This window comes from Eubacterium maltosivorans (assembly GCF_002441855.2).
GTDB lineage: Bacteria > Bacillota > Clostridia > Eubacteriales > Eubacteriaceae > Eubacterium > Eubacterium maltosivorans.
On sequence record NZ_CP029487.1, the window covers coordinates 110,369 to 167,517 of the forward strand.

Here is a 57,149-nt window from a genome sequence, read left to right on the forward strand (position 1 = left end):
GTTCCTGACGCCGGAGTGGTACAGGCTGTTGAGGTAGGCGAAGCGGAGCACTTCCTCGCTCTCATTACCCAGGATATCCATGTAATATTCCAGGAGGATACCCGCATTGGTCAGGGTGCCGGTTTTGTCCATACACAGGATATCCATGCTGCCAAAGCCCTGCATGGCGTTGATGTCCCGGATAATGGTCTGCTTTTTAGACATGGCGACGCTGCCCTTTGCCAGGCAGGAGGTGATGACCATGGGCAGCATTTCCGGCGTGAGTCCCACAGCCACTGAGAGGGCGAAGAGAAAAGCCTCCACCCAGCTGCCCTTGGTGATGCCCGCGGCCACAAAGACAATAGGCACCAGCACAGCCATAAACCGGAACAATACCCAGGCGATGGAGGCGGCGCCCTTTTCAAAGCTGACCGGGGACAGCGCGTCCGGCCCTTTAAAGCTGCCGTACAGGGTCTCCCGCCCCACAGCCAGCACTGTACCCTCGCCCTTTCCGCTGATGACGGTGGTACCCATAAAGACAAGATTTTGATATTGGGAGAAGGCCATCTCCTCCTGACAGCTGTAAACCCGGCTGTCCTTTTCCAGGATGCCGCTCTCGCCGGTGACGGCCGACTGGGAGACAAAGAGGTCCTGGGTATGGGTGAGGCGTATATCCGCCGGGACGCGGTCGCCGGCAGCCAGGAAGACATGGTCGCCCACCACCAGTTCCTCGGCGGGGAGGGCGAGGCGCACACCGTCCCGTTTTACATCCACATGGGTGTGCACCAGCCGGTCGAGCCGGTCATAGGCGCGCTTTGAACGCAGCTCCTGGGTCAGGCGCACGGTGCCGCTGATGAGGATCATCACAGCGATGATGACCACTGTGCCGGTGTTTCTGGGGGAGCTGCCGCTGTACCAGAGGTCAGTGGCCAGAGCGACCAGGCCCAGCACAAACAGGATCACCGTAAAGGGGTTGACAAAAGCCCGGCGGAGTCGGGCGCTCATGGCCTCGGCCTTTCCGGCAACCCCGGTGTTGGCTCCGTATTTTTCCTTCATGGCGCCGATCTGGTCTAGCCGCAGCCCGTTTTTGGTGGTGCCCAGGTCCCGGTACAGGGCGGCGGCATCGGAGTGGGCGTATTTTTTGATCCGTTCATTTAAGGGCGATGTTTTTTTCAAGGGAACACCTTCTTCCTGAAAATTTCATTTTGCTGGTTCCTATTGTAGCACACCTTACATGTAAAAATTCTTGCGATTTCTTGCGATTAAAAAAGCCGGACATAAGCCCGGCTACTGAACCTGCTCCCACTTGGCGGAAACCTTGTCCTCATTTTTCAGGCAGCTCGTGGTGATCTGCTCTATGACAGGGATGGGGTTCCGGTAAAAGCAGGTGTATTCTGCGATGATCTCGATGCGGCCGCCGGGCAGGTCGTTGCCGTCCAGGCTCACCAGGTACATTTTCCGGTTCCGCACCGCGTTGATGAGGTAGCTGCGCAGGCGGCCCTCATACCGCTCGTCGCACACAACGGATACAGTGTAACGGTTGTCCGTCTCAGAGAAATTGACCAGCGGGTAGATCCGCCTGGCCACCGGGCGGGAGAGGATATTGGCCGCTATGAGGATCAGTGCTGCCACCAGGGCGAAAAGGATCCTGCCGGTTGCCGAGAAGCAGCCCACCGCCGCAGTGCACCAGAGTGTGGCGGCAGTGTTGAGCCCCTTGACGTTTCCGCCCTCCTTGAAGATGACGCCGCTGCATAAAAAACCGACCCCCGAGATAATGTAGCTCTCGATACGGCCGATGTCGGAGTAAAGCTCGATCACCATGGGAAGCTGTAAAAACAGGCAGGTTCCCAGGCAGATAAGAATATTGGTCCGGATGCCGGCAGGGTGCCCGGTGAACTGGCGCTCCAGTCCAATGATAAAGCCGAGCAGCAGCGCGACGCCAAGGCGGAATACAAAATCATAGATGTTCATCGTGACACCCCCTTCGGTTGTTATTTCAGAAAGTCGCAGGCTTACCGCGGCCGGCTGTGGGCGCGGGCCTGCGCGGCAGACTGCACTGCCTGTTTTTGGGGCTTAAGGCCCCAGAGCACTGCGTTCATTACAACCACAGCCAGCAGGCAGACCAGCATGGCGGCCCAAAAGCCGAGGTTGACGCCCAGCAGCTCCGTGGTGTTAAAAAGGCTTAACCAAAGCATATTAAAGTTCATCATCATACTCCTTTCGTTTTAGAGAAGGTCCCCGAAATGCCGTACATAGGCTTTTTTCACACTGGTGGCAAGGCACATGTACAGGATAATGCATGGGGCCAGGTAGGCAAAATAGAGGGACGGCAGCGGCATGAAGCCCAGGCTCGCGCCAAAAGCGGTAAAGGGCAGGGCTGTAACCACCCCGCATCCGATAAAGGTGAGCAAAGTAAGGCCCGCGGAGGCCCGGCTCTGGATAAAGGGCAGCTTGTCGGTGCGGATCATATGGATGACCATGGTCTGGCTCCACATGGATTCCACAAACCAGCCGGCCTGGAACAGCGCCGTATAGCTTATCTGCATCTGGGCCAGCTCGGCGCCGGAGAAGTGGGATGCCAGGTCATTGTACAGGACGCCGCCGGATATGAACATGGGGCAGAACACAAAGTACATGACGGCATAGGTGGTCCAGTCGAAGATGGAGCTTGTGGGCCCGAGCCAGAGCATAAAGCTGCCCACCGATGAGGCGTCCCAGTTGCGGGGCCGCTTCAGAAAGTCCTCGTCCACGTTGTCCCAGGGGATGGCGGTGCAGGTCAGGTCATAGATCAGGTTTAAAAAGATCAGCTGCGCGCTCTGCATGGGTAAAAAGGGCAGCAGGGCAGAGGCGGCCAGCACCGAGAACATATTTCCAAAGTTTGAGGAGGCCGTCATCTTGATGTACTTGTTCATGTTGGCGTAGGTTTTGCGCCCCTCGATGATGCCCTGCTCCAGGATCATCAGGTCCTTTTCAAGGAGGATAATGTCCGCGGATTCCTTGGCAATGTCTACCGCGCTGTCCACAGAGATACCGACGTCGGCTGATTTCATGGCCGCCGCGTCGTTGATGCCGTCACCCATAAAGCCGACCGTATGGCCCTTTTCGCGCAGCACTGTGACAATGCGGGCCTTCTGGTCGGGTGAGAGCTTGGCGAACACATCGGTGCGCTCCGCCATCTTTGCCAGAGTGAAATCATCCATTTTGTCAATGTCGGAGCCCAGGAGCAGGTTGTTGATCTTAAGGCCCACCTGGCGGCAGATAAACTGAGTGACCTTTTCGTTGTCCCCGGTCAGAATCTTGGTGGTCACACCGTATTCCCGCAGCGCCTTAATGGCCGCGAAGGCAGATTCTTTCGGCGGGTCCAGAAAGGCAAGGTAGCCCATGAGCACCATGCCGCACTCGTCCTTCACGCCAAAGGTGCCCACCGGCGACGGGTTTGTCTTCTGGGCAACAGCGATGACCCGCATGCCGTCGTTGTTGTAGGCGTCGACGGTCTTCAGGATATTTTCCCGGATTTCGTCGGTCAGCGGCTCGACCCTGCCCTTGTACTCCGCGAAGGCGCAGATCGAGAGCATTTCCTCCACCGCCCCCTTGGTGACCATCTGGGTCTTGCCGTTTTTGTCGCTGACCACAGTGGAAAGGCGGCGGCGGGCGAAATCAAAAGGGATTTCATCCACCTTGGTGTAGGTTTCGGACAGGTCCGTCAGCCTTGGGTCAGAGGCTTCCTCCTCCTCGGTCTTGCGGATAATGGCGTGGTCCATCAGGTTTTTATACCCTGTCTGGAAATAGCTGTTGAGGTAGGCGTGGCGGAGCACCCGGTTGTCCTTATTGCCCATCACGTCCAGAGAATACTCCAGCACCACGCGTTCCTGGGTCAGGGTGCCGGTCTTGTCGGTGCAGAGAATATCCATGGCCCCGAAGTTCTGGATGGCGTTCAGGTTTTTGACAATGGTTTTTTTCTTGGACATGGACACAGCGCCCTTGGCCAGGCAGGTGGTGACGATCATGGGCAGCATTTCCGGGGTCAGCCCGACAGCGATGGAAATGCCGAAGAGGAAAGCCTCCAGCCAGTCGCCCTTGGTCAGCCCGTTGATGACAAAGACCACGGGTACCATGACAAACATAAAGCGGATAAGCACCCAGGAGATGGCGTTGACGCCCTTGGTAAAGCTTGTTTCCACAGCTTCCCCCGCTACAGAGGAAGCCATGGAGCCAAAGAGCGTGTCGTCACCCACAGAGATGATGACTGCGGTGGCGCTGCCGCTGATGACATTGCTGCCCATAAAGACAATGTTCGTATAGTCGGTGACGGTGCCGGCTGTGCCGTCGCAGGCAAGTGGGGTTTTTTCGGTGGGTTCGCTTTCGCCGGTCAGGGCCGCCTGGCTGACGAACAGATCCTTGGCGTGGATAATCCGCGCGTCAGCGGGGATCATGTCGCCGGCGGAAAGGTGGATGATGTCCCCGACGACGGCCTCGTCCAGAGGGATCTCCTGGGTGGCGCCGCCCTCGCGGTCAACGGTGCAGGTGGTTGTGATCATGCCCAGCAGCTTTTCGGTCGCGCTGCCGGAGCGGGATTCCTGAAAAAAGCGCAGGGTTCCTGAGATCAGAACCATGGTCAGAATAATGACGACAGTCTTTAAGCTGAAGTCATCCGGTGAATTCTGAATAAGCGGCAGAATAATGTCGGTGATCGCAGACACAAAGGCAAGGCAGAATAAAATGGCAGTAAAGGGATTAATGAAGGCTTCCGCCAGCCTTCTCGGCAGTGTTTTCTTCTTTTCATGGGTGACCTTGTTGTTACCATAGGCGCTGCGGCTGGCGGTCACATCCTTTTCCGTCAGGCCCCCCAGCGTGGTATTGAATTTTTTTAAAACCGCAGGGATTTTGCTGGCAGCCGCAAAATGGATGACTGCGCTGGCCTGTTCTCTGCGGGCAGCGCTGTCAATTCTCTTTTTTACAGCTCCGTTGTTTTTTTGAATCCTGTTCATGGGTCCATACCTCCTGATAATAATGGTGCGGTGCGTGAATGCAGGGCTTGCTTACTCCGATTTGTACCAGCCTGAGTGGTTGATAAAAGCAATATCAAGGCTGGTCAGGATAAACCAGGCAATCATGCACCACATGAACGCAGTGTGGTGGAACGCCGGGTTAAAGCCAGCGGCCAGAAATACAGCGCTGGCAGCGCCCACCACACATCCGATGTTCCGGCTGAGCCGGTCAATGCGTATTTTGCTTTTTTCACGTTCGGACATTCTCTGCCAGACGTTGAGCCAGCCAGGGGTCAGCCCGGCGAAAAAGGCGGCTCCGGCCGCCAGAAAGATCAGCCCGAAAATAATGCAGTATAGGTTCATTGGTGCCACACTCCTTCTGTGTTTCTGGGAAAGGCTGAAAAAGGGCATAAAAAAACCACCGCCTTATGCCGCTTCAGCGCATATCCCTTCAGTTCCGAAAGCTTCCTGGGGTTTGGGTATGCAACAGTAAGTGGAAAACATAAACGATGGAAAACAGATTATGGAAAAAAGGCAGAGGTATCAACACCCGGAGGGCAGTCTGCCGCCTGGGGATACGGCGGGAACGCCGCCTGCCCGCAGGCCTGCTTTTCTGATCGTTTTGTCGGGTCCGCTGTTACTGCAACTATCCACGGTGTTTCATCTCCTTCCGTTAATTTCTTAAGCTGTGCCCGTAAGCACTCTAACAGTATACGCACAGCGGATATAAAATCCTATGGTTAAAACCTTGCGATTTTCTTGCCAAACCGCAATATTTGACAAAAAGAAAACAGCGCACAGACAATAAAACGCTGTGCGCTATTTTCAGGATGGGGTATAGAAAAAGTCCAGGCTGCCCGGCTCGGCGCCGAGGCCTGCCTCAATCAGGGACGCTGTGGCCCGGAGCCTGTGATCAAGCTGCTCGGGTGTCCAGTCAAAAATACCGGGGCCGAGCAGAAAACAGAATACGGACAGAATAATCTCACCGGTTTCCTGGGGCCAGGGGCAGGTAAAGCTTCCCTCCAACACGCTCTGGTCGATGATCTCCGCCACAATGGGCGAGAGGCCAGATAGAGATTTCTGATGGATACAGGCATTTTGAGGCAGATGCAGGTAGCGGTCGAAGTCAGTTGAGGTCTGGAGGCTGCGGTAGGCCTGGTACAGGACCTTGAGCTTTTCAGGCGCTGTGCCGCCATTTCTGGACACCAGATCGCGGCACCGTGCAATACGTTTGGCAATATCGCTTACCGAGGAGGTCACCTCCAAAAAGTTTTTCATGAAGCCCTTTGTGGGCGCTTACCTGAAAAAGCAGCAGGCCCTGTATGTGGCCGACCTCACCCGGGAGGTTGAGAGAACTGTTTCGTTGAAGATGGAAAGTTCAGGTGCCAATCGCTAAACGCCGCTACTTGAAATAAGTGATGAAAACACTTATAATAAGTTTATACCAAATCACGGAGAGAGGGAAAGGAGAGCGGCTATGTGGATGGAATTACTCGCCAGTTTTCTGACTTTTTTGGGGCCGCTCTTTCTGCGGTACTATCCCTTTCGCAACAGGCTGCGCGTGCCCGCATGGGTGGTGGGGCTCTTTGTGGTGGCGGTCTGGGCCGGCGTGGTGGCCGGGCTTTTGATTTTTGGCTACACGGCCGGGCGGTCCGTCGGCCTTTACCGCAGCATTACCTTTGTCATTTTTTTCACATCCTCCTGTTTTTTTATCCGGGACCGCTTTGTCAGGCATTTCTTTGTCTACCTGATCTGTTATACCTTTATGGCAGTGGGCATCGGCATCGCCCAGTTTGCCATGGTGCGCACCGGCGGCGGCTATCCGGTCATGATTCTCGCAACGCTTCTCTTTGACCTCATCACCTATCCTTTCATCTTCTACTTTTTCCACCGGGTGCTGGAGCCTGTGATGGACGTGGACAATACCCGCGTGTGGAACATCATCTGGGCGCCGCCGCTGCTGTCCTGTATGCTTATCTCTGTGGCCACGCCGGGCATGCTGGACGCCGAGAGCGTGAGCTATGTGGTTATCCGCACCCTGCTTGGCATCAGCAGCATTGTGACCTGCGCCATACTGGTAATCTGTCTGGGGCATGTGCGGGAGCAGGCCCGCAAAGAGGCTGAGCTCGCCCGTGAGCGCGAGGTGGCCGCCATGAAGGAAGCCTTTCTGCACGACCTCTCCCACGAGCTCCAGGTGCCTGTGACCGTGGTATCCGGCTTTGCCCAGCTGACCGGTGAGATGATGGACGATCCTGCGGTTGACCGCACCGCTGTGCGGGATAACATGCGCCGGGTGGACAGCGAGGCCGGACGCATGGAGCGGCTGGTGCGTCAAATGTTAGACGCCGCGGCCCTGGAAAACGGCAGCTTCAGCCTGAGCCGGTCCGCTGTGGATATGGCCGGGGTGCTGGGGAACGCCGCCGAGGTCCATTTCCCCGTGCTGGACGACGGCCGCAACACCCTGTCGTTTCAGGTACCAAAGCCGCTGCCGCCTGTGGACGGCGACCGGGAGCGGCTGCTGCAGGTGGTGCTGAACCTGCTCTCCAACGCGGCAAAGCACACCCAGGACGGGCAGATCACCCTGTCGGCCCGGGATATGGGCAATATGGTTGAGGTGGCTGTGGCCGATACCGGCGAGGGCATCGCGCCTGAGCGGCTGCCCGGGCTTTTCAGGCGCTACACGAGCGACAGCGCGCCGGACAGCCATGGCCTGGGCCTGTTCATCGCTGCCCAGATCGTAGAGGCCCACGGCGGCGGAATCAGCATTGAGAGCGCGCCGGGCAAGGGAACCACCGTGCGCTTTACCGTGCCGGTTATCAAAGAGGAGGGATAAAATGACAGACAAACAACAACCCACCGTGCTCCTGGTCGAGGACAACGCGCATGTGCTGGCCCTCAACCAGTCTGTTTTGGAGCGCAGGGGCTACAGCGTGCTCACCGCCCGCAGCCTGGCCGCTGTCCGGCAGCTGCTGGCCAGAAAGCCCAGGGTGGACGTGGCGGTTTTGGACATCCGACTGCCTGACGGCAACGGCCTGGATTTTGTGCCTGAGCTGCGGCAGACCGCTCCGGTTCCGGTGCTCATGCTCACCAGCTGCCGGGACTACGACGATATGGTGCGGGGGCTGACTGGCGGAGCCGACGATTACATGACCAAGCCCTACCGCATCGATGAGCTGCTGGCCCGTATCGCGGCGCTGCTGTTAAAGCGGGAGCCGGTGCACCCGCCGTCTGAGGTGGTGCGGGGGCCGCTGGTGCTGGATACCGTGGCCCAGCGGGGCTTTCTCTTTGGGGAGGACATGCTGCTCCAGCCCCGGGAGTTCGCCACGCTGCTGTTTCTGATCCGCAGCGGGGGCCAGAGCGTTCCAGCCGGCGAGCTGTATGAGGCTGTGTGGAAGCTGCCCGCTGCCGGAAGCGCCGGCGCGGTCAAGACAGCCATATCCCGCCTGCGCGGCAAGCTGAGGGGCAGCGGCTACACCATCACCTCAGGACGCGGCACAGGCTACCGGTTCCAAAAAGACGAATAAAGCGGCGCGAAGGTTACAAATTGGTAACCTTTGCACTTTTGAAGGTTAAATGATTGTATAATATGGGTAGGGGTAAGCGGCCCCGAAAAACAGAGAGCTCATGGCGGGTTTTCTGTTTTTTATTTTACGAAGGAGAAGTATCATGGAAAAGTCAATCATTTGGCAGGGCCTCTGGGTACCAGAAAAGGAGTGGCGTTATGAAATTTAAAAAGCTATTGTCCGCGGCCGCGGCAGCCTTGCTGCTCATGGCCGCCATTCCGGGCGCCTATGCAGCCCAGGATGCGGGCGGCGACACCCCGGTGTCCATCACCCTTCTGCCCCCGCTGGATTATGTGGTGGTGGTGCCGGATAAGGCCAGCCTGCGCTATGACGGCAGCGCCGAGTACGCTCTTGGCGAGGTCTGTGCCGCCCAGGTGTCCCTACCCGAGGGCAAGGCCCTGCAGGTGAGCGTTCCGAGCCAGGCGTATTACCTGTACGCCGATCCGTCCGATCCCGGTGCGGGCCGAATGCGGTACACTGCCGGCCTGAGGCAAGGCGTCAGTAAAGATGGAAACAAAATCAACAGCGCCCTGCTGGCCCAGGGTGACCGCTGCGGCCTGTTCGCCAGCTTTGATCCCGCCGCCAGAGGCCTGCGGGCCGGCACGTATGCGAGCCCGGGCGGGGCCGGCGACCTGAGCCTGATATTTGAAGTCGTGGAGGTATCCCAATGAAAAAAGTTCTTATCCTGCTCGTCCTGCTCCTGGCCCTTGGCGCACCGGTTTACGCCGAGAGCAGCCAGACCTACGGCAGCGACCTGACCGTTGAGGTGAGCCAGGAGCTCATCGACGCCGATAAAATAAAAGCGCCCGTGCCCAACCCGCCCACCGGAGGCGGCCAGAGCGTCCAGTACGGCTTTCTTCTGGCTGGCGCGGCAGCGCTTGCCGCAGCCTTAACCGCCGCGGCCCTGCGCCCTGAAAAAACAGGGGAGAGACAAACAAAGCGCGGAGGAGAAAAATCATGAAACAGAAACTTATCGTCCTGACGCTGGTCCTGGGCCTGCTCCTCGCAGCCGCGCCAGCCCCGGCCGCCGGCCAGGAGATCCGGCCAGACTCCTCCACCCTGGAGGCCGAGGGGCAGGTGCCCATCGATATAACCCTCGACGAGGGCTATGTGGTGCTCATCCCCGGCGATATCACCATCGCGCCCGGCGTCGGCGGCCGGGACTACGCTGTGGGAAATGTGGGCCTGACCGAGGCGCACCTGCTGCCGGGCCGCCAGGTGCGGCTGGGCCTGCCGCAGCGCATTCAGCTGGACAGCGCCGTGAAGGCCGGCAACACCGTCGAGGCCGGCCCTTTCATCGGCGCGGTGGGCGGCGCAAAGCAGAGTGAAGCGCCCCTGGCGCTGGAGAACCCCACGCCCGTGGGCGTCACCTTCGCGCCCCACGCCTTCGCGGACGCGGTGGCCGGCAGCTACCGCGGCGCCATGATCTACAATGTGTGGATCGCCCAGGAAGCAGAGCAGGACGGACAAATTAAATAAAACAACAAGGAGAAGCATCATGGAAAGCTCAAAAATAAAAAACACGGTGATCATTACACTGGCCCTGCTGCTGTTAGCAGCCATCGGGGTGATTGTCTGGTATCTGACCAGCCCGCCGACGTCCGGGGCCGATCAGGGCATTGTGAAGCTCACCCCCACGCCCGCAGGGGAGACAGCCCCGGACGGCATCCAGATTCCCGGCTATGCCAGCCTGGAGGCGGACAGCACTACCGGCGAGCTGCAGGTGCTGTTCCAGAATCCAGAGGGCAACCCCTGCACCTTCCAGATCGAGCTCATCCTCAAGGATACGGGCGAGAGCGTCTATAAATCTCCGGACATCGAGCCCGGCTTTGGCGTTGAGCGTCCACGACTCAGCAAAACCCCGGCGCCCGGGGCCTACGCCGCTGTTATCACCTACACGACCCAGAGCCTGGAGGACAAAACCCCCATGAACGGCGCCTCGGTCGAGACAACGCTCGTGGTTCAATAAGCGATTGATAGAAAAGGCAGAAAGATAAAAAATACGTCCTAAAGGAGAGATAACAATGAAAACAGTAAAAAAGCAAGCCGCTGCTTTGGGTCTGATTCTGGCCATCTTATTTGCAGCCCGTCCCGTTCTGGCCGCGGACCCGACGCCGACGCCGCAGACCGAGGTGACAGCCTCCTTCAAGACCCTCACGCAGTACACCCTTGTCATTCCCAAATCGGTTGAGTTCGGCGAGCAGTACATGAAAAATGGGGCCTCCTGGCAGGAGAATGTGAATGGCGGCAGCCTCTACCTGAAGGACGTCGACCAAGACGCCATGGCCCAGGATTATAAGGTGCGCGTGACGATAAAGGACGACCAGCCCAGCGGCGCGGCAGGCTTCAGCCTCAAGCGCGCCGACGGCGCGTACATTCCCTATACGGTTTTAAAGGCCGACGGGAGTACCCCAGTGGCCTGGGGCGGCGAGGCCATCCTCTTTGACAAGACCAACTACCAGCCCGACGCTGCCCAGACCCGCCTGACCCTGAAGGTGGACAGCCCCGCCGGCACCGGCAGCGCCGGAACCTACAAAGATACCGTGACCTACGCCGCCAGCGTGGTGATTCCATAGGGCTTTCCAGGGGACCAAAGACACCCCGGGGGCTGAGCCCATGCCAAAGGAGGCACAATTATGAAAAAGAAAATGACCGCTCTGGCGCTGGCCCTGGGCCTGCTCCTCGCCGCCCGGCCTGTCCTGGCGGAGCCCCTGCCAGGCCCGACGCTGCGCCCGACACCGGGGACAGCCATCGAGTGCGAAAATGGCGTGGGGAACGGGCAGAGCGGGATAAACGCCACGTTCCAGGGCCCCGACTATACCCTGGTCGTTCCTGCGAAGCTGGAGTTCGGCGCGCTGTACTGGAATAAAAACAGTACCTATGAAAAGAATCTGACCAAGAAGGACCTGTATATCGGTCAGATGACAGCCGGATACTTTGAGAGCGGCTGGAAAATTCAGGTGAACGCAGACAGCGGCCAGGTTAAGGAAGGCAGTTTTGCCCTGTCAAACGCCAAGGGCGACACCATTCCTTTTAAGGTGACCGACGCCGCGGGCCGCGAGGTTGGGCTGAACGGCGCGCTCGCCACCCTTGCCCAAACAGGGCCGGAGGACGCGGCCCTCGCCACCCTCAGGCTCACGCCGCCCCAGAGCGAAACCCAGCTGAACCTCGAATATTCGGGGTCGCTGATCTTTACGACCAGACTGGTACCACCGGAGCCAGTTGCTAAACAGGAGGTAAATCCATGAAAAAGAAAATCATTTCCGCACTGCTGGCCCTGTGCCTGCTGACCACCGCATACCCGGCTCACGCCGAGTCCGGCGCAGACGACGCCTCCACAGATCCGCTGCCCAGCGTCACAATTCAACCGTCGACTGAGCAGAGCGCCGTGACAGCCACCTATCAAAACGCCCCCACCTATACCCTCATCGTTCCCGAAAACATTCGCATGGGAAACTACGGCGCCCTCTATATCCACGACGATAATGCCCGGAAAGCGGGTTTTAACGTCACGCTGAAGCTGCCGGAATCGACAGGCTCCAATGAGGTGCTGCAGCCCGGTTACAAGGTGGACGTCAGCGTGTACGGCGACAACGGAGGTGATTCGGATACTAAGGCTTTCACCCTGAAGGGGAGGGAAGAGGGTGCTCCTGAGGAAGAGAAACTCCCTGGGCTGCTCCCGTACAGCGTGTCCAAATGGAACAGTACAGATTACCCGCTGGCGCCCGGCAAGGCGCCCAACGACGCCGATGTGAACAATGATGAAAAGTGGACCGAAATCCAGCCGGACGAGGTGCTCGCGAGCTTCAGAATCAACGTGTACCCTCACCCGTTATCGTCCACGGAGGATTCAAAATCAGATTACAGCGACGGCGACAACTACTACTATTACGCCTGGGGCAGGATAACCCTGGGTGATCTCCCCGAAGAAGCAAAGCAGATCGTGGCAGGCGGCGGGAAGGTGGAGTACGGCACAAGGCGGGACTGCGGATTTCTGCACTACAAGGTCAGCCTTACAGTGGATACGCGTAACCCGAAGTTGGGCGTGGAGCGCAACCCGGACGTGAACGGTGATATCAACATCCCGATTCCCTGATTTCTGAGCTGCCCACTGTCCACTATCCACTTTCAACTTAAAAAGCTTGCTTTTTAACGCTCTGTTTCTTGCTGTTAAAGTTTGTCGACCCTCTGAGATCGGCGCAGATCTGTGCCGATCTTTTTGTGCGCAAAAATCCCCAATTCCCTGTTTTGATGTGGTAAAAGTAGATAAAATGTTATATAATAAGATAACAGACAATATCACCATACGACGATCTGATTTGTAAACCATTAATCCCTCAGAAAAGCGGGAATTAAAGGGCCGTGTGAGAAATGAGGATAATAATTGATAAAGAAATTAGATAAAGAGAGAAGCCGATCCTATTTGAAATGGCTTTATTTTTTGATCGTGGTCGTTTTTGGGGTGATCATTGTCATCAGTATTCAGATGGTTGTCCGGAAAATGGAGGACAGCGCAGTATCGACGAGCCAGTATCTGCTGGAACAGCTCCGGGATAATTTGTCCTATACCATGAAGGACGACAGCGAAGCCATCGCGTATTTTGCCGACACTCTGGATGTAAACGCGCCTCCCGCCGAGCTTCAGAGGGACATGGCCGCCTTTAAAGAAAATTATGGTTTCCTGGAGGTGGCGGTGCTGGACCAGAATCAGGAAGGCTACAGCAGCACCGGCGAGGTCTTTCGCCTGCCAGACCAGGAGGTTCTGGAGGGCGGCGCTTTTACGGGCTTCAGCAACGCCTTTCACGGCGGCGCGGGCGTCTGGGAGACCGACTACCGCGCGCCCATTGTGAGGGATGGCGCCGAGGCGGGTGCGGTGTACGTGCGCGTGCCCCTGAACAAATACGGGGCCGATAATGCCATGACCTACTACGGCGGCCAGGGCATGGCCTACCTTTTTGACGTCAACACTAAAAAAATGGTGCTCATGCCCACCACGCCCAACCTGATCATGAACTATATGAGCGAGATCGACATGGTGTTTACCGAGCTGGGCTTTGACAAAACCCTCATGGACACGTCGGTTTATCCCGCCATCGCCGGGAGGGAAAGGCTTGTGCTGCAGGGCCAGCTGGACGGCGAGCGGGTCTACATTACCCTGCTGCCCATGTCCAACCAGGAGAGCTGGTATATCTGCGGCATTGTGCCGGAATCTGCGGTTTTACAGGAGGCCAGCCTGATTTTGAAGATACTGTTCGGCGTTATGGCCGGCATGGGCGTGGTCATGCTCCTGGTTTTGGCCTATGTGGTTTACGAGAGCCGGTGCGGCGCCCGCAGAAAGCAGGAGCAGCTGCAGGAAGCTGAGCTGCAGAACGCAGTCTACGACACTGTGGGCGACGCAAGCGACACCATTCTGTGCGTGTTTAACAGAGAGCGTCAGACCTGCGACATCGTGTTTCACAACATCGTGCGGATTCTGGGCGTTGACGGAGACAGCCTGATGGCGGACAGCAGCGCGCTGGGGATGCTCTTAAACAGCCTCGTCCCCGGGCTTTACGGCCGCATGCTGCGGGGCGAGATCGACGCCGAGGAGGTCATTCCCCTTGTCTACGACCACCCCGTCCGGCACGAGCGGCGCAATATCCGCCTGACGGTCAAGCCGTTGAACATCGAGGGCAGGGCCTGCTACATGCTCATGATGGAGGACATCACCGAGGACATGAAAATACAGATGTCGCTGCGGACTGCTCTGGAAAACGCCAACCAGGCCAATCAGGCCAAATCCGATTTCCTGTCCCGCATGAGCCACGATATCCGCACCCCCATCAACGCCATCATCGGTATGCGTGAGATCGCCGTACGCCATCTGGACGAGCCGGAGAAAATCAGTGACTGCCTGGGCAAGATCGAGGTCAGCTCCCGGCATCTGCTGGAGCTGGTGAATGATATTCTGGATTTGTCCAAGATCGAGAGCGGCAAGCTGTCCCTGCGCAACGACCCCTTTAATCTGACCGACTGTATGGCAGACGTCATGAGTATTATAAAGCCCCAGGCCCAAGCCAAGGGCCAGCGCCTTACCCTTGACGCCGAGAGAGTGGCCCACAAGCAGCTCATCGGCGACGACATGCGCCTGCAGCAGATCCTCATCAACCTGCTCAGCAATTCAGTCAAATACACCCAGGAGGGCGGGGAGATTGCCCTGACACTGGAGGAAAGGCCCAGCACCCGGCGCGCCTACAGCACCTATGTGTTTACCGTGCGGGATAACGGCGTGGGCATGAGCGCGGAATTTATTGAAAAAATCGGGAAACCCTTTGAGCAGGAGACGAACATCTTCCACAAGAGCGAGCTGGGCAGCGGCCTCGGCCTGTCCATTGTCAAAAATCTGGTATCCCTCAAGGGCGGCACCCTGGATATTGAGAGCGAAAAAGGGCAGGGCACCACCACCCGGGTCGAGCTCACCTTTGAGATCGATGAGCAGTCCCGCCAGTCCGGAGCCAAACAGCCCGGCGCGGACGAGCAGTTCTCCACCGAGAGCCTGAAGGGCAGACGTGTGCTGGTGGTTGAGGATAACGCCCTCAACCGTGAGATTGCTGTAGAGCTGCTGCAAATGCAGGACATGGCAGTGGAAACCGCCGTGGACGGAAGGGATGCGGTCGCAAAGTTTAAGGAGAGCTCCCCGGGCCATTATGACCTGATTCTCATGGATTTGCAGATGCCTGGCATGGATGGCTGCGAGGCCACCCGTATCATCCGCGGCCTGAGCCGGGACGACGCCAGAGCTGTGCCCATTGTGGCCATGACCGCCAACGCCTTCTCCGAGGACGTGAGCCGCTGCCGCCGCGCGGGCATGAACGCCCATCTCAGCAAGCCCATCGAGCTGGACGCCATGTACGCCTGCCTGGTGCGGCAGCTGGAAAAAAGGCCGGAAAAAAATTAGGAAGAGGAAAAGATGAAAAAGAAAAGATTAACCCTGCTGTCACTGGCGCTGGCCCTGTGCCTGAGCCTGAGCGCCTGCGCCGGAAAAGACGCCCGTGTGGTAAGCAACGCCGGCGCAGAGGAAAAAAAGACCGAAATATCTCTGTTAACCACCGCCAACAACACTACCGCCTACAACGCCCTCAACAGCGCCATCGCGGTTTTTGAGGACAGACGGCCCGATGTGCGTGTGGTGTTTGAGGGCTACAACACCGGGGAGGGCAGCAAAAACCTGTCCCAGGTCATTGACGAGCGCATCGCCTCCGGCCAGATTAACGACATGACCACCATGGACGTGGTCAATATTTTCAGGTACGGCGGCGCGGGAAAGATCGCCGATTTAACCGACAGCGAAGCGGCCAGAGACCTCACCCCCCTGGCCCGGCAGGATTCCACCGTGGACGGGAAGGTGCTGTCCGTGCCTTTGTCCATGGTCAGCTTTGGCACCTGGGTAAACATGGACGTCATGAAGGAATGCGGCCTGGAACTCCCGGGAAACTGGGAGGAATTTGTCCACTGCTGCGCTGTGCTCAAGGAAAAAGGCTACCAGCCCATTGCGGGCACAGCAGACCTCACCAAGCTTTTTGTGGTGGCAGTCATGGGCGATATTTATATGGACGGCGACACCGACGCCATCATCGCCAGGCTCAATACCGGTGAGGAAAAGATTTCAAAATACGCCAGAACCGGCTTCGAGCGGGTTGAGTATCTCATTAATCAGGGCTATATCGACGGCCCCGCCTCGGCCCTTCGCAAGCCCAAGGATATCAAAGAGCACATGGAAAAGGGGGAGGGCGTCTTTGAGATGCACGCGAGCAATTTGCTTAATCCGGAGGAGCTGTCCTTTGAGGTGGCCTTTATCGGCGTGCCCGGCACCCACGGCATGGTGTCCCCCATGGCCTGCGACCGCCGTTTTGTAGTCATGGCAGACGGCGGGAACGTGGAGGCCTGCAAGGATTTCCTGAGCTGCCTGGGCAGCGGGGAAACTTTAGAGACCCTGTCAGGAACGTTTGGCCTTTTGCCAGCCTACCGGTCCAGCGAGAAATCAATGAAAAAGGACGACCGCATGGCCCAGGTTTACGATAACATCGAAGCAGACCGGATCATGCTCATTCAGGATTATAACCTGGTCTTTGAGCAGTGGTCCAGCCTGGCCGGCATCGTGGACCCCATGCTCACAGGCGCCAGTGCCGAGAGCCAGTGCGCCGCCTTCGACGCGCTGCAGATGGAGGCTGTGAATGGAAGCAAATAGAGGGATGGCATAACACAGGCCACCGCAAAAACCAATATTTTAAATGGCTTACAGGAGAAACCATTGCTGAATTTTCATTTTTTTGATATACTTACAGTATGTTCGCGTATGGACAATGAGGCTTTGGCAGAGAAACCCACGTCCATCAGACAAGAGCGAAAATAAGAGACAATTAAAACAGAACCATGGTTTCCGGGACACATACCAATCAACCGGCACACTGACGCTTAATCGGCGCAGTGTGCCGGTTTTTTTTTATGGCCCGGCGGCCAGGCACAGGAGGAGAAAAATGCTGATAACCAAAGCGCAGATTATTGTGATCGAGGATATAACAGGCGAAGACGGCCGGAAAGCGGGCGAACGCCTGAGGGTACTCTACCAGGCCATCCCCACCTGCGGAGAGTGCGGGCACCCCATGAAAATAAGGGATTTCGTGTGGCGCACCATCATCACCATGAGCGGCTGCCGCGGCCGCATCCGGGTGCGCCGCCTGGTGTGCACCGCGGCGGACTGCTACCTGCACACCCATCCCCGCCGCAACCTGCCCAGGGGCGTGCTGCCCCACCGCCTTTACAGCGCCGAGGTTCATCAGGCCGTCGCTGAGGGCCGGGACGATGTGCCCTGCCCCCCAAACACCCTTCACCGCATCTTAAAATGGGTGCGGCAGATGGCCGCCTGCCTGATCGCCAGCGGGCTTTTTCCGCTCCTTTGTGAAAACGTTAACGATTTGCCGGACGAGACGGCAGGCCCTCTGGAACGTCTTAAAAATATAACCGGCGGCGGTGAGGACTGGTTCGCCCAGGCGGTGGAGAGGGCCGCGGGCCGGGGCGGAGGTCTGCACTGGGCATAGGATGTGTTTGACATAGGAATAGGGTAAACTCACGGTATCATCTCAAAAAGATGAAATTTCTAAACATTGAGGAGGTACAATGATGAAAACCAAAAATAAAGGTCCGGAGCCATCCCGCGGCCTTGTTCATTGTGCAGAAAATTCTGAAACAGACAGAAAGATTGAGGTCACCCTGTGCCAAAACCAGCCGGTGGTATCCAGCCGGCAGGTGGCCCACGACTTTGAGCGCGCGCACAAAAGCGTGCTGAGAAGTATTACCCTGCTGAGGCGGGAGACATCGGCACAAAATTGCGCCGATCTTTTTATGAGTTCCACTTATGTTGACCAGTACGGAAGAACACAGAAGGAATACCTCATCACCCGGGACGGCTTCGCCCTGCTGGTCATGGGCTTTACCGGCGCCCAGGCCCTTTCCTGGAAACTCCGGTACATCCAGGCCTTTAACGCGATGGAGGAACAGCTCCGCAGGCAGGCGCTTTCCATGCCCCAGGATAAGGCCCTGCTGGCCGCCGCGGTGCTGGAGGCCGAGCGGGTGATCGCCGGGCTGCAGACAGAGGCCGGCTACGCCAGGTGCGTGCTCGACAGCCAGGCCCTCATCCCCATCACCGGCATCGCCAAGGATTACGGCATGACCGCCGAGTTCATGAACCGCCTGCTCCACAGCCTGGGCGTCCAGTATAAAAAGGGCAGGCGCTGGTATTTGTACGAGGCCTGGCAGGACGCGGGCTACGCCGCCACCAACACCGACACCATCCCCAAAAAAGACGGCAGCGTCAAGGTCGTGGAGAGCCTGCAGTGGACCCAGAAGGGCAAGCGTTTTATCCACGACCTGCTGGCCCAAAACAGCATTTACCCCATCCTGGAGCGTGACCGCCATGAACTTTGTGACTGAGTTTTTAAACTTTATGACCTGGCTCAGGGCCCGGCCCCGCAAAACCTTAGCGCTTTTGGGCCTCTGGGTGTACCTTTTTATAAAAAACAACGCCGCCGCCGTCCAGGACGAGGATGGCAGCTGGTGCTGGCCGGTGTGGTTTGAGGTGGACAACAGCAGCCTCCGCGCTTTTATGGATGGAATGTCCTCGAAACGCCTCTGGGAACTGAGACAGGAGCTCATCCGCCATTCCCGGCTGGAATACCAGAAGGCTTCCGGCGGCCACCCTGCCAGATACGCCCTGGTGCCCTTCGACACAGGGCTCAGGCAGGCCCGCCTGTGCGCCGCCGCCCCTTCCGGGGGCGTCCTCGTCTGGAAAGCCAGCGCGGAAAGCCGAGAAAACCCGGCCAGAACACGCCCGGAGCATTCCCCGGAACAAAACCGCTTTTCTTCTGATTTAGAGATAAATCATAAAAATATAAATATAAAAGCATTACCAGGGTATGGGGGCAGCAACCCCAACGGCTTTAACATTCCGCCCCAGCTCACCGCCGAAGAAAAACAGCGCCTCGAGGTCGAATATCCCGACCCGGTTGAGCGCTTCTGGGCAGGCATGGCCTTAAGGGATCAAAAGGCAGAGGAGGAACAGACATGGGAATATTAAAAGACCGCTACACCGACCTTTACGGCGAGCGTTTTTACGAGGATGGGAGCTACACCGTCTACGAATGCCTGGCCGAGGGCGCCCTGCGCCTGAACCTGAGAGCCCGCACCCTGGAGGAGGCCGAGGCCCGCTTCGCCGAAGTCCTGGACGACGCCGAGGATAACCAGCCCGGCCTGGTGCTGCGGCAGCAGTGGGTGGCCGAGACATGATGGACGACGCCTTTGGCCGCTGGCTGCGGGAGCGACGCCGGGAAAGAGGGCTCACCCAGCAGGCCCTGGCCGACGCGGCCGGCCTCAGCCACAAGACCGTGTTCCGGGCCGAGCGGGGCCAGGCTGTGAGTGCCTACACAAGGGAGCAGCTGACCGCCCTTCTGGGAGAGCCCCCCGCTGACCAATTGGGCCAGAGAGGACACTTTATTCTGGCCATATACCGGGACGCGCTGTGATGGTAAACTTAAACCAAGAAAACGAAAGGAGGTACACCCCATGACCTATGAACGCATCAAAATCAAACACGAGCTCAAGATGAACCTGAACTACGGCGAAATCGACGGGAAGATCAAGAAAAAGCTGAAGACCATCGGCGGCCTCGACCTTGACGAGACTGTGGCCACCAGCGAAGCAGTCATCAAGACCGCCAAGGCCCTCGGCACCCTCATGGAGCCCATTGTCCAGGACATCACGAATGTCATGTATTACGATAATGTGGAAACTGCCTGAGGCAGTGCATTGCGATCAACCCCATAAAAGAAAGGAGGAACCCCCATGGAAACTGTGAGCACCAAAACACTGGATCTGGAGTTTATGATGGCCAACGGCGACACCGACACCATCAGCCTGCCCGACTATCTGCCCGACGTCACAAAAGAGCAGATCGTGGCCGCGGCCGATATCGTCATCGCCCAGAACATCTTTAAGCCCGACGGATTCGCCTATCAGAAGCTCAAGGGCTACGAATTCATCGACAAAACCGTGCGGAAGGAAGAACTGGAAGTTTAAGGTGAAAGGGAGCGAGAGCTCCCTTTTAGAGTGTAGATAAATTTTAACACGAAGAGATAGAGGGTTAAAAAGAGGATTGTTTAGTTGAAAGTGGAAAGTGGATAGTTGAAAGTTCAGGTGCAAATCTGCCTGTGGCAGCTTTGATTGGATGCGGCCTGGGGCCGCTGCTTCAGTCGTTTTTGCGACAGCAAAAACGTTCCATAACCTTCCACCTTCCACTTTCCACCTTCATTATCAATTCTCAATTGTAATCAAAAAGGAGGTTTCTATGAAAATCAAAAAATACCTTGTCCTGTTCATGCTGGTTCTGATCATCGCTGTCTCGGCTGGGTTCTTCACCTCGCAGCTGGGTCATTTTAAGAAAGTGGCGGACTGGGGGGCAGACAGGGGCCAGGCGGGACCGTCGGAGCCAGAGGAGCCGCCGCCCGGCGGCGGAGAGCTGCCTGACAGGGGAGAGGAGGCCGCTCCGGCAGAGGAACCGGAGACGCCGCCCCCGGCGGAGGACCCGGTCATGGCCACTGCCCATTTCGCCCGGGACGAGTACCGCTGCGACTGCGCGGGTAGCTGCGACGGCTGGCCCTGCGAGATGAACCCCGTGCTCCTCGATAAAATTGAGGCGCTGCGCTGTGCCTGCGGGGCGCCAGTCATCATCACCTCCGGTGTGCGGTGCGAGGCCCGCAACGCCGAGGTGGGCGGCGTGTCCTGGTCCTTCCACAAGCGGGGCGACGCGGCGGACCTGTACTGCCCCGGCGTGGCAGTGGGCGACCTGGCACAGATGGCAAAGGCCCTGGGCATGAACGTGCTGCCCTACTATGGCAGCGGCTATATCCATGTGGAAATCTGATCCGGCTGAAATAAAAACCGGATGGGCCTTGACGTCAGAGTGTAGGCAAACTTTAACACGAAGCGGTAACGCGTTAAAAAGAGGACTGCTCAGTTGAAAGTTGAAAGTGGATAGTGGAAAGTTCAGGTGCAAATCCGCCACAGGCAGATTTGATTGGCCGCGGCCTATGGCCGCGTTTTTAATCGCTTGAGCCATCGGTGAAAGTGTTTTATCTATTTTCAGGCATATCAGCCGATGGACGGCAGGTCAGGGGTGTGTTAGAATGTGAGGAGAAGGAGGAGCGCATGAATAAAAATAAGATAAGCATACGCCCCGCTACCGTACAGGACGCGGCGGCGCTTTTGGATATTTACAGGCCCTATGTGGAGGAGACGGCCGTCAGCTTCGAGTACGAGACGCCCTCGGTGCAGGACTTCGCGGGACGTGTGGCAGCTATCCGCGGGAAGTACCCCTATCTGGCCGCCGTGCAGGACGGCAGGCTCCTGGGATACGCCTACGCCGCGGCGTTTAAGGAGCGGGCCGCCTACGACTGGGCGGTGGAGACCACCGTGTACGTCGGGCAGGAGGCCCGTGGAGCCGGCGTTGGCCGGGGGCTCTACGAAGCCCTTGAAGCCTGCCTGGCCGCCCAGAATATCCTCAACCTTAACGCCTGCATTGCTGTGCCCCAGGGGGATGACCCCTACCTGAGCCGGGACAGCGTGGCCTTCCACACCCGTCTGGGCTACCGGCCTGTGGGCGAATTTCGCCAGTGCGGCTACAAATTTGGCCGTTGGTACAATATGCTGTGGATGGAAAAGCACATCGGCGCCCACCAGAGCAACCAGCCCCGGGTAAAGGCCTTTGAGGAAGTCTGGGAAGAGCTGGAGGCGCAGTATGAGTGAGCGTCCAAATCTGGATAAAAGCCTGGACAGCGCGGCGTTCCGAAGCTATTACTACCTGAAGGAGGAGCTCGTGGCCTTTTGCAGGCAGAACGGCCTGCCCGTTTCCGGCGGAAAGCTTGAGCTGACCGAGCGCATCGCCCATTTTCTGGACACCGGCAGGGCGCTGGCCCCATCTGCCAAAAGCCGGCCGGGCAAGGCCCGGGTGGGCGTGATCACAGAGGACATGGCCATCGAGCCGGATTTTGTCTGCTCCGAGAAGCACCGGGCATTTTTTAAGGAGAAGCTCGGCAAAAGCTTTACCTTTAACGTGGCTTTCCAGAAGTGGCTGAAAGCCAATACCGGCAAAACCTACCGGGAGGCCGTCGCCGCCTACGAGAAGCTTCAGGCCGAGAAGAAAAAGGGAAAAACCACCATTGACCGGCAGTTTGAGTACAATACCTATATCCGGGATTTCTTCGCAGACAACGCGGGCAAAACCCTAAAGGAGGCCATTGCGTGCTGGAAGTATAAGAAAGGCCTGCCCGGTCACAACCGCTATGAGCGGGCAGACCTAAGGGCCCTGCCAGACAGGCAGGAGACCGAAAACAGAGAGGAGCGTTAACCATACGTTTAGAATACATGGAAATTGAAAACATCCCTGCCCTGCTCTGGGGCTGGCCGGCGGACAAGGTCATCATCGCTGTCCACGGCAGCCAGTCCAGCAAGGGTGACGACCCCATCCGCATCATGGCCGAACACGCCAATATGATAAACGTCGGCTATCAGACGATCAGCTTTGACCTTCCCGGACACGGGGACCGGAAAGGCGAGGACACTCCCTGTACCGTACAGGCGTGCCTGGCGGATCTGGCCACGATCATGGACTGGGCAAGAAAGCACTGGCAGTCCGTCAGCCTGTTTGCCGTCAGCCTGGGCGCGTATCTCAGCCTTACGGCCTATTCCGGCGAGGCCCTGGACAGGGCGTGGTTCCTGTCGCCGCTTGTGGACATGCGGGGCACCATCGAGAACATGATGGACAGCTTCGGCGTTACCGGGGAACAGCTCCAGCGGGAGCAGGCTGTCGCCACCCCCATCGGCCAGACCCTGTACTGGGACGACTATGCCTATGTGCTGGAGCACCCTGTCAGCCAATGGACAGTGCCGACCGAGATCCTGTACGGCGAAAAGGACGACACCTGTGAGCGCAGCACCGTCGAAGCCTTTGCCCGCCGTTTTTCCTGCGGCCTGGAGATCGTGCCAGAGGGTGAGCATTACTTTCATACACCGGAGCAGCTGCAGGCCTTTGTGGCCTGGATTAAGCAGACCGGGCTGTGGAAAGAATAAAAATTTTTTTTAAACCCGTTGACCCTCACGCTGCGTGATCGTCATATTAAAAGCCCCCGGTGCGCGAATCCGGGGGCTTTTACGTTTAAAGCGGGCCATCAAAGCAGAGCTACTTTAAAAGCCTCAGGTGTGAAAAATCATGTTCTTCTACAAAGGCCAGGCTCTCCTCAATGTACTGGTCAGCCAGTGCGGCGTCAATTTTAAAAAGCCGGCAGAGCAGCGTTAATATTTTAGTCACAAGGTATAAAATATCGTAGTCTGGCTTCTCGTCAATGTAATCAATGGCGAATTCACGCCGGATGCCCAGGTCGGCCCGCGCGATGAAGACAAGCTCCTCCCCGGAGATATCCAGACTGAATTCCTTGATAAATTGCTGGTAAATCCTCCGGACGCTCAGGTTCATATATTTATAGATGGACTCATTGTTGATGGTTTCGTAATAATAAAGGATATTTTTGGGGTCTGAAAAAATAACGCGGTAATAGACCATCGTTGCCCGGAAATTCGCTTCCAGGCTGTTTAGAGACCGATCTTTAGTATATTGGGCCGTGTACACATAGGCCTCCATCAGCAGCTCGCTGAAAATTTCATTCGCAATATCATATTTCTGGTTAAAATAGTATTTAAAGTTTCCGGTCCGGATATCTGCAAGCCTGCAGATATCCTTAATTTTTGTGTTTTCCAAGCCCTGCTCATAAAAGAGCTCCTTTGCGGCAACGATAATGCGGTGCTTGGTTTCATAGCCTTTGTTATTTCTGGACATTTTTTCACCATCATCATTTTTAGATTATACTTTTAGTCACGATTTTAGTTTACGGTTTTTATTATACACTCTATTCGCGGATAAGTCAGTATTTATTTTAAAAAAACACTAATTATAATAAAATATAAAAAATAATAATTAGTGAAAAATTAAAAAAATAATAAAAATTGTTGACATCGCGCGTGAAAGGAAATATAATGTTTGTAAAATATGATTCATTTATGAATTAATTTAAATGATATGGTTTAAATGCGCATGAAAACTGTAAAAATGAGGAGGAATTATGAACAATACAGAATCACTGTTATCAGAAAGAGAGACATTAATCGAGCAGACACTGCATAATGAGAAGGGAAGCCGCATACCGGTCGTCAGTCTTGCAACCACATGGACTTATTACCAGATGGGGAAAAAGCCAAAGGACAGCTTTGATCATCCGGAAATCAATAAGGAAGTGATGCGGAATTTCTATGAAAAGGTCTATCTCGACGGTGTGGTTTTATCGCGAAACGGTAAAACCTTTTCGGCCAGAACCCTTGATATTCTGGACGGGGGAACCTATACCTACGATAAGGATGGAATGCAGCAGACGAAACCAGGCTCTGTCGAGATTATGTCTGAGGATGAATATGAACTGCTGATCGAGGATCCTTACAAATTTGTCTTAAATCAGGTGTTCCCGCGGCGCTATGGCCTGATGCGTAGAACTGACGGCGAAAAATACAAAGATATGGCGGTGGTTATCGAGGATCTCAAACAGTCAAACGCGCGCAGTTTGGAGGAGGATCAAATTGCGGGCAGTGAGTTTGGCATTAAAAATATGCGCCTGACCTCTTTTTTTAACCCGATCGACATTATTTTGGATTATCTCAGGGACTTTGTGCCAATTTCGAAGGATATCCGCAGGAGGCCGGAGCAGCTCAGAGATGCCGGGCTGGCGCTGCTTGACTTTACGCTGGACAATGTGCGCGGATTAAAGCCTCAGAGAGGGCAGGTCACTTTTATCCCCATGCATCTTCCCCAGTTTTTGAGACCAAAGGATTTTGAGAAAGTTTACTGGCCATCGTATAAAAAGCAGGTTGACTATCTGATTGAAAACGGATTTACGCCCATGTTTTACTTTGAGCGCAAATATGAGCATTTGTTTGATTTCTTTAAAGAATTTCCGAAAAATAAGACGGTCGGTTTGTTTGAGGACGACGAGCTGAGGGTGGTAAAGGAAAAGCTTGGCGGGCATATGGCCTTTGCCGGAGGAATGCCCACCGCCCTTTTGCAGAGCGGGACAAAACAGCAGTGTATCGACTGCGCCAAAAGCCTGATCGATGATGTGGGGGCAGACGGCGGTTATCTGTTTACAACGGATAAAATCATGCTGAGCCCAACCGACGGAAAAATAGAGAATTACGCGGCGGTCAATGCGTTTGTGCATGAATATGGAAAATATGAATAGGGAGAAAAAATGGATAATTTAGAGATGCTGAGAAAAATTGCCGTTGAGAAATACGGCGCTGAGACAGACGAAGCGGTCGACAGGATTGTAAAGATGCTCATCCGGCTTTTTATCGGTTGAGCGCAGGGGGGAGAGGAAGATGAAAATTTTAAAGACAGTCCAGAAAGTGCCGGGAGGGCTGATGGTTGTGCCTTTGGTTTTGGCAGCGCTGCTGAATACATTTTTTCCGCAGGTTCTGGCGATTGGTGGTATATCTACTGCTACTTTTTCAAAGGGAACCGCCACATTAATCGGTGTCGCCTGTATTTGCGTAGGGTCGCAGATCGATATTAAGGGGACGGTTGAAACGCTGAAGCGCGGGGGATTCCTGTTTTTTGGCAAATTTTTGGCGGGGCTGGTTCCAGCTATTCTCGTGACAAAGTTTTTTGGGATTGACGGGATTCTGGGTATCACCCCTCTGATGCTCCTGGCAGGCGTTACCAGCGTAAACGCAGGGCTGTATCTCGGACTGATGACGGATATGGGCGACAAATACGATGTGGGTGCCCAGGCGATTCTGAGCATCAGCGTGGGTCCGTTCCTTACGCTGCTTGGAATCGGAGCCGCAGGGATTTCCAGCTTTGACTGGGTTGCTTTGCTGGCTTCCATCGCGCCGATACTTATCGGTTTTATTCTTGGCAATCTGGACGAGGATATCCGTTCCTTTTTAAAAAGCGGCGCTCTGATCGTCCTGCCGTTGATCGGGTTTAACTTGGGGGCGTCAATTAACCTGATGAGCCTGGTGCAGGGCGGCGTTCTGGGGGTGGCGCTGGCAGTCATTATCATCGTGCTGACGCTGTTGTTTTTGCTCCCGATTGACCGGTTTATCCTGCGCCGTCCCGGCTATGCGGCAGTGGCATGCTGTACCTGCGCAGGCGCGAATGCGGCCGTCCCGGCGTTGGTGGCAGAGGTATCGCCGAATTTGGCCGGGCAGGTGGCGTCCGCTACCTCCGCGCTGGCGGCTGCCACCATTATCACCACCATTGTAGCGCCCATACTCACCTCCTTCGCGGTAAAGAAATGGGGAAAGAAGCCTGAAAACAAGGCGGCTGGGGACCATGAAATCAATGAGGAGATCGCGGCTGGCGGCGATTGAGCGTGAAGCCAGATTACGGGCGGAGGGATTAGAATTTAGCAAAGGAGAATTTTATGAATATTGCGCTGATTGTAGTGGGTGCGTATATGGCACTGATTATTGGCATTGCTGTTTTTTCAAACAGGCGAATGGCCAATAAGGACTCTGCCGGTTACCTGCTGGCCGGCCAGAGGCTGCCGTGGTATCTGGTTGCCGTCATGGTGACTGGGCTGGCCGTTGGCGGGGCCAGCACTGTTGGCGTAGCGGAGCAGGCGTACACTGCGGGCTTATCGGCTGGCTGGTATACGCTTGCGTGGTCGTGCGCAGCGGTTGTTTTCGGGTTGCTGATTTCGAACAAAGTGCGCAGGTATAACATGATAACAGTATCCGGGCTGATCAAAAAAGTTTTTGGAAAAACAGATGGTATGATCGCGATTTTAATGCAGGTGTTGCTGATGTTTGGGATCAATGCCACTCAAATCGTGGCTGGCGGCGCGATTTTGTCGGCCCTGATGCCAGAGGTGTTCAATATGGCTGGCGGCATGGTGGTTTCGACGCTTGTGTATATTTTGACATCCTGTTTTGGCGGGTATCTGGGCGCGAGTATTACCAATTGCATTAATGTGGTGGTCATTTATGCCGGGTTAATTACCAGCGCTTTGTTCTCAATAAATCATTTTGGCGGATGGACGGCCATCCGCCTGGCCCTGCCCTCTGGAGCGCACTGGTTTGATTGCTTTTCGGGTGTGGGACCGGCAGTGATTGCCGGATGGATAATCACAATGGTCATGACCGCGCCGCCAAACCAGATGCTTTTTCAGGCGTCGGCCGCGGCAAAAGATGAGCGGCAGGCCAGAAAAGGGTTTCTGGCAGCGGCCCTGTTGATGGGGCCCACAGGCGTTCTGGCCGCTCTTATCGGCGTGATGACCGCCAGCCAGTTTCCGGGATTAGAAAACGCGGCTCTGGCGCTGCCAACCCTGGCGATGGCCTTTCCGCCTGTCTTAGGCGGCGTTATCCTGTCTGGTCTCTGGGCGGCGGATGTCTCAACTGCCATTGGGCTGCTTCTGGGCATCTCGACCATCGTCACGAAGGATGTAGCGGCTGCGTATCTGGTGCGGGATATGTCTGAGAAACGGCAGGTTATTTTTTCAAAAATTATATTGGTCCTTACTGCGGGCCTGGGTCTGCTGGTGGCACTGAAGGTGGAGAGCATTCTGGGATTTTTAATGCAGCTGATGACACTCTACAGTCCCTATGCGCTGCTGATCCTTGCCATACTGTACTGTCCGGGACTTATCCGGAAAAGCTCCTGCAGCGTTACTGTTTTTGCCGGAGTGGTCCTGATGGTGGCGTGGGCTGTTTTTCCAAAGATCCGTGTGGTGGAATCCGTCATTTACCTGGCGGTTCCCATGTGTTTGGCGGCAATGCTTCTGTGCCGCGTTTTTGACAGGCGGAAAATAAATATCAGAGAGATTCTGCAAGAGAAATAAAAAAACGTTGACCCTCACGCTGCGTGATAGTGTAAGATAAGGTTAAACCATTAATGAGACAGGAGTTGATTTTAGTGAGAACCGTAAAGCAAGTAGCAGCGCTGACTGGCGTGAGCGTGAGGACGCTGCAGTATTATGATGAGATTGGCGTGTTTAAGCCCACCGAGGTCACAGAGGCGGGGTACCGGCTCTATGACGATGAGGCCCTGAGAACCCTTCAGCAGATTCTGTTTTTTAAGGAGCTGGATTTTCCGTTAAAGGATATCCGGGAAATCATGGCTGACCCTGGCTTTGATAAGACAAGGGCCTTTAAAAAGCAGCGGGAGCTGCTGCGGGCCCGGCGAGACCGGCTCAACAAGCTCCTCGACCTTCTGGATAAGCTGGAAAAGGGCGAATCCTGCGTGAGCTTTGAAGCCTTTGACCTGAGCGAATACCTGCGGATCCTGGAGGAATTTAAAAAAGAGAACACCGCGGACATCGTCCGCCACTGGGGCAGTGTGGAGGCCTTTGAGCAGTTTATGAAAAAGGTGAAGGAGGACGAGACCCACATCGCGGAGCTCGCAATAAAGCAGTACGGCAGCGTCGCAAAATACACTGCGGCCATGAAGGACAGCATCGCTCATTTTTCCGAGAATATGGAAAAAATAGAGGCCATGAAGCAAAACGGCGCCATCGAAAAAAACGCGGCCCTCATGGAGGCGCTGTACAGCAGCAGGGAAAAGGACCCGGCGTCGCCAGAGGTGCAGGCCATTGTAGGCGAGCTCATCGCCCTGGGGGAGGAAATGAACCTGAACATTGACAAGGGCGAGCACTACTGGGATATGATGATCGACTGGTACCTCCACAACGACGCGGTCATCAAAGCCATCGACGCACAGAAAGGCCCCGGGACTTCGGCCTTTGTGGGGCGGGCGCTTGCGTGTTATTTTGGAAAAGAGCGTGTCCGCGTTCAGATGCATGAAAAATATGGCGTATGACGGATTATGAGATTATTTATACAGAGAAAGCTATTTCAAGCGGGCTTTTCCGTCACGAAAACCGAGTAAATCAAACAGGGGCCTGATCTGCGGTCAATCCGCCAAAGCGGACTTTTGGCCAATAAAGGGGCATCGTACTGAGAGCACGGCACAATTTTGTGCCGTGCTCTTTTGGCTTTAGGCCAGAATCCGCCCGGGAAAATAGACGGGGTGGGCGGATTGTGGTAAAATGTTGAGTAAGGAGCGGCCACACAATGAATATAATGATACGGGAAATCCGGGAGACGGAAATCCCAATGCTAAAGGATTTTTTATACGAGGCGGTCTTTATACCGCAGGGGGCCGAAGCCCCGCCGAGAGCGGTAGTGGACACGCCAGAGCTGCAGGTCTACGTGCGTGATTTTGGCAGACAGGCGGCAGATCTTGGCCTGGTGGCCGAGGTAGATGGAAAAGTCATCGGGGCGGTCTGGGCGCGGATTATGGAGGACTACGGGCATATCGATGCCCGGACGCCGTCCCTTGCCATCGCCCTTTTTAAAGCATACAGGGGCCTTGGAATCGGCACAGAGCTGATGCGGGCAATGTTTACCAGGCTCGCGGAAAAGGGCTGGGGGCAGGTCTCTCTGTCGGTCCAGAAGCTTAACGGCGCGGTCAGGCTGTACCGGCGCCTTGGCTTTGAGGTAGCAGACGAAAACAGCGAGGAGTACATCATGGTAAAGGAGCTGGGCAGACAATGAATGATTTAGTGGCCAATATTGACAGGCTGCACACCACCGAAATGGGCGCGGCGCGCATAAAAAGGAACCTGTCCATCGGGGATGTGGACGCTGTGCAGTGGTGCAGGGCGAGGATACTGGACCGGGACGCCGTAATGGAAAGAAGGGGCAAAAACTGGTATGTCCGCGTGGGGGGCTGTGAGATCACCGTCAACGCCCACAGCTATACGGTCATCACCGCCCATAAAATAAAAGAGCAGCGGCCAGGACAAAGCAGGGTCAAAGGGAGTAAAAAAGATGGCGGTTATCTGCCAGAAGATTAGCGGGCTGGATTTACGCGGAGGGGAGCAGACAATGTCGAAAAACCTAAAGGCAATGCTTTTTTCAGAAAATGGCATGAAAATTGTGAACACCCTGTTTTTGATCCCTGCTTTTTGCGGCGGCGGTGTGCTGACCATTTTAACCTACAGCCTCTGGCTGTTTTTTCTGGCCGGCTCGGTCAAACGCACAGAATCGAAGGCTATGAGGGCCTTTTATGTTTTGCTGGCCTTTTTTGCGGTGGCGGTGGTGGTGTGGCAGCTGGCCTGGCTGGTGATGGGGCTGTTTCTAATTTAAGAAAATCTTAAGAGGTCTCTAAGAAAAAGACAAGGACATTCAGGCAAAGTTCAGGTACAATAAAAAGAGAAACCATCACACTTAAAAAGGAAAAGAGAAATGCAGACCGAAATATTAGTAGTAGACGATGAACCGGAAATCGCGGATCTGGTGGCCCTTTATCTGGGCAATGAGGGTTTTGCGGTGCGCCGGTTTTACAGCCCAAAAGAAGCCCTGGACTCCGCCCTCGAGGCTCCGCCGGAGTTAGCGGTGCTGGATGTGATGATGCCCGGGCTCGACGGCTTTACCCTGTGCCGCAGGCTCCGGGAGAAGTACACCTTTCCCATTATCATGCTCACCGCCAAGGAGGAGGAGATCGACAAGATCACTGGCCTTGCCATCGGCGCGGACGACTATGTGACCAAGCCCTTCCGGCCGCTGGAGCTGGTGGCTCGGGTCAAGGCCCAGCTGCGGCGCTCCCTGCGCTACAACGGCGGCCAGCAGGAGGCCGAGGCCACCGCCGCCTACCGGGGGCTGTTTCTCAACCGGGAGACCCATGTGTGCACCCTGGACGAAAAGCCCGTGGAGCTCACGCCCATCGAGTTTTCCATCCTGTGGACCCTGTGCAAAAACAGGGGGCGGGTCATCAGCTCCGAGGAGCTGTTTAAAGAGGTCTGGGGCGAGAAATATTTTACGGGCAACAATACCGTCATGGTTCACATCCGCCATCTCCGGGAGAAAATGCAGGATTCGGCGGAAAACCCGCGGTATATAAAGACCGTGTGGGGCGTGGGGTATAAAATTGGATAATCCGTTTAAAAGGCTGAAGCGCAAAATCCTGATCCAGGTGCTGCTGGCCGCTTTGGCCGCCCTGGCTGCGGGCTGGGTGCTCATGACCCTGTTTGTGGACGGGGTTCTCCAGGACAGCTTTGCTGACTACGTGGTTTATGTTTTCGCCCATTTCACCAGTGGGGAGCGGGCCGAGGCACTCTACCGGGAGATTTTCCAGAGCAATAAAACGCTGTGGATGGCCGCGGGCTATGTGCTTTTGCTCTGCGCCATTTTTTACTGGGGCATGACGCGCTTCACCCGGTATTTTGAGGAAATCAGCCAGGGGGTCGACGCGCTGGCCGACGAGAAGGCAGGGGACATCGAGCTGCCCCCGGAGCTGGATTTTATGGAGAAGAAGATGAACCAGGTGCGCCAGTCCCTGGAAAAGCGCGCCCGGGACGCGCGCGAGGCCGAGCAGCGAAAAAATGACCTGGTGGTGTACCTGGCCCACGACATTAAAACGCCGCTGACTTCGGTCATCGGCTACCTGAACATTCTGGAGGAGGCGCCCGACATGCCCCTTGAGCAGCGGGCAAAATACACGAAGATCACCCTGGACAAGGCCTGCCGCCTGGAGCAGCTCATCAATGAGTTCTTTGATATCACCCGCTTTAACCTGCAGACGGTGGTGCTGGAAAAGGAGCAGGTCCACCTCTCCTACATGCTCATGCAGCTGGTGGACGAGTTTTACCCCATTTTCGCGGCTCAGAACAAACAGGCCGAGCTTAAGACAGACGGCGGCATCGACCTGGAGGGCGACGCGGACAAGCTGGCCCGGGTGTTTAACAATATCTTAAAAAACGCTGTGGCCTACAGCGATCCGGACACAGTCATCGAGATCGAGGCGAAAAGGGCTGGGGAGGCTGCAGTTGTCACCTTTAAAAACAGGGGACGAACCATTCCGCCCCACAAGCTCGAGAGCATTTTTGAGAAGTTCTACCGGCTCGACGCGGCCCGTTCCACCGCCTCGGGCGGCGCTGGCCTCGGGCTTGCCATCGCAAAGGAGATTGTCCTGGCCCACGGCGGCGGCATCAAGGCAGAGAGTGCCTCCGGCCTCACCACCTTCACCGTGACCCTGCCCCTGCGGGGTTAAGAAAATCTTAATGGGAACCTAAACAAAGGTTAAAAAACGCGGTTTCTTTCTGTGGTTTAATAAAGCCATGAGAAAGGAGCTGTTTTTTATGTATGACAACCGAAGAAAAAGCAACCGGTACAAAAGAAAGCGAAAGTCCGGCGGGCGGGTGGCTCTGCTTGCGGCCATGGCGGGGTTCGGCCTTTATGCCTTTATTTTTGCCTTTAAGCTCATAAGCCCCGCGGGGTCTGCGCACCTGGTGAGCGCCATGGGCGGCGTGAGCCTTTACAGCGAGAGCGCTGTACTCATACGCCTGGACGACGGCGAGACCCTTTATGAGAAGAACAGCGGCGAAAAAATCTACCCCGCCTCGCTGACCAAGCTCATGACCACGCTGGTGATCCTGGATCAGTTCGAGGATCTGGATCACACGGTCACCCTGTCCGAAGCTGTTTTTGACCGCCTGAGCGGCTCCGGAGCCTCCATGGCCGGGTTTTTACCCGGTGAGCGGATTACCCTGAGAGACCTGCTCTACGGCTGCATGCTGCCTTCCGGGGCGGACGCGGCCCTGGGGCTGGCCTGCGCCACCGCGGGGTCAGAGGCGGATTTCGCGGCGCTCATGAACCGCAGGGCAGCAGAGCTGGGCATGGCCCACACGCATTTCAAAAACGCCACCGGCCTGCACGATCCCGGGCATTACACCACCGTCTCCGACATGGCGCGCCTGCTGAGGGCAGGGCTTGAGGACCCGGATTTCCGGGTGCTGTTCACCACCCTTTATTACCAGACAGCGCCCACCAACAGGCACCCCGGCGGCCTGGGCCTCAGCAGTACCCTGAACGCCCTCATGGATACGCCTTGCCCGAACGGTGTGACCCTCCTTGGCGGCAAAACCGGCTATACCGAGGAGGCTGGCCTGTGCCTGGCCTCCCTGGCTCAAAGGGGCGGGCGGGAGTATATTGCCGTCACTGCCGGGGCGCCGGGCAGCCATGAAACCTCACCCCGCCACCTTGAGGATGCCTTCCGGCTTTATGGGCTGGTGGATTGCGTTTAAGCGCCTTCTGTGGTAGAATTAAACCATTACAGCAGACTCGTGAAGGGAGTCCCCGGCGCCTTATCAAAGCCCGGGCAGGAGGGAATTATGATGATGGAAGAATATTTGTCCGTGCTGGGGGCGGATCAGACCGCGTCGGTGCTGGATAATGCACCGGTCGCGATTTATGTCAGCGCACTGGACAACTGGGAGCTGCTTTACGCGAACCGTCTGGCAAAGGCGCGTTTTTCAAAGCAGCTGTTAAAGCCGGGGCTGACCTGCTATCAGGCCGCGGGCCAGGACCGCCCGTGTCCCTTCTGCAGCGCGGAGAAAATGAGCCGGGAGACGCTTTTAGTCAGAAAGTTCAGCCACCCGCAGACCGGACGGGTCTATGAGCTCAGCGGGAAGATCATTGACTGGGCGGACCGCCCCGCGCAGATTGAGTACATCGTGGATATCACCGACAGAGAGCGGGAGGAGGCGCGGTCAAGATCGCTCAGGGCTGAGCTGGAGGAAACCTTTACCAGTATTCCCTGCGGCCTGTGCGTTTACCAGTTTGACGGCGTCCAGATTTTGCCCGTGTTCCATAATCCGGCCTTTTATGAAATCATGGGTTATTCCGAGGCGCATATAAAGGATGTGGAGCAGTCCACCGAATTCCTGGGGGTGCATCCTGAAGATGCGGAAGAACTGCGGCAGAAAATCCAGAAAGCCATTTTGTATAACGGCACCACGCACCACACCTACCGTGTTTTTAACGACCGCAAGGGGGAGTACCGATGGATCCGGCTGGACGGCTCAGTCAAGGAAAAGGAGGACGGCGCCAAGCTTTTATACGGGGTTTACAGCGACATCAGCGAGTCGGTGCGCCTGGAAAAGGAGCTGACCGCTGCCAACGAGAAGCTTGAGCACATTGTTAACGCCATTCCCGGCGGCGTGGCCAGCTACCGGGTGGAGGGAGACCGCTTTATCCCGACCTTTTTTTCCGACGGCATCATGGCCCTCTCCGGCCATACCCGGGAGGAATACCAGGCGATGGTGCGGACCGATGTCTTTGATATTATCTACGAGGCCGACCGGGAGCGGGTGCACGCGGCTGCCTGCGCCGCGGTTAAAAGCGGCGGCGTCCTGGATGTCTCCTACCGCATGCGCCATAAGGACGGCAGCCTGGTCTGGATTCATCTCAACGGCCAGTGCATGGGGCCTTTGTCTCAGGATGCCCAGTTTTACGCAGTGTTCACCGGCATATCGGACGAAACCCGCCTTTTCCAGGGCATTGCCAACGAGATTGCCGACGGAGTCTATGTCATCGACAAGTCAAACTATGACCTGCTCTATGTGAACGAGTCCGGCGCCCTTTTTAGGGAGGAACGGAGCTGCGCGGACCAGAAATGCTATAAGGCGCTGTTCGGAAAGGATGCGCCCTGCGCCTTCTGCACCCTGAAGACCCACGCGCCCGACGGCAAAAGCCACAGCATGGACACGGGAGAGGCGGGGCGCTTCTACAGCACACGGTTTAAGGAGACAAACTGGAATGGCATCCCCTCCTATATTAAATATGTGCAGGATGTGACCGAGGAGGTCCGCGCCCAGAAGGAAAAGGAGCGGATGGAGGAATATTTCCAGACAGTGGTCAAAAACCTGCCCGGCGGCGTGGCGGTTATCCGCTGCCTGGAGGATGGCCGCATGAAGCCCGAGTACATTTCCGACGGTTTTGCCGAGCTGTCCGGCATGCAGCTGGACAGAGTCTGGCAGATCTGCAAAGAAGACGTCATGGCCGGCGTTCACCCCGAAGACCGCAAAAAAGTGGGTGAGCGCATGGCCGAGTACATCCGAAACGATGAGAACTACTGTGAAATGGTCTACCGCCTGAGAAGGGGCGACGACTCCTATGTATGGATCAAAAACACCCTGTCGCTCATAAGGGGCAGCAGCGGTGAAAAGCGCATCTACGCGGGCTATCACGATATTACAAAAGAGCGTGAGGAGCAGGAGCAGCTGCGCAGAAAGTACAACGATCTCATCATGCAGCACTACCGCAGGCCCGATCCAGACGCCCTGATCATCGGCCACTGCAATGTGACCAAAAATCAGATCATCGAAATCATGGACCACACCGGCTCCGATCTCCTGGAGACCTTTGGAAATGTCCGGGAATCCTTTTTTACCGGGGTCTCCAGGCTGGTGGTGGACCCGGACGAGCAGCAGGCCTTTTTGGATAACTACCTCAACGCGCCCTCGCTGGCCGCCTTTGAGGCCGGTAAAACCGAAGTGGTCATGAAAAGCTATATCAAGCTGCCCACAGAAGCCCATGGGCGCTATGTCAAATTTAAGGTAAACCTGGTGGAGACACCGGATACTGGCGACGTGACCGGCATCCTGACAGTGACCGACATCACAAAACAGACCATCTCGGAGCGCATGATGGGCAAGCTGGCAGTGGCCAGCTACGACCTGGTGGCCGAGGTGGATGTTCTTCAGGACCGCTACCGGGTTATCTCAAAGGACGACGCCTACAGCGACATACCCGAGCAGGAGGGCATTTATTCGGAATGGATCAGCGAGCTGGCGGATTCCAGGGTGGTGCCCAAGGACAGAGCCCAGGTCGAGCAGCTGTTAGATGTCCGCACCCTGCCGGAGCAGCTCATGAAAAAGGGAGACTACTCTTTTTCCTATTCCGTCATGGGTGAGAAGGGCGAGCTGCTCTTTAAGAACATGACTGTCTCCGCGCTCGATATGCGGCTGGGGCGTGTCTGCCTGGCCAGAACCGACATTACCGATTCCATCAGAGAGCAGCAGGGACTGCTGAACGTGATCGCCTATACCTTTGAGATGATCGGCTTTATCGACATTGACACCGGGCGCACCACCATGTACACCCGCCAGATTGTGCTTGAGAGCCTGCCGCCCTATGTGATCGAGGATTACACGAAATCCGCGGGCCGGCTCGCAGAGTTTTATGCCTCGGACGAGGGGCAGGACAATGCCCGGAAGCAGTTTAGCCTGGACACCCTGCGCGGCCGTCTGGAGAAAAAGCCAGAGGGCTATGATTTCGTGCTGCCATACCGCCTGGGCGAGGGGGAAATGCGGTACAAGCAGATTAACGTGCTGTGGGGCGACCAGAACCAGAAAACCGTGTGCCTGGTGCGGGCAGACGTCACCGACATGCTGGCCTCCGAGCGCGCCACAAAGGCAGCGCTGGAAAAGGCGCTGTCACTGGCGGAAAAGGCCAACCAGGCCAAGAGCGATTTTCTCTCATCCATGAGCCATGATATCCGCACGCCCATGAACGCCGTTATGGGAATGACCACTCTGGCCTCGGCCCATCTGGACGACCGCGACCGGGTCAGGGACTGCCTGGATAAAATCGCCGTGGCCTCAAGGCATCTGCTCAGCCTTATCAACGATATTCTGGACATGAGCAAGATCGAGCGGTCGCAGATTACCCTGAACCACTCCGCCATCGCGGTTTCCGACCTGCTCCGCCAGGTGGACGCCATGATCGCGCCCCAGGCCGCGAACAGTGGCCTCGCCTACAGCGCCCGTTCGAAGAATCTCCGCCACCCCTATTTTTACGGCGACCCGCTGCGCATCAACCAGATTTTGATCAACCTCCTGAGCAACGCCATCAAGTTCACGCCCGAGGGCGGCAGGATCGAGCTGTTGGTGGAGGAAATACCCCCGGTTAAGGCGTCTTCCGCTGTCCGCTACCGGTTCAGCGTCAGCGACACTGGCGTGGGCATGTCCGAGGAATTCCTCATTCATGTATTTGAGCCCTTTACCAGAGGCCGAAACGTGACGCGTATCGAGGGAACCGGCCTTGGCCTCAGCATAACCAAGGGTCTGGTAGATTTGATGGAGGGCGAGATCACCGCTGAAAGCCAGGAGCGCGCAGGCACCATTTTCCGGGTGGAGCTGGAATTTACAGCCGCCCAGAGCGCGTCTGAGATTTCCCCGCAGCCTGAGGAGGAATGCCTGGGTTTTTCCGATGAAAAGCTGCTCGCAGGGCGCTGCTTCCTCATCGCAGAGGATAATCCCATCAACTCCGAAATCCTCAGTGAGCTGCTGAAAATGCTGGGCGCCGTCTCCGAGATCCGGGTTAACGGCGCCGAGACTGTGGAGGCTTTTAAGCGCGCTGTGCCAGGCACCTACGACGCGGTGCTCATGGATATCCAGATGCCTGTGATGAACGGCTTCGAGGCCACAAGGGCGATCCGAAGCCTGCCTAGGCCCGACGCGCGCGCCATCCCCATTGTCGCCATGACCGCCAACGCCTTCGCCGAGGATATCCAGGCTGCCCTGGACGCGGGCATGAACGCCCACGTGGCCAAGCCTGTGGATATGAAAATCCTGCGCGCCACACTGTGCAGGGTGCTTAAAAATAAAGCATGAGGATGAAACTAAAAAAGATCGGCACAATTTTGCGCCGATCTTTTTTAGGCTGCTGCTGTAGTGTTGTATTCGATAATCAAGAGTTCGCTTGCCAGATTTTCCGCGGTTTGCATTAAATCCTCAAGTCGGTCAATGGTGTCGCCATCAAAGTATTCCTCGCCGCACTGGCGGCATTTTGAGCAGGGCACGTTTTTAACAATGAGAATGCAGTTTTTTAACTGTGAAAAAAAAGTTGTCTGTGCGGGTTCCATGGTTCCGCCGCAGGTAAAACACTTCATGCTTATTTCTCCTTTCGCGTTTTAAGATCTTCTTCCCATTCTTCTGAAGGTTCCTAAGCTTTTCCAAGGAATCCACAAATTTTCGTCCGTTTTTCGATTTTTTGGGTAATATTTATTAATGAAGTCTTTTAATTCTTAAAGTGGATTAAGAAATACAATAAAATGTTATATGATTTACATAAATCATTTGACAAAATATTGGTTAGGGTGTATGATTAATGCATAGACGAGGTGAAAACTATGAAAAAAAGTGTATATAGCCTGATGCTTTTTGATGAGATCGTTGAAAAGATCGATCAACTGGCATATGAAAATAATACCAACCGCTCTCAGCTCATCAACGATATATTAGCTGAGAAGATCGGTCTCGAGACGCCTGAACAGCAGGTGCAGAAAATACTGGAGCAGCTGGACCAAAACCTCAGCGATACCCTGTCGGTGAGCCAGATCAACAAAAACTCCAGCATCCAGTTTGGCAAAAGTCTGAAATACAAGTACCGGCCAAAGGTGCGGTACAGCTATGAGTTTGTTAATGATAACGGGCAGAAATACGCGGTGCTTAAGGTAAGCTCCCGTACCAAGTCCGAGGATTTGAACGAGCATTTTGACCAGTTTTTCCAGAAAATCTGTAACATTGAGCGCAAAAACAGCGAGGTGGATGAAAAGGACAGCGAATACCTGACCAACCACAAATTCATCCGTGAGTTTAAGGAAAACGGTGCGGTGCAGAACGGTGTCGGCAGCGTCACCAATTTTCTGACCGAGTACCTGCGCATGATCGATTCCGCCATGAACCTCTATTTTGAGAGCAGCGGCGATGAAAATCTGGATCAGGAGCTCGAAGCGCTGTATGAACGGTTTTTTAAAGAACCGGAGAAATAAAAAACGCCGCCAGACGGCTTGACATACAAAATTTAAGAGAAGTAGGTGATATTTAATGGACATGAACATGTTAACACAGAAATCAATCGAAGCGGTTAAAAACGCCGAACAGATTGCCATAGACCATGACCACATGGAGATTCAGCCGGAGCATCTGCTCCTGGCGCTGCTGACTCAGGAAAACGGCGTGGTCGGAAGATTATTTGAACGGCTGGGTAAAAACACCTATCCGATTGTTGAAGAATTAAAGGGCGATATTGACAATATGCCCAGCGTGACCGGCCCGGGACGCGAACCCGGAAAGGTTTATATCAGCCGCGACACCGACAAGGTCATGAATGAGGCTTATAAGGAAGCCAAGAAGATGGAGGATCAGTACATCTCCGTCGAGCATTTGCTGCTGGGCTTTTACAGCCTGAGCCGGCAGAACGCGGCGCTGGAACTGCTCACTCGCCACGGCGTCACAAAGGACGAGGTCTTAAAGGTCTTAAAAGATGTGCGCGGCGGCCAGCGGGTCACCAGCGACAACCCCGAGGGTACCTATGAGGCCCTGACCCAGTATGGGCACGACCTGGTGCAGGACTGCATCGACAACAAGCTGGACCCGGTCATTGGCCGTGATTCTGAAATCCGGCATACCATCCGTATTTTGTCCAGAAAGACCAAGAACAATCCAGTGCTCATCGGGGAACCGGGCGTTGGTAAAACCGCCATTGTCGAAGGTCTGGCTGCCCGGATTGTGCAGGGCGACGTGCCCGAGGGCTTAAAGGACAAGCGCATCATCTCTTTAGATATGGGCGCGCTGGTAGCCGGCGCCAAATACCGCGGCGAGTTTGAAGAGCGGCTCAAAGCCGTCTTAAAGGAAGTGAAGGACAGCGACGGACGCATCATCCTGTTTATCGATGAGCTCCACACCATTGTAGGGGCCGGGAAAACCGAGGGTTCCATGGATGCCGGCAACATGCTCAAGCCCATGCTGGCCCGCGGCGAGCTCCACTGTATCGGTGCCACCACACTGGACGAATACCGCCAGTATATTGAAAAGGACCCGGCACTGGAACGGCGTTTCCAGTCGGTACTGGTCGATGAACCGACGGTTGAGGACACCATTACCATCCTCAGAGGTTTAAAGGAACGCTATGAAATCTTCCACGGTGTCAAGATTCAGGATAACGCCCTGGTCTCCGCGGCAGTGCTTTCCAACCGGTACATTACCGACCGTTTCCTCCCCGATAAGGCCATCGACCTTGTGGACGAGGCCTGCGCCATGATCCGTACCGAAATTGACTCCATGCCCGAAGAGATGGATGAGGTCAACCGTAAGATGATCCAGCTGGAAATCGAGGAAACCGCCCTCAAAAAGGAAGAAGACAAGCTCAGCCGTGAGCGTCTGGAACGGATTCAGAAAGAGCTGGCCGAATACCGCGACCGCTTCAATGAAATGAAGATCCAGTGGGATAACGAAAAGAACGCGGTGGAATCGGTTCAGAAGATCAAGGAAGAAATCGACCGGGTCAACCACCAGATCGAGCTGGCCCAGCGCGAGTCTGACTATGACAAGGCCGCAGAGCTGACCTACGGCAAGCTGCCGGAATTACAGAAGAAGATGAAGGAAATGGAGGAAGCTGCCGAAGCCAGAGGCGAAGGCGAATCCCTGATTCGTGAGAGCGTGACCGAGGACGAAATCGCCGAGGTGATTTCCAACTGGACCGGTATTCCTCTGAGTCGCCTGATGGCAGGCGAACGGGAAAAACTCCTGAACCTGGAAGATACCCTCAGAAAACGCGTGGTCGGCCAGGAAGAACCCATCGAAAAGGTGGTCGACGCCATTATCCGCTCCCGCGCGGGCATCAAAAACCCCAACAGCCCCATTGGCTCTTTCCTGTTCTTAGGACCGACCGGGGTCGGTAAAACCGAGCTGGCCAAAGCCGTCGCTGCCAACCTGTTCGATTCCGAGGACAACATGATCCGGATCGACATGAGCGAGTACATGGAAAAATTCTCCGTGAGCCGCCTCATCGGTGCACCTCCGGGATATGTTGGCTATGAAGAAGGCGGCCAGCTGACAGAAGCCGTACGGCGTAAACCCTATTCGGTCATTCTCCTGGACGAAATCGAAAAAGCCCATAAGGACGTGTTCAACGTGCTGCTCCAGATTCTGGACGACGGCCGTGTGACCGACTCCCAGGGGCGGACCATCGACTTTAAAAACACCATCATCATTATGACCAGCAACATCGGCTCCGAATATCTGCTCGAGGGCATCGACGCCGAGGGCAACATTCTCATCGAAACCGAGGAAGCGGTCATGAATTCCCTGAAGAATTACTTCCGGCCCGAATTCCTCAACCGTATTGATGAGATCGTGCTGTACAAGCCACTCACCAAGCGCTCCATCGGCAGAATCGTTGATCTGATGATGGCCGAGCTCCAGAAACGCCTGGACGACAAGCGCATTGTGGTCAAGCTCAGCGAGGACGCCAAGGAAGCCGTCATCGATCAGGGTTACGACCCCAGCTACGGCGCCCGCCCGCTCAAGCGTTTCCTGCAGAAAAACATTGAAACCATGATCGGCAAGGAAATTATCCGGGGCAACCTGGATGAAGACCAGGTGGTCACCGTCGACTTTAAGGACGGCCACTTTATCATTGAAAAATAAAGAACGACACACGCAGAGATCGGCGCAGATTTGCGCCGATCTTTTTTTGCAAATAAAACGGCAGACAAAAGCTTTATCCAGCATAAAAAGAAATGACCAGAGGCAGAAAGCATGCTATAATCATCATATACCGCCGGGGACAGTGCGCCGGGCGGCCATATTTGCTTTCAGACACTGTGAAAAAAGAGCGTTCAATATTGTGGAGGAACAACGATGCGTGAGCCGTTATATTTTAAGACCCGCGACGCGTTCAGAGGCTGGCTGGCGGATAACTGCCAGTCCAGTGACGGCGTCTGGCTGGTATTTGGAAAAACAAAAGCGTTCGTGACTGTAAAAGCCAGTGAGGCACTGGAGGAAGCCCTGTGCTTTGGATGGATTGACGGCCAGATGAAGCGGGTTGACGACCAGTCCTACATCAAATACTTTTCCGCGCGCAGAAAAAACAGCAAATGGTCCGCAAAAAACAAGGCCCTGGCAGAAAGCCTTGAAAAACGTGGGCTGATGACAGACATCGGCAGGGAAAAGATCGAGGAGGCCAAGAAGAACGGCCAGTGGGACAGCGCAGTGAGCCCCTCTGCCATCACAGAGGAGCAGATTGAGGCAGTCGCCGGACTGCTGCGGGAAAACGAATTGGCCCACACCAATTTTCAGAACATGCCGCCTTCTGTGAAAAAGACCTATACAAGAGCCTATCTCGACGCCAAAACAGAGGCCGGACGCGCCAAACGCCTGGCGTGGATGACTGGCCGGCTGGAGAAAAATTTAAAGCCCATGTGATCAGGGAAAAAAGGAGAAGCGTTTGTGAAATCAAAAGCCGTTTTTCGCACCGCCTGCGGCATTGCCGCCCTCTGTCTGATAGCCAGTGTGATTTTTGGCCTGCGGGGACACGCCAGCGAAACAAAGGTGGTGGTCGACAAGCCTTCACCCTATACACAGGAGCAGATAGAAGCTGCGGCGCGCGCTGTCAAATGGGATGTTAAGCGGCGGTTTGGCTGGGAGCTTCTCGAGCTGACCTACGAGGACTGCGGCGTTTTAGAAGATGGGAAAAGCGCCGTGTTTTTTAAAGCTATGATCCGTACGGGCTTTCTGACAGATGGCAGCGCCCCGCCGCGCAGTATGCTGTACTGGGGCTTTTGGGTCGCCCAACGGCCGAACGGCGGCTGGTCTGTGGTGCGCTGTGGGTATGGGTAAAAGACGAGGATAGGATTGGCCCTGCGCTTATAAAAAACAGCAGGCCTTCTCTTAGTGGAAAGGGCCTGCTGTTGGCGGTTCGGGCCTGGCGGCCTCAGTGTGTTTTAGTCATGCAGCCTGCTGTCTGCCCAGCCTTTGTCAATCGCCGCGTTACAGTCTGCGTCGATGGCTTCGGCTGTTTCTTTCGGGGTCTTTGTTCCGGTAAGCAGACTGTGGATATGGGTGTAGAATACATCGCGCACACCACGCCAGTTCGGGTTGTTGGCAGTGAAATCCACCGTGTTAGCAGTATTGGCAGTATAAGCCTCCTGCATAAAAATGTGGTCGGCTGTCCGTTCTGTTGTGGCCCTGCTCGCGGGCAGGCCGATCTGGGCGTAGTCCATCAGCTCCTCATTGGCATAAAAATAGCTTACGAAGTCCTTGGCGGCTTTCAGCTTTGCTTCATCGCCATTGTCAAAAACCTGAAAGCCGGTGACAAACGATGTGTTATAACCCTTTCCGTCCATACTGGGGAAATTGACAAGGCCAGTTGCGCTCATATCGAGGCTGTCTGTTGTGGCGCTGTTCATCATGTGAATGGCCAGCTGATTGTTCAGGAAAAGATTCACACAGTCGTTGATCTCCAGGTTTTCACAGCTTGCGGGAAAGTATCCTTTGCTATAGGAATCCGCGATCCACTGGAGCGCAGCGATACCCTCCTCAGTGTTGAGATGGAAGCGGCCTTTTTCATCAAAAAATGAGCTGCCCTTGCTGCGCAGCAGGGTCATGATATGTGTGTCGCCCTGGTCGTTTTTGGCGTACATCATCATGGGATAAGACATCTCTGGCAGCTTAGCCGCCAGTGTGGACAGGATGGTCTCCCATTCCTCAGGGGTCCAGCTCTGGATTTGGTGGTCCTCGCCAATGTATTGGTCCAAGCCACACTGGCGGAACAGGTTTTTGTTAAAGCACATGGTGTTTTGCAGGCTGTAATAGGGCAGCATGTAGGTTTTTCCGTTTATCTGGCTCATTTCCCAGCTTGCCCTGTCAATGTCGCTTTTCATGTCATCTGTGATCAGGTCGTCCAAAGGGACTACCCGGCCCGTATGAATATAGCCCGCCATGTTAAAATAGCCTTCAAATAAAATGTCTGCGGCGTTTTCGGTGTCGAAGCAGTCTGTAATGTATTTATCCTCATCGAGGTAGTCGAATTTTACGACATTTACGGTAACATCAGCGCCTTTGTATTGGGCCGCGAATTCTTTGCCGGCCTGTATGAGCACGTCGTACATGTCCGTAAGGTCGGTGTTGGCGTTCGCCACGGTAAGCGGTGGAACCTTAATCGTCAGGACCGTCTGCTTTTTTTCGGGCTCTTTAGCAGTACAGCCAGACAGAACCCCCAGCAGGAGGCTCAGGATTAAGCCGCCTGCTAAAATTTGTTTCCATTTTTTCATTTTTGATTTTTCTCCTTATTTTGTAACGCCCAGCATCTGTATGAGCTTTTTGACGTCGATGGGCTTTGCGATAAAGTCGTTCATTCCGCTTTCAAATGCTTTGTCCTGGTCTTCCTTAAAGGAATTGGCGGTACAGGCGTAGATGATTATGGATTTTGCGTCGGGACGGTTGAGCCCGCGGATTATTTTTGTCGCCTCGTAGCCGTTTCGCACGGGCATCTGCACGTCCATCAGAATAACGTCGAATTCGTAGGGGGCAGAGGCTTCAAACCGCTCGACCACCTGGCCGCCATCGGCCGCGTGGGTGACAGTAAAGCCGGAAGCCTTCAGCATTTCCAACAGAATTTCGGCGTTCAGATCATTGTCCTCAGCCACCAGAATGTTGAGCGGCCCGCGCTCCGGCACTTCTGTCGGGACAGCTTCTGCGGCGGGCGCCGTATCGGAAACGCTGTCTGCGGTGTCGGCTTTTATGATAAAGGTGAAACAACTGCCCTTACCGACCTCGCTTTTGACAGACAATGTGCCGCCCATCTGCTTTGCCAGCAGGGAACTGATGGACATGCCAAGCCCCGTGCCCTCAGTCCCCTGGGAGACGGTATTGCGCTCCTGGCTGAACGCGTTGAATATTTTTTTCTGGAAAGCTTCGCTTATGCCGCATCCGGTATCCTCGACGGAAAAAATTGTTGTGACCTGGCCGGACTCAACGTTTGTCTGAAGCGCCCGCAGGGTTATCTGGCCACCTTCCGGTGTAAACTTGACTGCGTTGCCAAGAATGTTCATCAGGATTTGCTCAATCCGCGTCTCGTCCCCGATGATTTCAGGATATCTGATATCTGTTTCGATCTGAAAGCAGATCTTTTTGTCCTCCATACGGCTGCGCATAATGGTTGCGACTGTGGAGACCAGCTGTTGAAGGGAAAAAGGCTTTGCGTCAAGTGCCATCTTTCCGGCCTGCAGTTTTGACATATCCAGAACATCGTTGACAAGGGAGAGCAGGTATTTTGCGGTTGCGTCGGATTTATGGAGATACTCTGAAAGCGCCTTCGGGTTTTGGGTGTTCTGCTGCATTAACTGGTTCAGGCCGATGATGCCGTTGAGCGGCGTCCGTATCTCGTGGCTCATATTTGACAGGAAGTCCCCGCGGGATTTGGCTTCGGCCTTGGCAGTGGCGGAGATTAATAAGACCCGGATGATGATAAACATCATTGCGCACAAAACGGCCACGACAACCGCGAGCATAACACTGGTCATCGAAACAAACTGATGCGTCTGCTCGTTGAATGCTTCCTCGTCGACTGTCAGCACGATGCTCCAGTCTGTTCCGGGCATGGGGATAAACGAGGCCACCTGTTTGGTGTGATCCTTATATTTAAAATGCTTTAAAAAGGATCCACTTTGGTTAAGCTGGGTGACAATTTCCGCGATCTCTGTTTCGGACATACCGGTGTTTTTCTGGAGCTCCTCGAAATAGTTGTCAATTTTTCCAATGCCGGCGCTGGCGTCATAGTTTACAACATAGTTGCCCGTCTTATCGATAATACTGGTAACCCCACGGCCGTCGAAGCTGTCGATTTTCAGGCGGTCGGCAATCGTGTCGATTTTTGAGAAACCGACAATCCCGATAAATTTTATATCGTTTACTTGAAATGGGTTACACCGGACGCCGTAAACAAGGCTTTCTCTGAGGGTTTCCAAAAAGTTAGTGTCATCGTAGCGTATCACAAATTTTTCATCGCCGGAGAGCAGGGGTCGCACATAGCTTTTATCGCTGCTGTTCTGAACAATATTCGCGCTGGAATAGGTTCGCCCCTCGGAGTCCACCAGATAGATGTCATCAAAATTATTGGTCAGATGTTCGAGATTCAGGCGGCGGCACACATCCTGTATCGTCGTGTATTTATTGTTCTCTGTTCTGTAATAAACAGCGGATAATTCATCCCATGAGTTTTCCAGCTCATTTTGGATATTCTGCCGGTCATGTTCAGATAATTCGTCCATAAAAGCAATGACAGAGGATTCTGTTGCGCGGGAAAGCTGATTGATATATACTAAGACTGCGGACAGCATAACAATAAATGTTGCTGAGACAAGAAGTGTAATCCGAATTCTATTCCTTTTCATTATAGGTCTCACCCCCGATGATAAAATATTATGGTCACTGAAAATTCAGGGTATTCTTAAGCAGCGAATCAGATATGATACCGTTTGATTAAAATATCATCTGATTCACATCGGCATTTACAAAGTAAGTATAGCAAAATAAAAGAAAAATAGCAACTTTACAGAAAAATTCAGCATAATAAGTGACAACGGACAGGCCAGGAAAGGGGCGTCTCCCCGGGAACAAACCATGAGAGAAAATAGAACGGCCTGATATAAAAAGTCGGTATGGCGAAATAGATGTGTTCGCATTTTATAGATTAAGCCGATATATGCAAGGAGGAAAAAATGAAATCAAAGGCATGGAACTGGGAGAAAAACCAGTCGGATTACTGGCTCATCCCCTGTGTGGAGAGCCCCTATCTCGCGGAGCGGTGGCAGGCGAAGGGCTTCCTGCGCTTTCTGGACCTGGGCTGTGGCCTGGGGCGGCACGCGGTTTATATGGCGAAAAAGGGCTTTGAGGTCACCGCCGCCGACCTGTCTGCGTACGGCGTCGAGCACACCAGAAAATGGGCCGGGGAGGAGGGGATTCCCCTCACGGCCTGCGTGGCCGATATGCTGGACCTGCCTTTTGAGGACAACACCTTTGACTGCGCCATGGCCTACAATGTCATCTACCATACGGATATTCCGGGCTTTCAGGCCGCCCTGGCGGAAATCCGCCGGGTGTTAAAGCCTGGGGGCGAGCTGTTCCTCACGCTCATCTCCAAAAGCACCTACGGCTACCGGCAGGCAGACAGCCGCCGGCGCGTTGACGCCAACACCCTGCTCTCGGAAAAGAGCGATACGGAGACGGGCGTGCCCCACCTCTATGTGGACCTGGAAGACATCAAACATTTCTTTAAAGCCTGGCGCCTTGAGGACAGCCTGAAAGAATCCTGTGTCTATAACCCAGAGGAGCCGCAGTATTACAGCGCGCACTGGAGCCTTATCGTCCGAAAATAAATCGGTTCGATTGCATATTGACAAGTATAATAGAAGCAGGTATAATGATAAAAACTGAATAACCTTTGAGGTGCTTAGCAATAAGAGAATAGGGAAACCGGTGCGAATCCGGTGCGAACCCATCACTGTAAACAGGGACAAAGCCTGAAAGCCACTGGAGCGATCCGGGAAGGCAGGCCGCGGACGAGCTGTAAGCCAGGAGACCTGCCTTAAAGAAGAAATGCGTGCAGGGGGATTATGCAGCGGCGTGTTTGAACAAACGAAATCTCGGAAAATGGGACCGATGAGCAGAGTGCTTATCGGTTTTTTTATTTGTCTTAAAGTCAGGGAGCCTGTTTTATGGGAAGATGTTGATATCCGCGAGGATTTAACATAAATTTTATTTTTAATGGAGGGAAAAATGAGAAAGAAAATCATTGCGCTTGTGTGCGCGCTGCTTCTGCTGGTTCCGGTATTTGCCGGCTGCAGCCAGAGCGGGGATTCAGCAAAGGCGGAGAGCATTACCGTCGTGGACGATACGGGCCGTGAGGTAACCATTCCCCAGCCCCTTGAAAAGGTGGTGGTGGCTAACCGCTACAATTCGGAGCTGATCCGTGGGATCGGCGCCATCGACAAGGTGGTGGCTGTGGATAAGAACACCGCTCAGGACCGTGTGTACTGGAGCCAGTTCGACCCGGATAATGTCATCGGCAAGGGCCAGAGCGAGCTGAACTATGAAAAGATCGCCGAGCTGGGCGCTCAGGTGCTCATCACCCCGGACAACGGAACCTGGGAGGAAGACATCAAAAAACTGGAGCCCTTCGGCATTCAGGTGGTGGTGGTATCTGGCTATAACAACGCTGAGCTGCCCAAGGAAATCGAGATTTTAGGCAAGCTGTTCGGCAAGGAAAAGGAAGCCGAAAAGCTCACCAAATTTTACCAGGATAACATGGACATGGTGGCCGAAAAAATCAAGGATGTCAAAGGCACTAAAAAGGTGTACTGGGAATACGGCGACCCGAATACCACCTGTATACCAGGGACCAGCAATGACGGCTGGAACAGCATGCTTTTAAATGCCGGGGCTGTGAATATTTTTGGCGACCCCACCATTACCGGCAAGACCATTGACCCGGAAAAGATTCTGATGGAAGACCCGGACCTCATCATCAAAACCTCCTCTGGCCCGGCGCTCAAGAATACCGGCGTCTACACGCCGCCGACAGCGGAGGACTACAGCACCATCTCCAGCGAAATGCTGAGCCGTGCGGGCTGGTCCGATTTAAAGGCGGTCCAGAATGACAACTTCTATGTGACCACTGGCTTCTGCGCCGGCGGACTGGGCAAAATGATCGGGACGGTTTATACCGCGAAATGGTTATACCCTGAACAGATGAAGGATGTTGACCCTGACGCCATTTTTGACGAATGGATGGAAATTCAGGGGGTCGATCCGGTAGAAGGGCATGTTTTCCAGGTTAAGCACCAATAGCGATGGAAAAGCAGCAGTCATTAAAGGCCTATCATAAAAAAAGAGCGGCGCTGATGCTGGCAGCAGTGATCCTTTTGATCATTGCTGCTTTTTCCAGCTGCTTTGTCGGCGTCGCCAACGTGACTGTAGGGCGGGTATTCGCGACCCTGCTGCCCGGCGGCCATTTTATGGGTGCGGCGGCTCTGAACCAGACCGAGCTCACAGTGCTCATGCAGCTGCGCCTGCCGCGCATTACCATGGCGCTGGTTTCCGGTATCGGCCTGGGCATCAGCGGGCTGGTCATGCAGGCCATCACGGGCAATAAGATGGCGAGCCCCTTTACCACCGGGCTCTCGAATGCCGCGGCCTTTGGGGCTTCACTGGCCATTATTTTCGGGTTTATGCCCTTTGGCAGCAATCAGGTGGGCACTGTTGTGATGGCCTTTGTGTTCGCCTTTATCTGTGCCGCCATGGTGTACGGCATCGCCTCGGCCAAGGGCATGGGCAAGACCACGATCATCCTGATCGGCATTGCCCTCAACTATTTCTTTTCAGCCCTGAACGCCAGCATGCAGTATGTGGCCAACGAGCAGCAGCTGTCCGCCATTGTCCACTGGACCTTTGGCAGCCTTTCGGAGATCACCTGGGAGCAGATTATCGTGGTCTCGGTGATTCTGCTTTTGATTTTTCCGTTTATCGTCCGTTTTGCCTGGCATTACAACCTCTTGTCCACCGGGGACGAAAGCGCGGTGGCGCTGGGCGTGAATGTCATGCGGCTGCGGCTGTTTTCGGGCATTGCGGTCACGCTCATCTCATCGGCCATCGTCAGCTTTACAGGGGTGATCGGCTTTGTGGGGCTGGTGGCCCCGCATATCGCCAGGCTTCTGATCGGCGGCGACTACCGCGCGCTCATCCCGCTCACCGCCCTCTCCGGCGCTATTCTGCTCATCGCGGCGGATACCGTGGGCCGGGTGGTGGTTTCGCCGGTGATCATCCCAGTGGGCATTGTGGTCTCCTTTATCGGGGTACCGGTGTTTATCTACTTAATTGTAAAAGAACAGAAAGAGCGGTTGGTCTGATGAAAATCACAATCAAAAATTTAAGCTTTGGCTATCGAAAGACCCCTATTTTAAAAGGTGTTAACATCGAGGTGGCGCCGGGAAAGCTGTGCGTGCTGCTGGGGGCGAACGGAGCGGGCAAAAGCACACTGATCAAGTGCGTCAACGGGATATTAACGCCTGAAAAGGGCGAGATTTACCTGGATACTACCGATCTTCTCGGTCTGCCGCAAAAGGAAAAATCCAGGCGCATCGGCTATGTACCCCAGAGCACTGAGGTGGAGGACAGCGGCCTAAATGTTTTTGAGATGGTGCTGTCCGGGCGTGTGCCCCATATGAAGGGCAGGATGAAAGACGCCGATTATGAGATTGTCCGCTCGGTTCTTGAGAAGATGTCGCTCAGCGGCTACAGCACCAAGCTTTTAAACCAGCTGAGCGGCGGCGAACGGCAGCGGGTTTTTATCGCCCGCGCCCTGGCCCAGGAGCCGGTGGTCATGCTTCTGGACGAGCCCACCAGCAACCTGGACCTGCGCTACCAGCTGGAAACCATGGAGATTGTAAGAGGGCTCTGCCAGGATAAGGGCATGACGATTATGGCGGTGATCCACGACGTCAACACCGCGGTCACCTTTGCCGACCAGGTGGTGCTCATGAAGGATGGGAACATTCACGCCGCCGGGCGCCCCGACGAAATACTGAACACAGAAAGCCTGGAGCATATTTTCGACGTCCGCGTCGAATTCGCAGCCTATCAGGACAAACAGTATGTGATTCCCAGGCGGTGCACAGGTTAAAAAATTAAGGTAATACCAATATACCCGCCGGGCGGTCAATAAAAAACAGCCCGGCGGGTATATTTTTTAAAGAAAGGCTTTTAAATCCGGTGAAATTTATGCTATAATAGGCATGTAAAACGATTACTATCTTGTGCTAAAATAAATAATTGTAAATTCGGTGATTTTGCTTGATCTTTTCGCCGCTTATATTACAATTATAAGGTAACGGCACAAATAGTGAAAACCAATGTTAAATTAATTATTTATCAGGAGGATAAAATATGAGTATTCGATTCGATTATTCCTATGCAGGACTGTCTCAGGAAGAATTTGACAACAAGGCGGCACAGATCAGCCTGGCGGACAAAATGCTGAAGGAAAAAACAGGCGCCGGCAGCGATTTCCTGGGCTGGTATGATTACCCGGTGGCTTATGATAAGGAAGAGTACGCCCGGATCAAGGCGGCTGCGGAAAAAATCAAGGGCTCCTGCGACGCGTTTATCGTCATCGGTATCGGCGGCTCTTACCTTGGCTCTAAGGCGGTAATCACCGCGCTTACCAGCACCTTCTTCAATGAAGAAACCGACCGAAAAGCGCCTAAAATTTATTTTGCCGGCGAAAATATCAGCGGCAAATATATGAAAGACCTCATCGACCTGGTCAAGGATCAGGACATCTGCGTCAATGTGATCTCCAAATCCGGCACGACCACCGAGCCGGCCATCGCCTTCCGCTTTTTCAAGGAAATGCTGGAAAAGAAATACGGAAAGGACGGTGCCAAGGACCGTATTTTTGCCACTACCGACAAGGAGCGGGGCGCCCTGAAGTTCTTAGCTGATCAGGAAGGCTATGAAACCTTTGTGATCCCGGACGATGTGGGCGGCCGTTACTCGGTTTACAGCGCTGTGGGCCTTTTGCCCATCGCCGTCGCAGGGATTGATATCGACGCTTTCATGGACGGGGCCAAATCCGGCTATGAGGAATACGGCGTAGACTCTGTTGCCGACAACGTCTGCTACCAGTATACCCTTTACAGAAGCTGCCTTTACAACCGCGGCAAGGCCATCGAGATTCTGGTGGATTACGAGCCCTCTCTGCGCTACTTCTCCGAGTGGTGGAAACAGCTTTACGGCGAGAGCGACGGCAAGGACGGCAAGGGCCTGTTCCCGGCGTCGGTCCATTTCTCAACCGACCTGCACTCTGTGGGACAGATTATCCAGGACGGCCACAAGAATATTTTTGAAACCATTCTGGCAGTGGACGAGCTGGACGGCGATATGACGGTTAAGCATGAGGAGGCAGACCTGGACGGCCTGAACTACCTCGAAAACCGCACCATGCAGGATGTCAACGAAAAGGCGTTTTTAGGAACGCTGCTGGCGCATGTGGACGGCGATGTGCCAAACGGCGTCATCTACCTGTCCAGGCTGGACGCTTTCCACATTGGCAAGCTGGTTTACTTCTTTGAAAAGGCCTGCGGCCTCGGCGGCTACCTCCTGGGCGTTAATCCCTTTAACCAGCCAGGGGTCGAAGCCTATAAGAAAAACATGTTTGCCCTGCTCCACAAGCCAGGCTATGAAGAGCTGACCGAAGCACTGGAAAAACGCCTTCCCAACAAATAAAAGTACGAACAGAGATCGGCGCAAAATTGTGCCGATCTCTTTTTCATGTTCGTAAAACTGACCATTGGCAGAACGGAAGGATTATGGTAAGATAAATAAATTGGAAGTTAAAGGAGGAATTATGGAAAAAAACGAAAATCAGAGTCCTGAGAGCAGGCATACCCATCAGAACGGCGGTTTTACCAACAGCCTGGGGTTTGTGCTGGCCTGCGTCGGCTCCGCAGTGGGGCTCGGCAATATCTGGATGTTTCCCTACCGGGTAGGGCAATACGGGGGCGGCGCATTTTTAGTGCCTTATATTTTGTTTATTATTATTTTCGGCCTGGTGGGCCTCTCCGCAGAGTTCGCCATCGGCCGGCGCGCCAAAACCGGAACCCTGGGAGCCTATGAGTACTGCTTTAATAAAATCGGGAAAGGAAAGCTGGGGTATATTCTGGGCTGGATTCCGCTGCTGGGCTCTCTTGGGATTGCCATTGGTTACGCCATTATCGTGGGTTGGATCATCCGCGCTCTGGCCGGATCCGTCACTGGCGCGATCCTGAATACGGACGCGGCGGCTTATTTTGGTCAGGCAACAGGCAATTTCGGCAGTGTGCCCTGGCATGTGCTGGTCATTGTCATTGCGGCGGGCATTCTTATGTTCGGCGCTACAAAGGGGATCGAGAAGATCAACAAGGTTTTGATGCCGTCCTTTTTCATTCTCTTTGCCATTCTGGCCATCCGCGTGGCCTTTCTGCCCGGTGCGGTCGAGGGCTACAAATTTCTGTTTATGCCGGAGTGGAGCGACCTGCTGAAGGTGGACACCTGGGTCATGGCCATGGGCCAGGCGTTTTTCTCGCTGTCCATTACAGGCTCGGGCATGATCGTCTACGGTACCTACCTGAACAAATCCGAGGATATCCCCAAAGCCTCCATGCGCACGGCTATGTTCGATACTCTGGCGGCCATGCTGGCAGCCCTGGCCATTATGCCGGCTGTTTTTGCCTTTGGCATTGAGCCCAACGCGGGCCCGCCGCTGATCTTTATCACGCTGCCCAACATCTTTAAGCAGATGCCTTTCGGCCAGCTCTTTGCAGCGGTGTTCTTCCTGTCGGTGGCTTTTGCAGGCATTACCAGCCTCATCAATATGTTTGAAGCTGTGAGCGAATCGCTCCAGACCCGTTTTAAGCTGCCGCGCAAGGCCGCAGTTACCCTGTGCGCGGGGGTGGCGCTGCTCGTGGGTATTTTCCTTGAGGCAGAGCCGAATGTCGGCTCCTGGATGGATTTCATCACCATCATTGTCGTGCCTTTCGGCGCAGTGCTGGGCGCGGTGTCCATCTACTATATCTTGGGCTACAAGGACATTCAGAAAGAACTGGAGCTGGGGAGAGAAAAGCCCCTGGGCGCTTATTTCGGCCCCCTTGCCAAATATGTTTACGTGCCGCTGGCTGTGGTGGTATTTATCCTCGGTCTGGTCTACGGCGGTATTGGCTGATCCTTTTAAAAGCCGGAGAAAAGTGAGCTTCTCCGGCTTTTATTTTTGAGAAATTATGCATAAACGTGAAAGAATATGCAAAACTGCTTTACTTTAATCAAGTTTTCTAATAAAATAAGTACATTAATATTTTTTTAAGAAAGCGAGGAGTTATGAGTACGATATTAAATCCTGAATTTATTATTTTTGTGATCTATCTCATCATGCTGGTTGGCATAGGACTCTATTTCTACAAAAAGACCTCGAGTATTGAGGGGTTCCTTTTGGGAGACCGCGGTCTGGGCAGCTGGGTTACAGCCTTTTCTGCGCAGGCCAGCGACATGAGCGGCTGGCTGCTGATGGGATTGCCAGGCGCCATTTACCTGGGCGGTATGCCAGAGGTGTGGATCGGCATCGGCCTGTGTGTGGGAACCATTTTAAACTGGAAATTTGTGGCCGCGCGCCTGCGCACCTACACAGAAAAAACCGATTCCCTGACCCTGTCCACCTTTTTTGAAAGACGGTTTAAAGACCCAACCGGAGCGATTCGTGTGATTTCTGCACTGATCATTTTAATCTTTTTTACCATTTATTCATCCTCCGGTATGGTGGCCTCCGGCAAGCTGTTTCAGATGATGTTCGGCATTGACTACACCACCGCGGTGCTCATCGGCGCCCTGGTCATTGTGGCTTACACCTTCCTCGGCGGGTTTTTGGCCGTATGCTGGACCGACCTGATCCAGGGGATTCTGATGATTATCGCCATTGTAGTGGTGCCCATTCTGGCCATGAGCCACCTGGGCGGCATGCAGCCTACCCTGGACGCCATGGCGGCCCAGGGACTGAGCATGAACCTGCTGGGCGGGGGCATCTCGGTCATGGCCATTATCTCAGCGGCCTCCTGGGGCCTTGGCTATTTTGGGCAGCCCCATATCCTGGTCCGCTTTATGGGGATCAAGAGCATCAAGGAGCTGCCAAAATCCATGACCATTGCCATTATCTGGGTCATCATTGCCCTGACCGGCGCGATTTTTGTGGCGCTGTTGTCCATTCCGCTGTTTCCGGGCCTCACAGACGGCGCCCAGGAAACGGTGTTTATGCTCATGATCCGCAAGTTCTTCCCGCCGTGGATCGGGGGGATTTTCCTGGCGGCGATCATGGCGGCGATTATGTCCACCATCGATTCGCAGCTGCTGGTTTCCTCCTCAGCCCTCACCGAGGATCTGGCCCGCATTTTCTTTAAAAAGGAGCTGACGGAAAAACAGAGCGTGAATCTTGGCCGCTTGTCGGTTATCATCATCGCAGTCATTGCCCTGTTTATGGCGCTGGTGCCAAACTCCACGGTTATGGGGCTGGTCTCCTACGCCTGGGGCGGTTTTGGCGCGGCCTTTGGCCCGCTGGTGCTCTTTGGCCTGTACTCCAGAAAAACAAGCTGGAAAGCGGCCCTGTCGGGTATGATTGTCGGAACCCTCACCGTTATTATCTGGAAGCAGACCGGCCTCAGCAATACCCTGTACGAGATCGTGCCAGGATTTTTCTTAAATGTGATGACCATCCTCATCGTCAATGCTTTCTCTAAGCATGATGAAACAGCAGAAGCAGAATTCGACGAGGTGCTGGAGGAAATGAAAGCCATCAGGGCAGAATAAGATACGCATAGGACGGCTGTCAAGAGCAGCCGTCTTTTTTATGCCTTTAATTTATTTAAGGTACCTGTACAAAATCCTTGACACGTGTAACAGGTACCTGTATAATATAAAGCATAAGGTACCTGTTATAAATTAAAGGAGGTAACAAAATGGACGAAAAAGATATGAAATTATATGAGAAGCTGTCAAGACTCCAGTGGCTTATGCAGCGCAGCCACCTGAGAAATCATGTCAAAAACGGCCCGGTAGGCGATCCGACACGGGGACAGGGCAGAGTGCTGGCCATGCTTAAGATACAGCCTGAGATCAGCAGTAAGGATCTGGCCTATCTGCTGGGCATACGGCAGCAGTCCCTCAACGAGCTTTTAAACAAGCTGGAAAAGAAGGGCTACGTGACCCGCGTGCCCTCAGAGACAGACCGCAGGGTCATGCTTGTCCGCCTGACCGAGCAGGGAAAGCAGGCCCAGGATGAAAACAGCGGAGCAGACGACGCAGGACTTTTTGACTGCCTGTCGCCTGAGGAGCGGGACCAGTTTAACGCATACCTGGACCGGATGATCGCAGCCTTTGAGCAAAAGTGCGGAGACGGCATGGACGACGGCGCCAGAGAATGGATGCGCGGGGCCTGTGAACGCATGGGAAAGGACCAGTTTGAGCGGCTCATGAGCATGCGGATGGGCGGCCGCTCCTTTGGAAATCATTTTGGGCAGGGCGGTCCGGGCTTTGGGCCCTTTGGCGGCTTTGGCAGACCCGGTGATCCGGAGGACGAGTGATCCGGCAGCTCCGCGGGCGCAGCGGTGTTTTAAAGCCGAAAAGGAGGGATGTGTATGTTTTCAGCAATAGCCCTGTGTTTTTATGGCGTTTACCTGATCTGCGAAGCTTATAAAGCGGACAGCAGCCAGGTTCAGCAATAAGAATCCTGATGAAAAAGACGATATGCCAAAAGGACATGCTCCCAATAAAGCGGTATTGTCACAGCATACGGCGTAGCCAGTTTGGGCTATGCCGTTTTTCTGTTCAGCGCCTTGATTCCGGGACGATAGCGGGCGGTAACAGAATAGACGAAATCAGCGGCTTATGATAGAATGTGGGCAGGACAGTAACCTGTTCCGGGCCAGCTTGTTTTTGGTGATTGTATGAAAAATAACGATTAGGAGGTGAGAACATGATAACAGGATACTACTGCACAAATATTTTTTCTGAGCAGGCAAAAGAACTGATTGCGTTTTATACACAAATGCTGGAAATACCCTTTATTAAAACCGATGATGACAATTCAAACGGGGTTTATCTCGGTTTTATGGAAAATGCGCCCACTCTTTGTATATGGGACTGCAAAAAATGCGGCGTAGAGCCGACCGGGCGTCAATCCTTTGTATTTCAAACAGAAACCCTTGATTTAACAATAAAAAGCTTGAAGAAAAAAGGGCTTTCACTGTCTGATGCCGTCCGATATGATTGGGGAACCTATGAGGTTCGCTTAAGTGATATTGACGGAAACGAGATCGTGATCGCTGAGTTTGTGTGATAGACGGACGATCAGTGAAAAGCTGGTTGCCCGCCTTTTATTTTACGCTTAAATGTGTTCGTAAATGCTTAAATATGATTGATTATGTTCTTTTTTGTTGACAAAACCCTGTAAACACGATATTATAAACAAAAGAAAGCATAAATGTTCGTATTTAAACAGAATGACCGGTTCCAATGCGACCGGATAAAGAGGAAAATCATGTTTCCAATAGAGAGAAGAGAAAAAATAATCGAAAACCTTGAACAAAACGGCAGCATCACCGTTGAGGCGCTGGCCCAGAAGCTCGAAGTCACACCCACAACCATCCGAAGGGATCTGAAATACCTGGAGGATAACGACCGCATTACCCGCACCTTTGGCGGGGCGGTGGTAAAAGAGGGGCTGGTGGAGGAAATCGCTGTCGCCAAAAAGGCCAGCGCCTACCAGGCTGAGAAAAAGCGTA

At 54.6% G+C, this 57,149-nt stretch carries 57 protein-coding genes and 1 riboswitch (2 of these 58 running past the window's edge); of the genes, 47 read left to right on the forward strand and 10 right to left on the reverse strand.

Features of this window, described 5'->3' with window-relative positions:
* The 6 genes from mgtA (CPZ25_RS00645) to CPZ25_RS00670 all read right to left on the reverse strand — a co-directional run.
* A protein-coding gene (mgtA, locus tag CPZ25_RS00645; protein ID WP_096919346.1) for a magnesium-translocating P-type ATPase crosses the window boundary here: on the reverse strand, positions 1–1,155 show its start. It extends 1,506 nt beyond the left edge of the window; the window shows 1,155 of its 2,661 coding nt (coding positions 1–1,155); it begins with the start codon at positions 1,153–1,155; its stop codon lies beyond the left edge, outside the window.
* Between the two features lie 111 nt (positions 1,156–1,266).
* Positions 1,267–1,950, reverse strand: a complete 684-nt coding sequence (locus CPZ25_RS00650) for an MgtC/SapB family protein (protein ID WP_096919347.1) — start codon at positions 1,948–1,950, stop codon at positions 1,267–1,269.
* A 41-nt stretch (positions 1,951–1,991) separates the two neighbouring features.
* A complete protein-coding gene (locus CPZ25_RS00655) occupies positions 1,992–2,186 on the reverse strand; it encodes a conjugal transfer protein (protein ID WP_013379772.1) in 195 nt (64 codons plus the stop codon).
* An 18-nt stretch (positions 2,187–2,204) separates the two neighbouring features.
* The gene (mgtA, locus tag CPZ25_RS00660) at positions 2,205–4,967 is read right to left on the reverse strand and encodes a magnesium-translocating P-type ATPase (protein WP_096919348.1); all 2,763 of its coding nucleotides are present in this window, start codon (positions 4,965–4,967) and stop codon (positions 2,205–2,207) included.
* Between the two features lie 51 nt (positions 4,968–5,018).
* Positions 5,019–5,330 carry a DUF3784 domain-containing protein gene (locus tag CPZ25_RS00665; RefSeq protein WP_058695093.1) on the reverse strand — a complete coding sequence of 104 codons (312 nt, stop codon included), beginning with the start codon at positions 5,328–5,330 and terminating at the stop codon, positions 5,019–5,021.
* 462 nt (positions 5,331–5,792) lie between these two features.
* Positions 5,793–6,245 carry a hypothetical protein gene (locus CPZ25_RS00670; RefSeq protein ID WP_207670838.1) on the reverse strand — a complete coding sequence of 151 codons (453 nt, stop codon included), beginning with the start codon at positions 6,243–6,245 and terminating at the stop codon, positions 5,793–5,795.
* A 199-nt stretch (positions 6,246–6,444) separates the two neighbouring features.
* Between CPZ25_RS00670 and CPZ25_RS00675 the strand changes: the two genes are divergently transcribed.
* From CPZ25_RS00675 to CPZ25_RS00780, 22 genes are all read left to right on the forward strand, one after another.
* Positions 6,445–7,800, forward strand: a complete 1,356-nt coding sequence (locus tag CPZ25_RS00675; protein WP_096919350.1) for a sensor histidine kinase — start codon at positions 6,445–6,447, stop codon at positions 7,798–7,800.
* A gap of 1 nt (position 7,801) precedes the next feature.
* The gene (locus CPZ25_RS00680; protein ID WP_096919351.1) at positions 7,802–8,491 is read left to right on the forward strand and encodes a response regulator transcription factor; all 690 of its coding nucleotides are present in this window, start codon (positions 7,802–7,804) and stop codon (positions 8,489–8,491) included.
* A 53-nt stretch (positions 8,492–8,544) separates the two neighbouring features.
* A complete protein-coding gene (locus CPZ25_RS00685) occupies positions 8,545–9,201 on the forward strand; it encodes a hypothetical protein (RefSeq protein WP_138721000.1) in 657 nt (218 codons plus the stop codon).
* Entirely contained in the window at positions 9,198–9,491 is a 294-nt protein-coding gene (locus CPZ25_RS00690; protein WP_074616201.1) for a hypothetical protein, read from the forward strand. The genes CPZ25_RS00685 and CPZ25_RS00690 overlap by 4 nt, the downstream gene beginning before the upstream one ends.
* Positions 9,488–10,009: a hypothetical protein gene (locus tag CPZ25_RS00695; protein WP_096919353.1), complete on the forward strand. Its 522-nt coding sequence runs from the start codon at positions 9,488–9,490 to the stop codon at positions 10,007–10,009. The genes CPZ25_RS00690 and CPZ25_RS00695 overlap by 4 nt, the downstream gene beginning before the upstream one ends.
* A gap of 19 nt (positions 10,010–10,028) precedes the next feature.
* Positions 10,029–10,499 carry a hypothetical protein gene (locus CPZ25_RS00700; protein ID WP_058695087.1) on the forward strand — a complete coding sequence of 157 codons (471 nt, stop codon included), beginning with the start codon at positions 10,029–10,031 and terminating at the stop codon, positions 10,497–10,499.
* Positions 10,500–10,554: 55 nt separating this feature from the next.
* On the forward strand, positions 10,555–11,106 hold the full coding sequence (locus CPZ25_RS00705) for a hypothetical protein (protein ID WP_096919354.1): 552 nt from the start codon (positions 10,555–10,557) through the stop codon (positions 11,104–11,106).
* Positions 11,107–11,166: 60 nt separating this feature from the next.
* Positions 11,167–11,778 (forward strand): hypothetical protein, encoded by a 612-nt coding sequence (locus CPZ25_RS00710; RefSeq protein ID WP_096919355.1) that lies wholly within the window; start codon positions 11,167–11,169, stop codon positions 11,776–11,778.
* Positions 11,779–11,918: 140 nt separating this feature from the next.
* Positions 11,919–12,626, forward strand: coding sequence for a hypothetical protein (locus CPZ25_RS00715; protein WP_133067069.1), 708 nt, complete (start codon positions 11,919–11,921; stop codon positions 12,624–12,626).
* 288 nt (positions 12,627–12,914) lie between these two features.
* Positions 12,915–15,467, forward strand: a complete 2,553-nt coding sequence (locus CPZ25_RS00720) for a hybrid sensor histidine kinase/response regulator (protein WP_096919357.1) — start codon at positions 12,915–12,917, stop codon at positions 15,465–15,467.
* A 12-nt stretch (positions 15,468–15,479) separates the two neighbouring features.
* Positions 15,480–16,757 (forward strand): ABC transporter substrate-binding protein, encoded by a 1,278-nt coding sequence (locus CPZ25_RS00725; protein ID WP_096919358.1) that lies wholly within the window; start codon positions 15,480–15,482, stop codon positions 16,755–16,757.
* Positions 16,758–17,046: 289 nt separating this feature from the next.
* Complete coding sequence (locus CPZ25_RS00730) at positions 17,047–17,607, forward strand: DUF6431 domain-containing protein (protein WP_096919359.1); 561 nt, start codon at positions 17,047–17,049, stop codon at positions 17,605–17,607.
* A 79-nt stretch (positions 17,608–17,686) separates the two neighbouring features.
* The gene (locus tag CPZ25_RS00735; RefSeq protein WP_096919360.1) at positions 17,687–18,499 is read left to right on the forward strand and encodes a Rha family transcriptional regulator; all 813 of its coding nucleotides are present in this window, start codon (positions 17,687–17,689) and stop codon (positions 18,497–18,499) included.
* Positions 18,483–19,142 (forward strand): hypothetical protein, encoded by a 660-nt coding sequence (locus tag CPZ25_RS00740; RefSeq protein ID WP_096919361.1) that lies wholly within the window; start codon positions 18,483–18,485, stop codon positions 19,140–19,142. Before CPZ25_RS00735 ends, CPZ25_RS00740 begins: the two co-directional genes overlap by 17 nt.
* The gene (locus CPZ25_RS00745; protein WP_096919362.1) at positions 19,130–19,351 is read left to right on the forward strand and encodes a hypothetical protein; all 222 of its coding nucleotides are present in this window, start codon (positions 19,130–19,132) and stop codon (positions 19,349–19,351) included. Before CPZ25_RS00740 ends, CPZ25_RS00745 begins: the two co-directional genes overlap by 13 nt.
* The gene (locus tag CPZ25_RS00750; protein ID WP_133067070.1) at positions 19,333–19,587 is read left to right on the forward strand and encodes a helix-turn-helix domain-containing protein; all 255 of its coding nucleotides are present in this window, start codon (positions 19,333–19,335) and stop codon (positions 19,585–19,587) included. Before CPZ25_RS00745 ends, CPZ25_RS00750 begins: the two co-directional genes overlap by 19 nt.
* 40 nt (positions 19,588–19,627) lie before the next feature.
* A complete protein-coding gene (locus tag CPZ25_RS00755) occupies positions 19,628–19,861 on the forward strand; it encodes a DUF1659 domain-containing protein (protein WP_074616189.1) in 234 nt (77 codons plus the stop codon).
* 45 nt (positions 19,862–19,906) lie between these two features.
* Positions 19,907–20,140: a DUF2922 domain-containing protein gene (locus CPZ25_RS00760; RefSeq protein ID WP_096919363.1), complete on the forward strand. Its 234-nt coding sequence runs from the start codon at positions 19,907–19,909 to the stop codon at positions 20,138–20,140.
* A 268-nt stretch (positions 20,141–20,408) separates the two neighbouring features.
* Positions 20,409–20,984 carry a YcbK family protein gene (locus CPZ25_RS00765; RefSeq protein WP_096919364.1) on the forward strand — a complete coding sequence of 192 codons (576 nt, stop codon included), beginning with the start codon at positions 20,409–20,411 and terminating at the stop codon, positions 20,982–20,984.
* A gap of 284 nt (positions 20,985–21,268) precedes the next feature.
* Positions 21,269–21,865 (forward strand): GNAT family N-acetyltransferase, encoded by a 597-nt coding sequence (locus CPZ25_RS00770; protein WP_096919365.1) that lies wholly within the window; start codon positions 21,269–21,271, stop codon positions 21,863–21,865.
* Positions 21,858–22,466, forward strand: coding sequence for a DUF6434 domain-containing protein (locus CPZ25_RS00775; RefSeq protein WP_096919366.1), 609 nt, complete (start codon positions 21,858–21,860; stop codon positions 22,464–22,466). The genes CPZ25_RS00770 and CPZ25_RS00775 overlap by 8 nt, the downstream gene beginning before the upstream one ends.
* A 17-nt stretch (positions 22,467–22,483) precedes the next feature.
* The gene (locus CPZ25_RS00780; RefSeq protein WP_096919367.1) at positions 22,484–23,188 is read left to right on the forward strand and encodes an alpha/beta hydrolase; all 705 of its coding nucleotides are present in this window, start codon (positions 22,484–22,486) and stop codon (positions 23,186–23,188) included.
* A gap of 109 nt (positions 23,189–23,297) precedes the next feature.
* Here the strand turns inward: CPZ25_RS00780 and CPZ25_RS00785 are convergent, their stop codons facing one another.
* Positions 23,298–23,951, reverse strand: coding sequence for a TetR/AcrR family transcriptional regulator (locus CPZ25_RS00785; RefSeq protein WP_074616183.1), 654 nt, complete (start codon positions 23,949–23,951; stop codon positions 23,298–23,300).
* 283 nt (positions 23,952–24,234) lie between these two features.
* On the opposite strand from CPZ25_RS00785, the gene CPZ25_RS00790 reads away from it, so the two are divergent.
* From CPZ25_RS00790 to CPZ25_RS00840, 11 genes are all read left to right on the forward strand, one after another.
* On the forward strand, positions 24,235–25,401 hold the full coding sequence (locus tag CPZ25_RS00790) for a uroporphyrinogen decarboxylase family protein (protein ID WP_096919368.1): 1,167 nt from the start codon (positions 24,235–24,237) through the stop codon (positions 25,399–25,401).
* Positions 25,402–25,540: 139 nt separating this feature from the next.
* Positions 25,541–26,536 carry a 2-keto-3-deoxygluconate permease gene (locus CPZ25_RS00795; protein ID WP_074616181.1) on the forward strand — a complete coding sequence of 332 codons (996 nt, stop codon included), beginning with the start codon at positions 25,541–25,543 and terminating at the stop codon, positions 26,534–26,536.
* A gap of 53 nt (positions 26,537–26,589) precedes the next feature.
* Positions 26,590–28,005: a sodium:solute symporter family protein gene (locus CPZ25_RS00800; protein ID WP_074616180.1), complete on the forward strand. Its 1,416-nt coding sequence runs from the start codon at positions 26,590–26,592 to the stop codon at positions 28,003–28,005.
* 74 nt (positions 28,006–28,079) lie between these two features.
* Positions 28,080–28,982, forward strand: a complete 903-nt coding sequence (locus tag CPZ25_RS00805; RefSeq protein ID WP_096919369.1) for a MerR family transcriptional regulator — start codon at positions 28,080–28,082, stop codon at positions 28,980–28,982.
* A gap of 254 nt (positions 28,983–29,236) precedes the next feature.
* Positions 29,237–29,719, forward strand: coding sequence for a GNAT family N-acetyltransferase (locus CPZ25_RS00810; RefSeq protein ID WP_096919370.1), 483 nt, complete (start codon positions 29,237–29,239; stop codon positions 29,717–29,719).
* Positions 29,716–30,021 (forward strand): DUF3781 domain-containing protein, encoded by a 306-nt coding sequence (locus tag CPZ25_RS00815; protein WP_074616175.1) that lies wholly within the window; start codon positions 29,716–29,718, stop codon positions 30,019–30,021. Before CPZ25_RS00810 ends, CPZ25_RS00815 begins: the two co-directional genes overlap by 4 nt.
* Before the next feature lie 31 nt (positions 30,022–30,052).
* Positions 30,053–30,313, forward strand: a complete 261-nt coding sequence (locus CPZ25_RS00820; protein ID WP_133067071.1) for a hypothetical protein — start codon at positions 30,053–30,055, stop codon at positions 30,311–30,313.
* A 99-nt stretch (positions 30,314–30,412) separates the two neighbouring features.
* A complete protein-coding gene (gene vanR / locus CPZ25_RS00825; protein WP_074616174.1) occupies positions 30,413–31,102 on the forward strand; it encodes a VanR-ABDEGLN family response regulator transcription factor in 690 nt (229 codons plus the stop codon).
* Positions 31,095–32,216 carry a sensor histidine kinase gene (locus tag CPZ25_RS00830; protein ID WP_096919372.1) on the forward strand — a complete coding sequence of 374 codons (1,122 nt, stop codon included), beginning with the start codon at positions 31,095–31,097 and terminating at the stop codon, positions 32,214–32,216. Before vanR ends, CPZ25_RS00830 begins: the two co-directional genes overlap by 8 nt.
* An 88-nt stretch (positions 32,217–32,304) precedes the next feature.
* On the forward strand, positions 32,305–33,249 hold the full coding sequence (locus CPZ25_RS00835; protein ID WP_096919373.1) for a D-alanyl-D-alanine carboxypeptidase family protein: 945 nt from the start codon (positions 32,305–32,307) through the stop codon (positions 33,247–33,249).
* Positions 33,250–33,336: 87 nt separating this feature from the next.
* Positions 33,337–37,620, forward strand: a complete 4,284-nt coding sequence (locus CPZ25_RS00840; protein ID WP_096919374.1) for a hybrid sensor histidine kinase/response regulator — start codon at positions 33,337–33,339, stop codon at positions 37,618–37,620.
* A gap of 44 nt (positions 37,621–37,664) precedes the next feature.
* Here CPZ25_RS00840 and CPZ25_RS00845 read toward each other — a convergent pair whose 3' ends face one another.
* Complete coding sequence (locus CPZ25_RS00845) at positions 37,665–37,898, reverse strand: type II toxin-antitoxin system MqsA family antitoxin (RefSeq protein ID WP_058695061.1); 234 nt, start codon at positions 37,896–37,898, stop codon at positions 37,665–37,667.
* A 240-nt stretch (positions 37,899–38,138) separates the two neighbouring features.
* Between CPZ25_RS00845 and CPZ25_RS00850 the strand changes: the two genes are divergently transcribed.
* From CPZ25_RS00850 to CPZ25_RS00865, 4 genes are all read left to right on the forward strand, one after another.
* On the forward strand, positions 38,139–38,780 hold the full coding sequence (locus tag CPZ25_RS00850; RefSeq protein WP_096919375.1) for a hypothetical protein: 642 nt from the start codon (positions 38,139–38,141) through the stop codon (positions 38,778–38,780).
* Between the two features lie 55 nt (positions 38,781–38,835).
* Positions 38,836–41,439 carry an ATP-dependent chaperone ClpB gene (clpB, locus tag CPZ25_RS00855; RefSeq protein ID WP_096919376.1) on the forward strand — a complete coding sequence of 868 codons (2,604 nt, stop codon included), beginning with the start codon at positions 38,836–38,838 and terminating at the stop codon, positions 41,437–41,439.
* A gap of 213 nt (positions 41,440–41,652) precedes the next feature.
* Positions 41,653–42,216, forward strand: coding sequence for a YdeI/OmpD-associated family protein (locus CPZ25_RS00860; RefSeq protein ID WP_096919377.1), 564 nt, complete (start codon positions 41,653–41,655; stop codon positions 42,214–42,216).
* Between the two features lie 24 nt (positions 42,217–42,240).
* The gene (locus CPZ25_RS00865) at positions 42,241–42,630 is read left to right on the forward strand and encodes a hypothetical protein (RefSeq protein ID WP_096919378.1); all 390 of its coding nucleotides are present in this window, start codon (positions 42,241–42,243) and stop codon (positions 42,628–42,630) included.
* 104 nt (positions 42,631–42,734) lie between these two features.
* Here CPZ25_RS00865 and CPZ25_RS00870 read toward each other — a convergent pair whose 3' ends face one another.
* Complete coding sequence (locus CPZ25_RS00870) at positions 42,735–44,063, reverse strand: ABC transporter substrate-binding protein (protein WP_096919379.1); 1,329 nt, start codon at positions 44,061–44,063, stop codon at positions 42,735–42,737.
* A gap of 15 nt (positions 44,064–44,078) precedes the next feature.
* On the reverse strand, positions 44,079–46,184 hold the full coding sequence (locus CPZ25_RS00875; protein ID WP_096919380.1) for a hybrid sensor histidine kinase/response regulator: 2,106 nt from the start codon (positions 46,182–46,184) through the stop codon (positions 44,079–44,081).
* A gap of 327 nt (positions 46,185–46,511) precedes the next feature.
* Between CPZ25_RS00875 and CPZ25_RS00880 the strand changes: the two genes are divergently transcribed.
* The 10 genes from CPZ25_RS00880 to CPZ25_RS00925 form a co-directional block, all read left to right on the forward strand.
* Positions 46,512–47,168: a class I SAM-dependent methyltransferase gene (locus CPZ25_RS00880; RefSeq protein ID WP_058695053.1), complete on the forward strand. Its 657-nt coding sequence runs from the start codon at positions 46,512–46,514 to the stop codon at positions 47,166–47,168.
* A gap of 51 nt (positions 47,169–47,219) precedes the next feature.
* A riboswitch (cobalamin riboswitch) is annotated at positions 47,220–47,394 on the forward strand.
* A gap of 174 nt (positions 47,395–47,568) precedes the next feature.
* Positions 47,569–48,639 carry an ABC transporter substrate-binding protein gene (locus CPZ25_RS00885; protein ID WP_243129328.1) on the forward strand — a complete coding sequence of 357 codons (1,071 nt, stop codon included), beginning with the start codon at positions 47,569–47,571 and terminating at the stop codon, positions 48,637–48,639.
* Between the two features lie 2 nt (positions 48,640–48,641).
* Positions 48,642–49,697: a FecCD family ABC transporter permease gene (locus tag CPZ25_RS00890; protein WP_074616164.1), complete on the forward strand. Its 1,056-nt coding sequence runs from the start codon at positions 48,642–48,644 to the stop codon at positions 49,695–49,697.
* The gene (locus tag CPZ25_RS00895) at positions 49,697–50,470 is read left to right on the forward strand and encodes an ABC transporter ATP-binding protein (RefSeq protein ID WP_096919382.1); all 774 of its coding nucleotides are present in this window, start codon (positions 49,697–49,699) and stop codon (positions 50,468–50,470) included. The genes CPZ25_RS00890 and CPZ25_RS00895 overlap by 1 nt, the downstream gene beginning before the upstream one ends.
* A 263-nt stretch (positions 50,471–50,733) precedes the next feature.
* Positions 50,734–52,074, forward strand: coding sequence for a glucose-6-phosphate isomerase (locus CPZ25_RS00900; protein WP_096919383.1), 1,341 nt, complete (start codon positions 50,734–50,736; stop codon positions 52,072–52,074).
* Positions 52,075–52,195: 121 nt separating this feature from the next.
* The gene (locus CPZ25_RS00905) at positions 52,196–53,548 is read left to right on the forward strand and encodes a sodium-dependent transporter (protein ID WP_096919384.1); all 1,353 of its coding nucleotides are present in this window, start codon (positions 52,196–52,198) and stop codon (positions 53,546–53,548) included.
* Positions 53,549–53,700: 152 nt separating this feature from the next.
* Positions 53,701–55,176, forward strand: coding sequence for a sodium/proline symporter PutP (gene putP / locus CPZ25_RS00910; RefSeq protein ID WP_058695047.1), 1,476 nt, complete (start codon positions 53,701–53,703; stop codon positions 55,174–55,176).
* A gap of 149 nt (positions 55,177–55,325) precedes the next feature.
* Positions 55,326–55,949 carry a MarR family winged helix-turn-helix transcriptional regulator gene (locus CPZ25_RS00915; protein WP_096919385.1) on the forward strand — a complete coding sequence of 208 codons (624 nt, stop codon included), beginning with the start codon at positions 55,326–55,328 and terminating at the stop codon, positions 55,947–55,949.
* A 392-nt stretch (positions 55,950–56,341) separates the two neighbouring features.
* Positions 56,342–56,704 (forward strand): VOC family protein, encoded by a 363-nt coding sequence (locus tag CPZ25_RS00920; RefSeq protein WP_096919386.1) that lies wholly within the window; start codon positions 56,342–56,344, stop codon positions 56,702–56,704.
* 201 nt (positions 56,705–56,905) lie between these two features.
* On the forward strand, positions 56,906–57,149 hold the 5' end (the start) of the coding sequence (locus CPZ25_RS00925; RefSeq protein ID WP_058695044.1) for a DeoR/GlpR family DNA-binding transcription regulator. Its footprint extends 521 nt past the window's final position; 244 of the gene's 765 nt are visible here — the first part of the coding sequence; it begins with the start codon at positions 56,906–56,908; the stop codon falls past the right edge of the window.

Coding starts and splice junctions, on each gene's coding strand:
- CPZ25_RS00800 (WP_074616180.1), top strand. CDS start 26,590: ATGAATATTGCGCTGATTGTAGTGGGTGCGTATATGGCACTGATTATT.
- CPZ25_RS00670 (WP_207670838.1), bottom strand. CDS start 6,245: ATGAAAAACTTTTTGGAGGTGACCTCCTCGGTAAGCGATATTGCCAAA.
- CPZ25_RS00790 (WP_096919368.1), top strand. CDS start 24,235: ATGAACAATACAGAATCACTGTTATCAGAAAGAGAGACATTAATCGAG.
- CPZ25_RS00735 (WP_096919360.1), top strand. CDS start 17,687: ATGATGAAAACCAAAAATAAAGGTCCGGAGCCATCCCGCGGCCTTGTT.
- CPZ25_RS00835 (WP_096919373.1), top strand. CDS start 32,305: ATGTATGACAACCGAAGAAAAAGCAACCGGTACAAAAGAAAGCGAAAG.
- CPZ25_RS00875 (WP_096919380.1), bottom strand. CDS start 46,184: ATGAAAAGGAATAGAATTCGGATTACACTTCTTGTCTCAGCAACATTT.
- CPZ25_RS00710 (WP_096919355.1), top strand. CDS start 11,167: ATGAAAAAGAAAATGACCGCTCTGGCGCTGGCCCTGGGCCTGCTCCTC.
- CPZ25_RS00795 (WP_074616181.1), top strand. CDS start 25,541: ATGAAAATTTTAAAGACAGTCCAGAAAGTGCCGGGAGGGCTGATGGTT.
- CPZ25_RS00860 (WP_096919377.1), top strand. CDS start 41,653: ATGCGTGAGCCGTTATATTTTAAGACCCGCGACGCGTTCAGAGGCTGG.
- CPZ25_RS00905 (WP_096919384.1), top strand. CDS start 52,196: ATGGAAAAAAACGAAAATCAGAGTCCTGAGAGCAGGCATACCCATCAG.
- putP (WP_058695047.1), top strand. CDS start 53,701: ATGAGTACGATATTAAATCCTGAATTTATTATTTTTGTGATCTATCTC.
- CPZ25_RS00725 (WP_096919358.1), top strand. CDS start 15,480: ATGAAAAAGAAAAGATTAACCCTGCTGTCACTGGCGCTGGCCCTGTGC.
- CPZ25_RS00880 (WP_058695053.1), top strand. CDS start 46,512: ATGAAATCAAAGGCATGGAACTGGGAGAAAAACCAGTCGGATTACTGG.
- CPZ25_RS00695 (WP_096919353.1), top strand. CDS start 9,488: ATGAAACAGAAACTTATCGTCCTGACGCTGGTCCTGGGCCTGCTCCTC.
- CPZ25_RS00785 (WP_074616183.1), bottom strand. CDS start 23,951: ATGTCCAGAAATAACAAAGGCTATGAAACCAAGCACCGCATTATCGTT.
- CPZ25_RS00890 (WP_074616164.1), top strand. CDS start 48,642: ATGGAAAAGCAGCAGTCATTAAAGGCCTATCATAAAAAAAGAGCGGCG.
- CPZ25_RS00740 (WP_096919361.1), top strand. CDS start 18,483: ATGAACTTTGTGACTGAGTTTTTAAACTTTATGACCTGGCTCAGGGCC.
- CPZ25_RS00915 (WP_096919385.1), top strand. CDS start 55,326: ATGGACGAAAAAGATATGAAATTATATGAGAAGCTGTCAAGACTCCAG.
- CPZ25_RS00775 (WP_096919366.1), top strand. CDS start 21,858: ATGAGTGAGCGTCCAAATCTGGATAAAAGCCTGGACAGCGCGGCGTTC.
- CPZ25_RS00810 (WP_096919370.1), top strand. CDS start 29,237: ATGAATATAATGATACGGGAAATCCGGGAGACGGAAATCCCAATGCTA.
- CPZ25_RS00665 (WP_058695093.1), bottom strand. CDS start 5,330: ATGAACCTATACTGCATTATTTTCGGGCTGATCTTTCTGGCGGCCGGA.
- CPZ25_RS00780 (WP_096919367.1), top strand. CDS start 22,484: ATGGAAATTGAAAACATCCCTGCCCTGCTCTGGGGCTGGCCGGCGGAC.
- CPZ25_RS00765 (WP_096919364.1), top strand. CDS start 20,409: ATGAAAATCAAAAAATACCTTGTCCTGTTCATGCTGGTTCTGATCATC.
- CPZ25_RS00850 (WP_096919375.1), top strand. CDS start 38,139: ATGAAAAAAAGTGTATATAGCCTGATGCTTTTTGATGAGATCGTTGAA.
- CPZ25_RS00885 (WP_243129328.1), top strand. CDS start 47,569: ATGAGAAAGAAAATCATTGCGCTTGTGTGCGCGCTGCTTCTGCTGGTT.
- mgtA (WP_096919348.1), bottom strand. CDS start 4,967: ATGAACAGGATTCAAAAAAACAACGGAGCTGTAAAAAAGAGAATTGAC.
- CPZ25_RS00760 (WP_096919363.1), top strand. CDS start 19,907: ATGGAAACTGTGAGCACCAAAACACTGGATCTGGAGTTTATGATGGCC.
- vanR (WP_074616174.1), top strand. CDS start 30,413: ATGCAGACCGAAATATTAGTAGTAGACGATGAACCGGAAATCGCGGAT.
- CPZ25_RS00820 (WP_133067071.1), top strand. CDS start 30,053: ATGTCGAAAAACCTAAAGGCAATGCTTTTTTCAGAAAATGGCATGAAA.
- CPZ25_RS00680 (WP_096919351.1), top strand. CDS start 7,802: ATGACAGACAAACAACAACCCACCGTGCTCCTGGTCGAGGACAACGCG.
- CPZ25_RS00920 (WP_096919386.1), top strand. CDS start 56,342: ATGATAACAGGATACTACTGCACAAATATTTTTTCTGAGCAGGCAAAA.
- CPZ25_RS00840 (WP_096919374.1), top strand. CDS start 33,337: ATGATGATGGAAGAATATTTGTCCGTGCTGGGGGCGGATCAGACCGCG.
- CPZ25_RS00690 (WP_074616201.1), top strand. CDS start 9,198: ATGAAAAAAGTTCTTATCCTGCTCGTCCTGCTCCTGGCCCTTGGCGCA.
- CPZ25_RS00675 (WP_096919350.1), top strand. CDS start 6,445: ATGTGGATGGAATTACTCGCCAGTTTTCTGACTTTTTTGGGGCCGCTC.
- CPZ25_RS00730 (WP_096919359.1), top strand. CDS start 17,047: ATGCTGATAACCAAAGCGCAGATTATTGTGATCGAGGATATAACAGGC.
- CPZ25_RS00900 (WP_096919383.1), top strand. CDS start 50,734: ATGAGTATTCGATTCGATTATTCCTATGCAGGACTGTCTCAGGAAGAA.
- CPZ25_RS00895 (WP_096919382.1), top strand. CDS start 49,697: ATGAAAATCACAATCAAAAATTTAAGCTTTGGCTATCGAAAGACCCCT.
- CPZ25_RS00870 (WP_096919379.1), bottom strand. CDS start 44,063: ATGAAAAAATGGAAACAAATTTTAGCAGGCGGCTTAATCCTGAGCCTC.
- CPZ25_RS00755 (WP_074616189.1), top strand. CDS start 19,628: ATGACCTATGAACGCATCAAAATCAAACACGAGCTCAAGATGAACCTG.
- CPZ25_RS00655 (WP_013379772.1), bottom strand. CDS start 2,186: ATGAACTTTAATATGCTTTGGTTAAGCCTTTTTAACACCACGGAGCTG.
- clpB (WP_096919376.1), top strand. CDS start 38,836: ATGGACATGAACATGTTAACACAGAAATCAATCGAAGCGGTTAAAAAC.
- CPZ25_RS00745 (WP_096919362.1), top strand. CDS start 19,130: ATGGGAATATTAAAAGACCGCTACACCGACCTTTACGGCGAGCGTTTT.
- CPZ25_RS00650 (WP_096919347.1), bottom strand. CDS start 1,950: ATGAACATCTATGATTTTGTATTCCGCCTTGGCGTCGCGCTGCTGCTC.
- CPZ25_RS00770 (WP_096919365.1), top strand. CDS start 21,269: ATGAATAAAAATAAGATAAGCATACGCCCCGCTACCGTACAGGACGCG.
- CPZ25_RS00845 (WP_058695061.1), bottom strand. CDS start 37,898: ATGAAGTGTTTTACCTGCGGCGGAACCATGGAACCCGCACAGACAACT.
- CPZ25_RS00705 (WP_096919354.1), top strand. CDS start 10,555: ATGAAAACAGTAAAAAAGCAAGCCGCTGCTTTGGGTCTGATTCTGGCC.
- CPZ25_RS00700 (WP_058695087.1), top strand. CDS start 10,029: ATGGAAAGCTCAAAAATAAAAAACACGGTGATCATTACACTGGCCCTG.
- CPZ25_RS00815 (WP_074616175.1), top strand. CDS start 29,716: ATGAATGATTTAGTGGCCAATATTGACAGGCTGCACACCACCGAAATG.